The organism is Bacillus marinisedimentorum, assembly GCF_001644195.2.
GTDB classification, from domain to species: domain Bacteria; phylum Bacillota; class Bacilli; order Bacillales; family Bacillaceae_O; genus Bacillus_BL; species Bacillus_BL marinisedimentorum.
Genome location: NZ_LWBL02000018.1, coordinates 1 through 57,671 on the forward strand (window position 1 = coordinate 1; position 57,671 = coordinate 57,671).

The following is a 57,671-nucleotide window of genomic DNA, read 5'->3' on the forward strand; positions in this document are numbered from 1 at the left end:
GGCCTTTTCAGGAACGGATAGCTTGATTCGTTCCCTTTTTAGTCCTCCGAAGGCATTTTCGGAAACGTATAGGCGTTAGCGGGGATTCCTGCAGGAAAGCGGTTTCTCTTCCGACGGGATCACCGCTTTGGGCGATAGCAGCTGGCGCCTGGAACTGGACACTAATCTTACTTGATTCACTTATACTTTCTTACCTTATAAAGAAACGCGCCGTTGACGAGCCTTTAGGCGAAGACAGAGGCGTAGCTGCTCTTATTTATATTCTTAAAATTGGCCATTGCGTCGAAAAACTCCCTTGCTGACGACGGATACTTTCCTATATGGTAAATAAAAACGCTCTGAGTTTGATATGCTCCCCCTAAGGTAGACAGGTTAAAAATAAAACTTGTTTATCTTAGGGGGAGCTTTTTATGGGTAGAAAATCAATTACTCCAGAATATAAGCTTGAAGTACTAAAAATGTGGGAGGATGGCAAGTATTCCTTAGCTGCCATTGCAAAAAAGTATAAGGTGTTTGAGTCCACTATTAAAGAATGGAAATATAAGTTTGATACGTATGGGACCGAAGGCCTTAAAGAAGCCTCTACCTGGAAACCATACACCCGTGAGTTAAAGCAGTCCGCCATAAACGATTACCTTTCCGGTCATTATTCATTGCGTGATGTTGCCAGGAAGTATGAAATATCAAACGAATCCGTCCTCAGGAAATGGATTAACAAGTATAATAGTCATAGAGAATTGAAGGATACGAAAGGAAGGACAAGCTCTATGGCTAAAGGGAGAAAAACGGCTTGGGATGAACGTATTCATATTGTCCTTGACTGTTTGGGGAACGGAAAGGATTATCAAAAAACAGCAGAGGCCTATGAAGTCTCTTACCAGCAAGTGTATCAGTGGGTTAAGAAGTATGAAGATGGTGGAGTTGAAGCGCTTAAAGATAAACGGGGACAGAAGAAAGAAGAAGCTGAATTAACCCCGGAAGAAAAAATCAAGCTTCAGATGAAGAAGTTGGAAAGAGAAAATGAACGACTACGTGCGGAGAATCTATTCTTAAAAAAGTTAGAGGAACTCGAAAGGAGGCGAAAGTAAGCCACATCCCTTATAAAGACAAGTACATCGCAATCCAGGAGCTTAATGCGGATGAAGATATAAGTATTGTTTTACTATGTGATATCGCTGGGATTACACGAGGTGCTTACTATAAGTGGTTAAACCGTATACCTTCTGCACGTGACCTTCAGAATGAGGAAATCATAAGAGAGATGAAGGCTCTCCATGAGGAATTGGAAGGTATCTATGGCTATCGTCGAATGATGATGCATATCAATCGAAAGCTCGGACAGAGCTTCAACCACAAACGCTATTATAGGCTGATGAGGGTGGTCGGTTTACAGTCGGTCATACGTCGAAAGAAGAAACGTTATAAGCCTTTCAACCCCGAACATGTCGCCGAGAATGTATTAAACCGTGAATTCAAGGCTGAAAATCCAAATGAAAAATGGGTAACAGATGTCACGGAATTCAAATATGGTTCCACAAAGAAAGCTTACCTAAGCGCTATTTTGGATCTGTATGACGGCTCAATTGTCAGCTATGTCCTAGGACATTCCAATAACAATCTCCTTGTGTTCAAGACGCTTGACCTGGCAACAGAGCAACTGGGCAGGAGCCGGCTCCTACTACACAGTGATCGTGGATTCCAGTATACCTCTCATGGCTTTAAGCGAAGGATTGATGAAGCCGGGATTACTCAGAGCATGTCACGGGTAGGCAGATGCATTGATAACGGGCCCATGGAATCCTTTTGGGGAACACTTAAAAGCGAGAAATATTATTTACATAAGTATGAAACGTTTGAAGAGCTCTCTCAAGCGATAGAGCAGTATATTCATTTCTATAATCATGATCGGTACCAAAAACGACTAAACGGCCTTAGCCCTATTGAATATAGAGCCAAAGCCGCTTAGACTACTTTTTATTATTTCCACTGTCTACTTGACAGGGGGCAGTTCAGTTCATACACTCGGAGCGTTTTTCTATACTTATTATCATGCATTTCTCCTTGCCGGTTCTGTTGGTATAACTAATGTTGTTTTCGTTCGATTTGAAAATTTGCACTTCAAAACTGAACCCTTTAATGAGAAATCTGGAGGTTTATTTTTGTTTTTTTCCTTGTGATAACAAAAATCCCTTACTGACAGCTAGTGAATCATAAAAATGAGCGCTTTTTCTCCAGGACGGAATGCTCCCGCTAAAAAAAATCATTGAAAAACGGCGTGTATTCCGGCAGCATCTCTGCCAGCATCTCCACATCCTTTTTCGGTCCAATTACCTTCCCAGTTTCATATAAGAAAGAAGGTTCCTGATATCCAAACAATACTGCGGCCAGTGTCTGGATATCAAGTGACAGCCCCCGTTTAGGCAGATGAGTGCATGAACTGCCTGTACTGTTGTTTTTATGGGTCGTCACAGAAAAGCTGCCGTTATCATAGCAAATCTGGAAGGTGGCGTCGTTCCAGTCGGCAAACCCATCGGTCACATGCAAGAACAGGTTCCCTTTTCCGGGTGGAATTCGGAAAGAATACTCTTCCAGCGTTTTTCCCGCGTCCACAATCCGGGCCATAAAATAGGGTTTCGTTTCAATCAACATCCGCGGATTTTCGAAAAGAAATGAAAACTCCTGGGCATCAGGCAGCGGAACCTCCACTGACTCTGCCATCGAATCATGCTGCCTGATAAACGTAAGCAGACCAAGCAAGCTCTCGATGTCAAGATGGACCATTTCATGGATGATCATTTTCTCATCCTTTGTATAATATAGTATGTAACCGCCCGGCGTCCCATCAGCCCGGTAATAGACGGCGGCCTGATCGTTGTTTTTTGTAAAGACACGGGTGTTCCACCATGTATCGGTTCTGACAAGCATTCCATTGTATTTGCTTGCGTACTGGCTATATATCTCATTCAACAAGCCAATTTTCCTGCCCGTCCTTTCAATCCGGCCATCCATCTTTTTAAATTGGCTGAACCTGTCCATGGCAATTTTATATTTTTTATACTGGACAAATGTTTCCCATCCATAACGTCTGTAAAATTCAAATTTGAACGGGTGCAGCATGGATATTGCATAACCAGTCTCTTTCAACCGTTTCAGGCTGTTTTTCAGCAGGCTCTCGACATGGCCGCTGCGCCTGTATTCCGGCCATGTTGCCACAGCAGAAACTCCGCCCATCTTCCACCGTTTTCCGGCAAGGTATATTTCAAGGTCCAAAATATGCAGCTTAGAAGCCAGTTTTCCGTCTGCTAGCGAACCCCATACCTCTTCATATGATAGCCGTTCAAGTCGTTTTTCTTTTTCATCATCTGTAAGTGTATATTGAAATGCAAACTGTGATAAGGCCAGCACTTCATCCATCTCGTCACGTTCAATCTTCCTAATCTTCTCTTCCAATGTAATCCCCCTCCCGCTTCATAATCTATTCAACGGAAAACACGGCAATTCCTTCATGTCCTCTTTCCGATGCATCGCGGTTATACACCCGTTTTTATTTAGGACGCACCCTGGTCCGGACAGGGCGTAAATTCACGGACAATTCCTCTTCACCGCTTGCTCCGCTGAAAAGAAGAATCCATGGATGCTTCCAAAGGGAAACAAGAACGGGTGTCGCACGTGTGCAGCGGGTAACAACAGCCAGAATTAACAGAGCCTTGCGGTAAAAAAGGCATTGCGGCTTATGCCGCAATGCCTCAGATCAGCCTAGAATTGCTTTGATCATGCTCGTCGTCGCTCCGCCTTCATAAATAATATACAGAAGGAGGTATACAGCTACACCGGTGATCGCCGTAAAGAACCAGATGATGCTTGTCCACGGCCCTATTTTCCGGTGCCTGCCAAGGTTATTTTTATAGCCGCTGTATAGTGACACGAGGCCGAATACTCCGCCGGTAGTGGCCAGCACAATATGGAAAATCAAAAATGCCGTATAATACTTCTTGATGCTGTCAGGTCCTCCGAACTCCGTATTTCCGACAAAGACGGTCCTCGAAACATATATGATGAAGAACAGCAAAGCAAAGACACCGGCTGCCGTCATCACTTTCTTATGCGCTTCCACACGGCGGCGGGAAATCAAATACCAGCCGATGGCGATCAGCACCGCACTGATTACGATAAAAGATGTGCTTATGGTCGGCAAAATTATCCCCATACTCCTACCCCATTTCTGCTGCTGCTAGAGTTAAAGTGAAAAATACTGCTGCCTTAGGCAGGATTGCCGGGCTTACAGCACCGGCTTCATGTTATTGATCTCTTCCTGTTCCTCTTTACGTTCACGGCGTGACCAGGCGAAGAATGTATACCCGATTGCCATTCCGTAAATGATTTCCTGCATGAATTTCATCACAATACCGCCGAGCTGCTGATCCTCCATAATCGGGAATATCGAAAACAGTTCCGGTCCGCTGATAGATAGTCCGGAAAGCGTACCGGCCGGCACGCACAACTTCAGCGATTCGGTAAACAGGGCCGGATCGGTGAAGGTCGCAAATAGCGGGGTTTCCGCAAAAATGAGGAGTGCACATGCCGGGGTAATAAGGACTCCATTCGCGAACATATATGCAATTTTTTTGAGCTCGCTCAATCGTTGCCATTCCGGCAATGGATCTACGATAAGCCACCACATGGCCAGTGCGAATATGAACAGCACTGTTGTATATATACCGTGGACCCACATATCAGTCTTCACTCTGTCAAACACTTGCGGTAAATGATATAAAGAGAAAAATCCGTTGAATAACAGTATGGCCAGCAGCGGATTTGTCAAAAACCATACTGATTTCTTAAGCGGTCTAAAATTGAACATCCATTTGATAAACCATGCAGGCGTACCAAGCAGCAAAAGCGGCGGAATCGCCAGATAAAGAAGAGCCATCTGGGTCATATGCATGCTGAACATGAGATGCCCCATCAAATCCATCGGTGAACCCTTCACGATGTATAAAAGAGCAACACCTGATAAAAAATAAATTTTCTTTTTTACGGGAACCGGTTCCGATCCCTTAAATTTATGCAGCCACGGACCTGTTATAAGCAAGTAACCGGCAGCAAGCAAGACCATTGCGAAAAAGTAATACGGACTCCAAAGTGCACGGAAACCGAACAAATCAAGTGCTAATCCCATTTTAGCTCACCTCTTGCAGTAAAATCATTATATAAATATATAAACCTCGGGAACCATTAGAACGTTCTGATGTCTTAATCTCAAATCCAAAATGGCTCAAGATATACCAATGACTACTTTCATATACCACTTTATCATGGTCAGCATCTTGAAATCCAAAAAAACGGCTTCCATATGACTTTGGCCAAATACTATTCAGATATTAGTCTTGATGAAAAAAGCCGGTGTTTTTAAAAAACGGCCCTCAGCTATACTGATTGCATAACCGGGGCCGATTTTACCAGTCATTAAAAACATACTGACTTCAGCATACCATATCCACATTCAAATGCATGGTTCCGTCTACTGTCACCACCAGACAATAAGCATCAAAGCGGCAACTGTCACAACACCCATGAAAATGCCTGAAAAAATAAACAATGCAGGGGCCTCATGGCCTTTATGGTTCATATGCATGAAGTAATAAAGCTGAAAGATGACCTGGACAGCCGCCAGCAGCAGGATGAAAGGCACGGCGAAAGTTGCCGAAAACGTTTCATAACCGACGACCAGAAATGCGATGATCGTAAAAAAGATCATCATTGAGAAAGTGACAAGCTGATATTTCATTTCCTGCTTCCGCTTCTGTTTTTTATAGGCAGCCATTTGGCCGCCGCCTTCCTGTGCAGTTGAATTGCTGTTTGACGCCATGTTTTATCCCACCTTTCCCATCAAATAGACGACTGTGAAGATGAATACCCATACAACGTCGATAAAGTGCCAGTACAGACTTGCAACGTAAAACTTAGGGGCATTGTAGAGCGACAGTCCCCGTTTTGCGTTTCTTACCATCAACGTCACAATCCACAGGACACCGAAAAGGACGTGGGCGCCGTGAAATCCGACGAGCGTGTAAAACGCTGAACCGAACGCACTGCCTGTGTACGTATGGCCTTCATGGACGTACTCGACAAACTCGAAGATTTCCAATCCGAGGAATGTGAAACCTAATAGAACAGTAATGCCGAGCCAAAGCTGCATTTTTTTAAAGTCGAAATTTTTCATGTGATACATTGCATATACACTTGTCAAGCTGCTTGTAAGCAGGATCATCGTCATTAAAAACGTCATCGGCAATTTAAAGAGCTCTTCAGCCGGAGGTCCTGACATATGCTGGCCTTTTAGAGCAAGATATGTTCCGAAAAGGGAAGCGAAGAGAACCGTCTCTCCGCCGAGGAAGAACCAGAATCCTAAAAACTTATTTTTGCCTTCAAGGGTGGCACGCTCGGGTTCTTCCGGAAAATTTTGAGCATTTAATGTCTCTTCTGTTTGCATTACACCCTCGCCCCCTTATCCGCTTTTTCAAGATCTTCTTTATGAATATGATATCCGTGATCATCCTTGATGGACCGGATAAACATCGATCCGAAGGTAATCAGCAAGCCGGCTACAGCTACAAACAGCCAGGCCGAATTTTCGGTTCTGTACATGAATCCAAAGGAAGCGACGAACAGACCAAGAGATATCATAAATGGCAGGAATGATCCGTTAGGCATATGGATATCATCAACCGGTTCTGCCGGAGAAATGCCTTCCTTGCCATCCATTTTTTCTATCCACAGAGCATCCAAACCGCGAACAAGCGGAGTCTGCTTGAAATTGTATTCAGGAGGTGGTGAAGAAATCGACCATTCGAGCGTCCTGGCATCCCATGGGTCATTTCCTGCAACTTCTCCTTTAAGTGCTGTTTTCACAACGTTGTAAAGGAACAGAATCCCGCCAATTGCCATCAGGAATGCACCGATCGAACTTACAAAGTTCCCGGTTTCAAGCCCCTGTCCCGGAAGGAACTTCCAGATACGGCGCGGCATACCCATCAAGCCAAGGAAGTGCTGAATAAAGAATGTCAAATGGAATCCTATAAAGAAAACCCAGAATGTCCACTTACCGATTGTTTCATCAAGCATCTTACCGAACATTTTCGGCCACCAGTATGTCAGCCCGGCAAAAATGCCGAATACGACGCCGCCTACGATGACATAGTGGAAGTGAGCGACAACAAAGTAACTGTCATGGTACTGGTAATCAGCTGCTGCTGCCGCCAGCATGACACCTGTCATACCGCCGATTGTGAAAGTCGGGATGAAAGCGAGAGACCAGAGCATTGGTGTCGTAATCCGGATAACCCCGCCCCACATTGTGAAGAGCCAGTTGAAAATTTTGATTCCGGTCGGTACCGCAATCGCCATGGTTGCCACAGCGAACAGCGCATTGGCAACCGGGCCCATGCCGACTGTGAACATGTGGTGAGCCCACACCATGAAGCCCAGAAAACCGATCAGGACAGTGGCGAAGACCATTGCTGAGTAACCGAATAGACGTTTTTTCGAAAAAGTCGGGATAATTTCAGAGAACACGCCGAACGCCGGCAAGACGAGAATATAGACTTCCGGGTGTCCAAAAATCCAGAATAAATGCTCCCAGATCATATGGTTACCGCCAGCGGCAACATTGAAGAAGTTGGCACCGAACATACGGTCAAACATAAGCAGGAACAGTCCGACTGTCAAAGCCGGAAAGGCAAACAAAATAAGAGCGGATGTTACAAACGTTGTCCAGGTGAACAGCGGCATGCGCATATATGTCATGCCAGGAGCACGCATATTGATGATTGTCACAAGGAAGTTGATCCCTGCAATCAAAGTACCTGCACCTGAAATTTGCAGGCCAAGCACATAAAAATCAATGCCATGTCCGGCGGACTGGTTTGAAAGTGGAGCATACGCTGTCCATCCGGCATCAGGTGCACCGCCGAGGAACCAGCTGAGATTCAGCAGTACGCCGCCGAATACGAACAGCCATAGGCCCAAAGAATTCAAAAACGGAAACGCTACGTCACGCGCACCGATCTGAAGCGGCACAACGGCATTCATCAATGCGAAAATGAGCGGCATCGCCGCAAGGAAAATCATCGTCGTACCGTGCATAGTCAAAATTTCATTGTAAAGTCCGGCACTGATAAAGTCACTGTCCGGCACAATCAGTTGAATACGGATAAAAAGGGCTTCAAGTCCGCCGAGCAGGAAAAAGAATCCTCCCCAGATCAAGTACATGACCGCAATTTTTTTATGGTCCACCGTTGTCAGGTAGTCCCACAGCACGGCGCCGAAGCCTTTTTTCTGAGCTGTTGCTGTACTCACGTTTTTACCTCCCTGTCTTAATTATTATTTCTTTTCTTCAGTGACCTTGAGCCCCATCAGATAATCAACGAGGGCATCAAGTTCTTTGTCGTCAAGTTCATCATATTGGCCGGTCATCTTGTTGCCCGGCTTCACTGTTTCAGGGTCTTTCATCCATTTGCGGAGATTTTCTTCATTATGCTCAAGAATTCCCGCAATTCGTTCACGCTCACCGAAATTTGTCAGGTTGGGACCGAGATTCCCGCCCTCTTCTCCAACAGCATGGCAGCCTACACAGCTCTGCTGGAAGATCTCCTGGCCGGCCTTCGCTGTTTCTGTCTGAGGTTCTGAAGGGCCTGCTTTCATTTTTTCAGCCCATGCATCAAATTCGTTTCTGTCGACGGCTTGCACTTTGAAGTCCATCAACGCATGAGAAGGGCCGCATAACTCAGCGCACTTCCCTAAATAAGTGCCTTCTTCTTTCGCATGGAGCGTCATGGTGTTGTTGTTTCCATCACCCGGGTTGGTGTCCATTTTACCGCTCAGGGCAGGAACCCAGAATGAGTGGATAACATCCTGTGACTTCAAGTTGATTATGACCTCTTCCTCAGCTGGTATGTAAAGATCCTGTGATGTCTTGATTCCGAGGTCTGGATAATCGAACTCCCACCAGTATTGATAAGCGGTGACATCCACCACGACTGTATTTTCCGCTTTTTTCTCGGTATCCGCCAGCTTGAATGTGTATGCGACTGTCGGTACTGCCAGAATCAAAAGCAATAAGATTGGGATGACTGTCCAAATAATTTCCAGTGTGTGATTTCCTTCGACCTGTTTCGGGATTTTGTTTTCGTCCCCTTTTTTGGCCCTGAATTTCATAATGACAAACGTATAAATCACCATTACAACGAGGAATACGCCAGCCATGATCGCCACACTGATAAGCATAAGGTCGTACTGCATTTCTGCTCCTACACCTTTTGGCTGCAAGGCAGAAAGGTACGGATCGCCACATCCTGCTAGTATTAGCGCCAGCATGCCGAAAACGGCAAACAGGCGCCATTTCTGATGCCATCGTTTCATAATATCATCAAACCCCTCTTTCCTAATTGATTGTCTGCCAAAAAATATATGTGAATATTTAGGACATCCTTAATTAAAACATTGTCACAATAACCATAGATACGAACAGAATAGTCAAATAGTTCAAAGAATAAACGAACATAAGCGTCGCCCACTTCACTTCATCTTTCATAAAGAATCCGTAAATGCCGAGGGCGAGCCAGCCGAATCCGAGAATCGCCGCAATGGCAAGGTACACCGTCCCAAGGGAATAAAGATAAAATGGGATAGGCAGCAAGCAGGCGACATATACGACAATCTGCCTTTTGGTGATCTGGAAACCGTGGACGACCGGCAGCATCGGTATACCCGCTGCACGGTACTCATCAACACGCCTCATGGCAAGCGCCAGAAAATGCGGAGGCTGCCAGAGGAACATGATAAGAAACAAAATCCAGGCAACCGGGTGAAGTGACGGGTCAATGGCTGCCCAGCCGATCAAAGGCGGCACCGCCCCGGAAATGCTTCCAACAATTGTGTTAAGTGTGTATTTCCGCTTAGACCACATTGTATAGAGCACAACATATGAAAATAAACCTATCAGGCCAAGCACAGCGGCTTCAGGCGAAGCTGCCGCCAGGACACCGGCACCAAGCAGCGAAAAGGCCAGTCCGGTAAGCAGCACCCGCTGTGAATCCATTGCACCCGTAACGGTCGGCCTCTCTTTTGTGCGTTCCATCAATGGATCGATATCACGGTCAATGAAGTTATTCAGCGTCGCACTTCCTGCAATGATAAGAGCAGTGCCGATCAAAGCGAGCGCAACTGTAAGGATATTGTCAATAAAGTTTTGGCCTGTAAAATACAGGGCGAGCCAGATACCAGTAAATGTAGTGATCAAATTGGAATTGATGATGCCGATTTTGATCAGGGCAAGAAAGTCCTGCCAGGAGGCTGACAAGTTCACCCGCTGATTGATGTCCGTACTCTCCAATACAGGGCCGGAGCGGGCGGCTGCCCGTGAGTTCTCCATTCCATATTCCTCCCTTATCCGTATGTTCCCGGAAACCGTTTCCATTAACACATCGAAACTATTATTTCGGAAAACTTTTCATTTTGTTCCTATCTTTTATTCATTTAAACACAGGAAAAGAATTTTTCGTGAAAAGTCTGTGAACGTTTTGTTACAATTCTATATTTACACCATAATTATAGCATTAATAGAGAATAAATCACCAACAAAAACCTTTCTGCGGAAAGAATCTTTTCCCTTCTTAGTTCTAGCAGACTCAGCCCCAACTTTCAACCTTTTTTACTATAAGCACGATAATAATTATTAAATAATAATTTTAAATTTCTGTCATTATCCGGTATTTCCTCTTTCTCTTTGTGTTTTTCACTAAAATTTTATATGATGAGAAAGAATGGCGACATGGTATATCAGGAAGGTGAATAAATTGCAGCATGCCTTAAAAATATTTTCAGTATTAACATCAATTGCAATGCTTTTTGTACTGCTTGGCGGTGCCCTTGTAACCAAAACCGGTTCAGGTGCCGGATGCGGTGATTCCTGGCCGCTCTGCCACGGCGAACTGATTCCAAGCAATATTACATTTGAACTTGTTATCGAATTGAGCCACCGCCTGGTATCTGGCGGAGCGGCAATCATGGTCACGGTTCTTGCGATCTGGTCCTGGAGAACGATCGGCCATGTAAAAGAAACAAAACCGCTGGCCCTGTTGGCTGTCTTTTTCCTGTTTCTGCAGGCCCTCATAGGAGCAGCGGCAGTCATGTGGGGACAGTCGGATGTGGTGCTCGCGCTGCATTTCGGCATTTCGCTCATTTCCTTCGCGGCCGTTTTGCTGCTGACATTGCTTATTTTTGAGGTCGATAGGAAATTTCGTGCCGATAAAATCTTTATTGACCGTAAGATGCGCAAGCATATTTTCAGTGTAACCATTTATACGTATCTTGTCGTATATACTGGTGCCCTTGTCAGGCATAAAGCTGCAAGCCTCGCCTGTATGGGCTGGCCGTTATGCGGCAGCGGCGATGCCCCTCTTCTGCCCCAGAACTCCGGCCAATGGATTCATCTTGGCCACAGGGCGGCGGCCGGAATTCTCGTCATCTGGATTGCTGTTATGGCCTGGTATGCATACAGACGGTATCGGGATGTGAAGGTGATCTACTACGGCTGGCTTTTATCATTGGCTTTGATTTTGATGCAGGCAACCAGCGGAGCTTTCATCGTATTCAGCAAGTTGAACCTGGGCATCGCACTGATTCATGCCCTGATCATTTCCTGCCTGTTCGGGGTTCTTTCCTACCTCGTCATGCTGGCGGTCAGGAGCAGGAAGTCGGAAAAAAAGAAGATTCAAGAGCATCCCAGCCATAAGAAATGGGCATGACGCCCGTTCACTGGACACGGCTGAACCAGGTGATAAACTGCAAACTCTTCTCTGAACAAATGCGCAAGGCGCCCGCATAGCGGCGTACGCAATAGCGGGATCCCGCAGGGAGGTGCGTGCTCTTTCCTCCCTGCGGGGCCCCCGCTTATGACGATAGCCGCTGGCGCCTGGAGCTGGACGATTTCCCTTCTGGCTTTTTATCCACAATACTTGAATTTTATAATTTCCTTAACAATGAAAAAACGGATGGCCCTCAGTGATTTGAAGGTCCATCCGTTTTTTTTTAGCATCATTCCATTTCAATCAACAGATCCTGTGCCTGTATAGCTTCGCCGTCTTTAACGAACACATCTTTCACTTTTCCGGCAAATGGGGCCTGAACGGTCGTTTCCATCTTCATGGCTTCTGTGATCATGAGATGATCGCCTTTTTGGACTGTCTCACCTTTTTCCACCAGCACTTTTATGACGGTACCCGGCATGGAAGCCCCGATATGGCTCTGATTGGCCCGGTCCGCTTTCGGCCTTGCAGTAACTGCCGTCTTGACCGACTCATCTTTCACTACGACTTCACGCGGCTGTCCGTTCAATTCAAAGTAAACTGTCCGCGTGCCATCCAGCTGTGCTTCCCCGATTGAGATCAATTTGACAATAAGCGTTTTCCCTTGCTCAATTTCAACATTGATTTCCTCGCCAAGGCGCATTCCGTAGAAGAATGTCGGGGTGTCAAGGACCGACATATCACCATTTTGCTCATAAAATGCTTCATAATCCATGAATACTTTCGGATAAAGTGCATATGCCAGCAAGTCGAAGCTTGTTACCGGCCTGTCCAGTTTATGGTAAAGAGTTTCTTTCAATTCGTCGAAATCAACCGGCTCGAGGTTTTCCCCCGGTCTGCCTTCAAGCGGCGTGCGCCCTTTCAGGATGATCTGCTGCAGTTCACGGGGAAAGCCTTGATACGGCTTGCCAAGATAACCTTGGAAGAACTCAACGACTGAGTCCGGAAAATCAAGGCTGTCACCTTTTTCATACACATCGTCCTCAGTGAGGTGGTTCTGCACCATATACAGAGCCATATCTCCCACAACTTTGGACGAAGGGGTCACTTTGATAATATCCCCGAACATATCGTTCACCCGGCGGTACATTTGCTTCACTTCATCCCAGCGGTCATTCAAGCCGACAGCTTTAGCCTGCTGCTGGAGGTTGCTGTATTGACCGCCTGGCATTTCATGAAAGTATACTTCCGTATTCGGTGCATCCATGCCGCTCTCGAAGTCGCTGTAGTAATCCCTGACGTCTTCCCAGTAATGGGAGAGCGATTCCAATGCGTTAATGTCAACCTGCGGCTGCCGTTTATGATGCTGCAGCGAATAATACAGAGAGTTCGCGCTCGGCTGGGATGTAAGGCCTGACATCGAGCTCATTGCTGTATCAAGAATGTCCACACCCGCGTCAACAGCCCTAGCATACGTATAGATTCCGTTTCCGCTCGTATCGTGGGTGTGCAGGTGAATTGGAATATCCACCGTCTCCTTCAACTCGGAAACGAGCCTGTATGCAGCTTCCGGCTTCAGCAATCCTGCCATATCTTTGATGCCAAGTATATGCGCACCGGAACTTTCCAATTCTTTTGCCATATTTTTATAATAGTCGATATCATACTTCCTGCGGGAAGGATCCATGATGTCCCCTGTATAGCAAATGGCGGCTTCCGCTATTTTTCCCGAATCCCGCACAGCATCAATGGCAAGCGTCATCCCTTTTACCCAGTTCAAACTATCGAAAATCCTGAAAACATCTATGCCGGCATATGCTGACTTTTCAACAAACATTTTGATGAGATTATCAGGATAATTCGTGTATCCGACAGCATTCGATGCCCTAAGCAGCATCTGAAACAGCACGTTCGGCGCTTTTTCCCTCATGGACAAAAGCCTATCCCACGGACTTTCCTTAAGGAACCGGTAGCTGACATCAAAAGTCGCTCCTCCCCACATTTCCATGGAAAAAAGTTCCGGGACCATCTTTGCTGTCGGCTCGGCCGCTTTTAAAAGGTCATACGTCCTCATTCTTGTTGCAAGCAGAGACTGATGGGCATCCCTGAAGGTCGTATCTGTAAGCAAAACTTCATGCTGATCTTTCACCCAGGCTGCAAGACCATCAGCACCGCGTTGATCAAGGATTTGTTTTGTACCGGATGGGAAATCTTCCGACCGCTTATATGAAGGAATGCGGGGCTTGCTGAATAGCGGTTTCTTTTTGTTTTCAGTGCCATCAAATCCATTGACAGTTGTATGCCCTATGAATGACAGCATCTTTGTCCCTCTGTCTTTCCGTTTTGGGAATACAAACAGCTTCGGCGTGGTGTCCACAAATGATGTATTATATTCCCCGTTCATGAACTGGTCATGCTTGATGACATTTTCCAGAAATGGAATATTTGTTTTAACCCCCCTTATTCTAAATTCTTTTAAGTTTCTGATCATTTTGCTTGCAGCATGTTCAAAAGTCAGCGCCCACGTAGAGACCTTTACGAGAAGTGAGTCGTAATGCGGGGTAATTACCGCACCCTGATAGGCATTTCCAGCATCAAGCCTTACACCGAAACCGCCGCCGCTGCGGTAAGCCATGATTTTGCCTGTATCCGGCATAAAATTGTTTGTCGGATCCTCTGTTGTAACCCGTGACTGGATCGCATAACCCCTTATTTTAATGTCAGACTGATGCGGAATGCCCACTTTATCACTGTGGAGTGCATGGCCTTCAGCAATGAGGATTTGCGACTGGACAATATCGACTCCGGTAATCATTTCCGTAATTGTGTGTTCAACTTGTACGCGGGGATTCACTTCAATAAAATAGAATGATCCGTCTTCCGTGACTAGATATTCCACTGTCCCGGCATTGATGTAGTCGACGCTGTTCATCAGCTGAACTGCCGAATCGCATATTTCCAGCCTGGCCGAGTCTGCTAGTGACTTGCTTGGTGCCACTTCAACAAGCTTTTGATGGCGGCGCTGTACGGAACAGTCCCTTTCATACAGATGGACAATATTGCCGTCGTGGTCCCCCAGAATCTGCACTTCGATATGTTTCGGATTTTCAACAAACTTTTCAACGTATACTTCATCGCTCCCGAATGCTGCCCTCGCCTCGGAGCGGGCTCTGTCATACGATTCTTCAAGTGCGGCCTCGCTGCGCACAATCCGCATGCCTCTGCCGCCGCCGCCAAGAGCGGCTTTGATGATGATCGGATAACCGTGCTCCCGGCCGAAATCTCTGACTTCATCCAGTGATGTTACAGGTCCGTCCGTCCCCGGAATGACCGGAATGCCAGCCTTGACCGCCTGCTGGCGCGCTTTTACTTTATCGCCAAAAACATCAAGGTGATTAGTTTTCGGTCCAATAAAAATGATTCCTTCTTCTTCACACCGCCTCGCGAAATGAATATTTTCCGAAAGGAAGCCATATCCCGGATGAATGGCGTCCACGTCATTTGCTTTCGCCGTTTCAATGATACTTTCAATATCCAGGTATGCATCGATCGGCTTTTTCCCCTCGCCGATCAAATAAGCTTCATCCGCCTTGTAACGGTGGTATGAACCGTTGTCTTCATTTGAATAAACCGCAACCGTCCGGATTCCAAGCTCCGTACAAGCCCGGAAAACACGTATGGCAATTTCGCCGCGATTGGCAACAAGCACTTTCTTGATTCGGACTTCTTTTTCTTTTCTGCCCATTATGTTCCTCCTCTGTTAGTTGATTCATTGATTTGCAGATATATAGGAAAGTTAACTAGTAACTTTTCACACAGTACTGGAAATATGTGTATCGTGCTGCCTTTCCTTTTTCCTTTGCTGATTGGCGAAACTCGAGATATTAACGAGGATCCCCATCGAAATCATCAACAGGACGAGGGATGACCCGCCGTAACTGATGAACGGCAGCGGTACCCCGGTGACGGGAAGCAATCCGGTCAGGGCTCCAATGTTGACAACAGCCTGGATGCCGATCATGCCTGAAATCCCCACAGCCAGCAAACTGCCGAACGTGTCATCTATCCTGCGTGCAATTGACAGGCCTTTTAACACAATATAAGCAATGCTGATAATGACAAAACCGACACCGAAAATGCCGAGTTCCTCTGAAATGATGGCGAGGATAAAATCAGTATGCGGTTCAGGCAAGTAACCGTATTTCTGAATGCTCTGACCCAGTCCCTGACCTGTCAATCCGCCATGGCCGATGGCAAGGTAGGAATTGATGAGCTGGTACCCTTCCCCGCTCGGCCTGGAAAACGGATCATAAGCGGCCACAAACCGTGATGACTGATTTTCCGAAATGAACAGAGTGATCAGGCCGGCAATTCCGGCAGCCCCAAGCCCAATTAAGCCAAACAGATGTTTAGGCCTCATTCCTGAACAAAGCACAACAGTAGCCGCTATCCCGAGAATGATCATGCCTGTACCAAGGTCAGGCTGGATGAACACAAGCATAAACACGCCTAGAGTAAAAATCAGGGGCGGAATCACTGCCTGGCTGAATTTTTCTATGTAAGCCTGCTTTTTCGAAAAAATTCCGGCCAGATAAATGATGATGCCAAGCTTGGCAACTTCGGCAGGCTGGATATTGAAGCCGAACACCTGGATCCATGACCTGGCATTACCGGCAACCCGGCCGAAAATCAGGACTGCAACAAGCAGAATCACTGTTCCGATGGCAATGTATTTAAACATTGAAAAATAAGCTTTATAAGGGAGGAGCAGCGCCCCGATGAATGCCGCAATCGACGCAATCGCCCAAATGAACTGGCGTTTGAAGAAAAAGCTGCTTTCCACATCAAACTCCGTCGGACCGAAAACCATGCTGGCGCTGTAAACCATGACCAGGCCGAACATAATCAGCAAAAACGGCAGGATGATGAGTGAATAATCATAAGATTGGACATAAAATTTAAGGATTTTTTTAATCATAGCCTGTTGTTCCCTTCCTGTCGATGAAAATCCTGATTTCATAGTTTCATAGAACATACTTCGCGTAAGTGTGCAGAAATCCTGCTGTCTCCGGCAATTCTTTCTTTTTGTAAGCAGTTACATGGCGATTTTTTATCGGGATGGTTTTCAGAAAGTGAAAAAATAGGGATGGTTTTCAACTATTATGTATAAAAAAACTCAAACTGCCTGTCGGGCAAGTTTGAGTTTTATATTATGACTTCGTGGATGCTTCATGCAAAGCAGATAATTGACGTTCAAGTCCTTCTATCAGGTCCTTGCCCTCTTTTTCGCTAATGAGCTCAAGCCGGACAGCAAAGTCAATTTCCCTTGACAGCCCGAACATTTGTGTATCAAGCACCTCTTCATATAGAGGACATTGCGGCATTGTCAAATTATCCATTTGGACTTCTATCAAGCGGCGTATTTTGTCAGCATCCGCTTTGAGAAGGGCATAAGCCTTTTCACGATGATCAACAGCTATCTTAGACGCCAAAATGAATCCCTCCGATCACGAGCAATAGCACACCTGTCTTATTATATTATCCTTTTATAAAGGAAAATGCAAGAATCAAACAATTTCCAGGTTATTTATTATCCAGGCGGAGGAAAGCTTCAATAAAGATGGCTCAGAACATGCTGAGGCGGTATCTGTTTGAAAGCATCTCAAGGAGGCGCACACCGGCAATGCTGTTCCCCTTTTCATCCAGCGCCGGCCCATAAATGCCTATGCCGACTGCCTCTTCACCGGGCACTGAACCCATGATACAGCCGGAAACCCCGCTTTTTGCAGGTATGCCGACTTTGATGGCGAACTCGCCTGATGAATTGTACATTCCGCATGTAACCATAAACGTCTTGCAAATCTTGGCAATATGTTCCGGCATGATCCTCCGGTTCGTTTCCGGATCAATGCCGTCAAGGGCAAATACGAGTCCTATGCGAGCCAAATCCAGGCAATTCACCTCGATGGCACATTGTTTTGTATATAAATCCAGAAGGTCATCCACATTCCCCTGGATGATCCCGTGCTGTTTCATGAAATAGCTTAATGACCTGTTCAAAAAGGACGTCTCGAACTCGGAACGGGCTACCTCTTCCGAATAATAAATGTCCGTGTTGTTCGTCATGTCATGGACAAGCTGCAAAATTCTGCCGAGCCGTTCCCCGGCCGTGTTCCCGTATATCATATTCGTGACAGCCAGTGCGCCTGCATTGATCATCGGATTCAGAGGTTTTGAAGGAACAGAGGTTTCAAGCTTCGCGATCGAGTTGAAAGGGTCTCCGGTCGGTTCCATTCCGACGCGGTCAAACACATATTCCTCTCCTCTATCCATAAGTGCCACAGCAAGTGTTATTACCTTCGATATACTTTGCAGCGTGAACTGTTCCTGGACATCCCCTGCTGAGTAACATCCATCCGATTTCGTATAAAAGGCTACAGAAAGACCGTTTTTATCCGCCTTTCCAAGAGCCGGTATGTAATCAGCCACTTTTCCATTTTCCGTTTCAGGTCTGGCTCTTTCAACGAGTTCTTCAAGTTCTTCATCAGTCCGGCAAATCATATACCATCACCTCTGTTTAAACCTTATCAAACTTTCCTGACTGAAGATACCTGACATACGATCAGGAAAAACAGGCATGAGCATTTCTTCTTGCATCCTTACCCGTATATTCCCCAAGTGTGACAAAAAAAAGCGTAACCCTTATACTAGGTTACATAGAAATCGAGCAAAAAGAAACATATAGGGGGGAGACAAGGTTGTCCATTATCGTAATTGAAGGAAATGTTGAATATAAAATCACCCTTGATCCGGGTGTGTGGATTTTTGATGATAGAAAAGTGGAAATGGATCAGGCCTTTGCTAACAAAAGCAGCAGCAGAAACGAGGAAGACGATGACCGGTCAATCGCAAGGCAATGGGACCGGGAAACGAGAGTCGATGCGGTTGAGCCGCCGGTCGAAATGAGCACAGACAAATTCAAAAAAGAGAAACTCCTGGATGGCACATACGCTATGGTACTCGAACCATTTCTGGACAACGCCGGGCCCCGTGAAGGATCGAAATCCCTCATTATAGAAACACGGGATGGACAAGAAACAGCCGTGCCGATCACCGATGCTTTCGGGCTCATCCTGGCATTCAGTGAAGACGGGAAGCCGCTGCGCGAAGACGGCCCCGTCCATATCTATTTCGCGGACGGAAGCAACCGGCACAATCCGATAAAGAATGCTGTGAAGCTGATAGTCAAATAACACATATTCGGGATAAAAGCTGCCAGGTGCTGCATCCATATGACACAGTATGATGAGCCTGTACGGGCAGCTTTTCCCATTTCAGTCAGAGCAGGTCCGCAGCAATCTGGGCAAGACCTGACCTTTCTCCTTTAACAAGCCGTACATGCCCGGCGATCGATTGCTCTTTAAACCGCTCCACGACATAAGTGAGGCCATTATTGAATTCATCAAGATAAGGATGGTCAATCTGTGCCGGATCTCCCATCAGAACAATTTTACTGCCCTCGCCAACCCGGGTTAATATCGTTTTCACCTCATGCTTGGTCAAATTCTGGGCTTCATCGATAATGATGAATTGCTCCGGGATGCTTCTTCCCCGTATATAAGTCAGCGCCTCAACCTGGATTGATCCCATGCCAGCCAGGATATGGTCAAGTTCACCGGGTTTTTTCGTGTTGAACAAAAATTCAAGATTATCAAGGATCGGCTGCATCCACGGTTTTAACTTTTCATCTTTTTCACCAGGTAAATAACCGAGGTCTTTTCCCATCGGAACAATCGGCCTGGCTACGAGCAGCTTTTTATATATCCCGAGATCTTCTGTCTGCAGCAGCCCTGCCGCCAGCGCCAGAAGCGTTTTACCCGTACCCGCTTTTCCGACAAAAGTCACAAGGGAAATATCGCGCCTGAGAAGCAATTCAAGGCCCATCGTCTGCTGTACATTCCTGGGCCTGATCCCCCATATCTGGTCATTATCCAGATAACATCTTTTCACCTTCTTCACATGCTCATCGACAATTCCAAGTGCAGAGGCCGAATCACCGGCATCACTTTTCATCACAATGAATTGATTCGGATAAACTATTCCGCCGGGCAATACACTGACGTCTAATTCGCCGTCCTGATACAGGTCATTAATTTTTTCTTTTGCCATAAACAGTTCCGCAAACCCATAGTATCCCCGGTCGTAGGTAATCACCCTGTCATGTAAGAAGTCCTCAGCCTCCACTCCCAGGGCATCCGCCTTTACCCGCAAAAGCACATCTTTACTGACTAGAACAACCTTCTTTCCGTCCTCTTTTTCTTTTTCCTCAAGCGAGAGATTCAATGCTACCGCAAGAATCCTATTATCATTTGTTGTCTCAACAAATATTTCCTGCAGCGACCGGAATGAACGGTGATTAAGCTCTATTCGAAGTGTTCCGCCGTTTTCAAGCGAAACATTTTGATGGAGATTCCCTTTATCACGCAGTCCGTCAATCAATTTGGATACCTGCCTCGCATTTCTTCCAACTTCATCCATATTCCGTTTTTTCGAATCCAACTCCTCAAGCACGACCGCCGGTATTACCACTTCATTTTCCTCAAAAAAATAAAGAGATTGCGGATCCTGTAATAAAACATTCGTATCGAGTACATAAATTTTACTCAAGCTTCCGCCTCCTGACGTTATTCAATCCATAACCCCCGGTTGCTTTTAATATATGAAAACTTGTATAAACTTAGACGAAAATCTCAACAATATTGAATAACAACCAGCAGTAACGAATTGCAGAAGAAAGGATGAAAACCTTATGGGATTTAAGCGTCATACCGCGCTTTTATTTACGGCTGCAATCCTGGTCACATCCGGATGCGCCCAAACGCAGGCTGAAAATGAAAATGAGGCCGATCGTGCGGAGCTGATAAAGGTGAAACAGTCGGATGAAACACAAACAGAGGATAAAACGTCTCAGGAAATCGCCGAACATCTAGTTAATCTCGCCAGCAGTGTTCCGAATGTCAATGATGCAACAGCTGTTGTGGCTGGACCTTATGCTGTTGTCGGAATTGATGTCAACTCAGAACTTGACCGCTCACGCGTCGGCACAATTAAATACTCCGTTTCAGAAAGCCTTGAAAATGACCCGTACGGAAAAGATGCTGTCGTCATAGCCGATGCGGATACCGTCAGCCGCCTCCGTGAAATAGCCAGGGAAATTCGCCAGGGCCAGCCGGTCGGCGGTGTTGTTGAGGAACTTGCTGCAATTGTGGGCCGAATCATGCCGCAAGTGCCGGAACAGCCTGAAACAGACAATGCAGATCCTACCGACGAAAACGACCAGCAGCTTTCAGAAAAAGAGCAGCGCGAACTTCAGCAGCAGCAAAACCGAGAATCAAACCGGAATATCGAAAAAGGCAGTGAATAATGCGGCTCCCGGCCGAAAAAAAGACCGCCCTCAATTAAAGTACCGGGTTCGGTTACGAAGTGCAAAATTACACATACAACGTAAAACAACATTCGTTTTACCAAACAAATTGACAAGGTACATTAGTTTCAGCATGGGAAAACGCTCTGAGTGTAAACTTAGAGCGTCTCTTTTTTATGTCTTAGTCAACAATCGCACCCTTAACGGAATAAATAATCCCTGTGTGTACCCGTTCCTTTCCGCTGCAGGTATTGGCTTTCACCAATGGGCGCAAGTGCGACATCCGTTCCTGCTTCCCTTCGGTTATACTTGTGCCTTGGATGAAAGCGAGCCCCTGCAGTGGAAATCACGGTTTAAAAGCGCATTACTAATGCCATAATCTTGCTTAGTTATTCTTTTGTATTTACTCATGGCGAAGTATCAACAACAAACTTTGACAGAGTAATATCAAAAAAAGCAGCCCAATTCTATTGCTAATTGGACTGCTTTTTGGTGTGCTCTTTTCTTCTTTGTACTCCCCCTTACAAATAAAGAGGCGGTCTTTCATTTATCCATTTTTCAATGCTTCCATTACTTGCCGGTCCAGCTTTGCGGCAGCCTGTTCATCATATGTTTTCTCATACTGCGGTTCAACGGAAATTTTGGAACCATAAAACATGACATCGCGGACTTCGCTCACAGCTATTTCAAGCATTGCCAGCTTGAGAGGCACATCTTCCATTTTTTCATGCTTAACGGAAGCATCCCCGCTGATGGCATAAGTGGTTTCATTGCCGATAAGCGTCAACGTGACACTCCCGTTTTTCCGGATGTTTTCAACGATCCGGGAACGGTTATCAACAGCAAAACGCACATGGTCTTTGTCAGCGGCGAAAGCCCATGAAATCGCATTGGAATTTGGTGCCCCGGATTGGTGGTCGATCGTGGACAGTAATACATAGCGTTCTTTTTGCAGCAATGGAATCAGTTCATCAGTAAGAGATTGTTCTACTCTGTTTGCCATACATCTAACCTCCAGCTAAATAATTATTATTCTCCCTTTAATACTATACCCTTTCGCCGCCAACTGTAAAATGGGATGGTTCACATGCAGTTCCTGTATGTTCGATTTTCATGTTATACTGAGAAATACGGAGAGTGCCGGTTAACGGTGCATGAGTACGCCAGACATCATTTTTATTTGAATATTACTTTCTTATTTACAACTAATCGGGGTGAAAAAATGCGCGTAAAATGTGTAATCTGCGATAAAATCGAAACGATTGAAGATGAAACCCTGCAGGCAAAAAGGCTCAGGAACAGGCCAATACATACATATATGTGCAAGTCCTGCGATGAACGAATCGAAGCAAGAACAAATAAACGTCTTTCAACCGATAGCTTCCGCCTGTACAAGGGATCACAAAAAGATAATGATTGGTAACAAAGGAATGCGGAGAGCACCGGGTTGCGGCGTATGCATAAGCGGGGGCCTCCGCAGGAAGGCGATCTTTCCTTCCGGAGGAGGCCACCGCTTATGTCACTAGCCGCTGGTGCTCGCAGCTGGACAATACGAAATGCGGAAGGCGCCGGCCAGCGGCGTACGCATAAGCGGAGGCATCCGCAGGAAGTCGTGAGTGTGGCAGACAGGAGGGAAGCAAGAACGGATGCTGCATTTGTGACTAAGATTAAAGCGAGTCCCTGCAGCAGGAATCAACTCCCCATTCCAACATCCAATATATTGAAATCAAAAGCTGCCGGAAACATTCCGGCAGCTTTTGTTTAAAAACCTATTCGTAATTTTTGTACTTTTCCGGCTCACTTTCAATCTGGGTGATCATGATATCGATCAATTCGATAGGGAAACGTGTTTTCTTGCGTTCCCCACCATGTTCATAATGAACATAGTACATAATATCATCTTTTTCGATCTCAACCGTTTCCACTCCGTGTTCTTCTTTAAGCAGAGAACGGAAATGCCTGGTTGTTTCCCGGGCAGCCTCATCATCAGGGCGTGCATCGGCAACCACTTTGATCGTTAACCAGTTATAAAGTACATCCTGCAAAGATTTCATCAAGAGTCCCCCTCACTCAGGCTTCCGTTTTAGAGCGGTGAAGCCTGAATCTGTAGATCCCCAATACAAGTGCAGCAACAAACAGCCCCTCTGCAACGGGATAGGCAATACCAAAAAAGGCCAGAGGCAGACAGCCGAGGAACAAGGCGAAATAAACGACGGCCGATTTCAATACAGGCAGCTTTTTGGCAAAACCGAGCTTGTAAACAATGATGGATAGCGCAACAATGACAAGGTAAAGCAGCCAAAAGCCTGCCACTGGGTTGTCAATGATGCCTGTCATCACAGCAACAGAAGAGAGGTCATCCGGATTAACAACTATTTCTTCAGAAGCAGAAATGAGCATTTTCCTTCCCCTTTCTGATTACATATCAATCACTGATCTTTCGAGGCAAGTTTTTTCTTTTTCTCCACTCGCTCACGCTCGGATTTATTCAAGATCTTTTTCCGAAGGCGTATGGACTCCGGTGTGATTTCGCAATACTCATCGTCATTAAGATACTCCAACGATTCTTCCAATGTCAAAATTCGCGGCTTTTTCATTGTCGTTGTCTGGTCTTTGGTAGCAGACCGGACATTGGTGGCATGCTTCGTCTTGACGACATTTACAGTGAGGTCGTTATCACGGCTATGCTCACCGACAATCATCCCTTCATAAACTTCTGTGCCTGGTTCCACAAAAATGGTCCCGCGGTCTTCAACCTGCATAATGCCGTACTGGGAAGTTTTTCCCCCTTCCATAGCAACAAGCACTCCCTGCCGGCGGCCGCCGACCTGCCCGGAAATCATCGGCTGATATGTTTCGAACGTGTGATTCAGCACACCATATCCCCTGGTCTGGGTCAGAAATTCAGTCGAATATCCAATCAAGCCCCGGGAAGGCACCAGGAAATCAAGACGAACTTGCCCATTTCCACTATTAGACATATTTTGCATTTCGCCTTTTCGGGCACCGAGCGATTCCATGATCGCTCCTGTATATTCTTCCGGCACATCGATTTGAACCCGTTCGACCGGCTCAGATTTTACACCGTCAATTTCTCTGACAATCACTTCAGGTTTTGATACTTGCAGTTCATACCCTTCGCGCCGCAGGTTTTCTATAAGGATGGATAAATGCAACTCGCCCCGTCCAGATACAATCCAGGCATCCGGAGAAGCTGTATTTTCGACACGAAGGCTTACATCTGTTTCCAACTCCGCACGGAGGCGTTCTTCGAGTTTTCTGCTTGTTACATGCTTCCCTTCCCGGCCGGCAAATGGGCTGTCATTCACCAGGAACGTCATTTGGAGGGTAGGTTCATCGATTCTGAGTATAGGAAGTGCTTCGGGATGTTCCTGCGGACAAACGGTTTCACCCACATTGATTTCCTCCATGCCGGAAACCGCGACAAGATCGCCCGATTTTGCCTCGTTAATTTCCACGCGGCGCAATCCTTCAAATCCGAATAGCTTCGTGATGCGATAGTTTTTCACCGAACCGTCGAGTTTGAGCAGGGAAACCTGCTGACCGACTCTCATTGTTCCACGGAATACCCGCCCAATTCCGATCCTTCCGACATAATCATTATAATCAAGCATTGCAACCTGAAATTGCAGAGGCTCGTCCGCATTCTCAATAGGGGCAGGAACTTCTTTTACAATTGTTTCGAATAAGGACTTCATATTCTCATCCTGCTTATCGGCATCAAGACTCGCCGTCCCGTTAATGGCAGAAGCATAAACAACCGGGAATTCAAGCTGGTCTTCATCCGCATCAAGCTCAATGAACAGATCGATGACTTCATCGACTACTTCCTGGGGCCTTGCAAAGTCCCTGTCGATTTTATTAATGACAACAATAGGTTTCAATTGTTGTTCAAGCGCTTTTTTAAGAACAAACCGAGTCTGCGGCATGCTGCCTTCATAAGCATCCACAACAAGAAGAACGCCATCAACCATTTTCATGATGCGCTCGACTTCGCCTCCGAAATCGGCGTGTCCAGGTGTATCAAGGATGTTAATGCGGGTATCGTTAAATTTTACCGCTGTATTTTTGGCAAGAATGGTAATGCCTCGTTCACGTTCGAGGTCATTTGAATCCATCGCCCGCTCCTGCACTTGTTCATTGGAACGGAATGTTCCTGATTGATGCAGCAACTGGTCGACAAGTGTTGTTTTCCCGTGGTCAACGTGGGCAATAATCGCAATATTTCGTATATCTTCACGCTTAGCTGTCATTTATTTCACTCCCAAATTATTTCATAACCAAACTATTATATCACAAGTTTGAAGTTTGTGCTTTTCCCGTTAACGGAGCCGGCACCTTATTCCCAATCATGCTTTTTTCTAGTACACTAAGGAGCAGGAGGAGGGAAAAGCATGAATAAAATCAACCTTTTGTTCCTCGGTTTTTCAATAGCAGGGGTCGCTTTCCTAATGCTGATCGGCATTGCAATCGGCGAACGGAGTATTGCCGGAATGATTGGTGCTGCACTTGGGGCAATTGCAGTGGTTGGAGGCGGATTCACGACAAGAAAGAAACTGCGTGAAAAAGGTAAGATCTGACCGGACAGATCTTACCTTTTTCCGTTTATACGTCAAGCGGAAGCACCATTACAAGGAATTCCTTCTCATTTTCATCCTGCTCGATTTTCAATTGCTCAAAACCGATTTTCCCTAAAAAAAGCGGCCAGTCCATCTTATCTGCCGGAACTCCGCAAAATGTGGCACGCTCCCCTTTTGTTCTCCATTCTGATGCCAGCTTCCAGACAATTGCTGATGCGATCCCCTTCCCCCTTGCCGAGCGGCGGACAAGTATCGTACCGAGCCAGGGTTTCCGGTTGCTTTCCGCTTTATCGATATGGTAGCTGAGGGCGGTGTCCGTACCTCCGACTTGCCAGACCCTGAACTCTCCTCCGGTTCCGCGGTACTTCCGGATAAAGTCGGCGGCCGTTTCACTCTCACCCAATTCAGTTTCGGCCCAATCAGGAGATTCCCCGGCAAGCATGCTGACAAAGGCTGTATCGGTATCCCGCAGGGCGCGATATTCGAGTTTGCCGTTGAATTCCATTATTTTCCGCCTTTTATATATCTGGTTAAAAGCGCCTCATGCAAATCTGATTTTGCAGCAAAAATTGAGTTCCGGCCGAGTAAGTCGACCGGATCTCCGTGAACGGTCGTGACTGTTCCGCCTGTTTCCTTGATCAGCACTAAGCCGGCGGCAAAATCCCACGGAGAGAGACGCATTGTAATATATCCATCAAGTATCCCGGCAGCGACATAAGCAAGCTCGATCGCAGCCGACCCATAGGAACGAACCCCCCTCACATCCTTCACCATTTTCCGTAAAATTGCAGCATCAACTACCCGGTTGCCGGCAACCCAGTTGGAATTCATCCCGATGACGGATCGGTCCACTTCAACCTTTTCAAGCTGCGGGAGTCTGCCGCCGTTCAAGTATGCCCCTCTGTTCTTCACCGCATGGTAAAGATCATCACTTACAACATCGTAAATCAGTCCGATCACGCCTTCGCCTTCATGATAAACGGCTACCGAAATTGCAAAATGGCGCTTCTGGTGCACAAAATTCATCGTCCCGTCAATCGGATCGATCATCCAGACGGTGCCTTCAAGGGACGTCACGTCGTCCCCTTCTCCTTCTTCACCGAGCACCCGATGTTCAGGATACGTTTTCTTGATATTGTCGTAAAAAAACTGTTCGATCTTATTATCCATTTCTGTCACGAGATCTGCAGGGTTTGTTTTAAAGCGCACTTGCACTTCACTTGAAAAAGAGTCCTTCAAAAGCCGGCCAGCTTCTTTGATCCACCGCTTCGCCTGCTGGTCCACTTCCATCCAATAATCGGTTTCCATGTACTTTACACCTTCTTTTATCAGTTTCATCAATTTAGTATTGCTATTATTATGACATAATTCCCAACAAAAAAACGAACCTAAACCAGGTTCGTTTTTTCATCTGTTCTATTTTTATTTATGCTTCAAGCTGCAACAATTCTTTGCGTAGATGCTCAAGTTTCCGTTTGCTGGCAGTGATCCCTTCGCTATCTTTAGAGACCATAGCATCGTATAGTGTGGCTAGTTCATAATCGATTTCTAATTTGACAACTGGGATTCTTTTTTCAGCATCTGTCCTTCTTAAGGCTTCAACGACCTGTCTCATTAATCATTACACCCCTCTGTCCAAATTTTTGTGAAAAAGGAACATTGCCAAACTGTTATTTTTTAAATATTCTGATATCTTGATTTGTTTGTAATAACAGCTTATGTGCCGATCCTTTCAACTATGCTAGGTTACAAAACTATTTCCACCATTGCGGCATTTGTAAACATGCATGACTGCTAAAAGGCATCGAATCTTCAGCTGTTATACTTTATCGTATTCAAAAGTACAGAATTCGCAATCTCTTCTGCTCCAAAAAAAGTGAAAGGGGCGGATGGCCGGGGGTCCTTGCAGCCAGTCGGCTTACTTCTATTTTACATGATACCAGCGTTATCGGCAATCCCGGCGAGCATGTGAGCGTTTATGTTTGGCGGTTTCTGGTATAATATAAAAAAACTTGATTAATTTTGTAGAAGGAAGTGAGTACATGCAATTTGACGGATTTACAAAACAAGACTTTCAAACATTCCAAATCGAAGGCCTTGATGACCGCATGGCAGCGATCAAAGAGCGGATTCAGCCAAAGTTCAGCTCGCTCGGCAGTGCCCTTGCCGAAGATGTTGCCGCCTTTGCGGGGAATGAAATGCACTTACATATCGCAAAACATGCAAGAAGGACTAAAAACCCTCCAAAGGATACCTGGCTGGCAATTGCCCATGATAAACGCGGATATAAAAAACACCCGCACTTTCAGCTCGGGCTGTTCGATGACCACGTCTTTCTCTGGCTTGCCTATATATACGAAATGCCCGATAAGGAAAAAGCAGCGAAAACATTTCTCGAAAGTTCTGAGGATATCCTTTCCCAGCTTCCGGACAGTTATTTGATCTCACCCGACCATATGAAAAAAGATGACCTGCCGCTGACAAAGGAAAATTTGATCAGCACGCTTGAAAGGTTCCGTGATGTTAAAAAAGGCGAGTTTCTGCTCGGACGGAAAATTTATTCCGATGACCCGATGCTTAAGAACGGCGAAAAAGTCTACCAGTTTGCGAAAGAAACGTATCAGACATTAATGCCGATGTACAAAATGTCTATGCAATAAGGCGCCTTTACGAATTGGCAACGTCTTTGTCATTAGCCGCTGATGTCCGCAGCGGGACATCGCCAGTTGCGTTTTTTATACCTCTTACCAGAAAAAAGCGCCCCCCAGGGCGCTTTTTCACTTTGACTTGGAAGAGGCTGATTGCATCTTTATAAGGTCACCCTGCTCCAGCTGTTTCGCTTTTTGAATCGTCCGATAGCACGAAAATCCGCTTTCTTTTTCGAACTGGCCACAGAGCTGCTTTTCTTCCGATTTTGATGGAACAATTTCTTTGAAACGCCGGTAAACTGCGAGAAGGTCCTCTCTGTTGATACCTTTTCCGTAAGCTTTTTCTACACAATGATAAAAGTTGACGACATCAACCACTTCATCTTTGGACCAGTCATACGAAATCGGGTACGTATATTCCACCATCTCACCAACTTTCGTTATTCTGTATCCAACAGTTTAGAGGATTCCGGCCGCATTATGCAAATCAGCGGCACCACTTTCTGCGGATCTCTTCAGCTTCCCTCAGAATCCTGTTCAGTAAAACGGCCGCTTCCGGCTCGTCGTGGATGCGGCCGATCACCTGTCCACCCCATGCAAACCCCTTTGTTTCTTCGCCTTCATAAATGTACCGTTTATTGGCAGTCCCGCTTATGTAGTCTTTGAGCGCTTCATAATCAGGTGTTCGTTTTTCTATTTCAAGAATCTTGTCTGTCCATTCGTTGGCAAGAGCCCGTGCCGGTGTCCCGATTGCACGCTTAATGACGACAGTGTCCGTTTCACTTCCATTCAGGATCGCTTGTTTATATGCCGGATGGGCGTGCACACATTCTTTTACAGCGATGAAGCGGGTACCCATTTCAATCCCTTCGGCACCAAGGCTAAGTGCCGCCATAAGTCCCCGGCCGTCACCGATGCCTCCTGAAGCGATAACAGGGATATCGACCGCGTCCACCACTTGCGGAACAAGGACAATTGTTCCTGTATCACTGCGTCCGAGATGACCGCCGCCCTCCTGTCCTACGACCATGACTGCATCAGCACCAAGCTCCTCCGCTTTAACAGCCTGGCGCTTGCCTGCGGTCAAAACAAGCTTTTTGACCTCTGTCCCTTCAAGCATATCAAATAGCGGAGCCGGATTACCGCCTGTCACGGAAATGACAGTGACATTTTCTTCAAGCGCCGCTTCCACCATATGCTCAAAAGGGCGGCCGTGCTGCCCGATCGCAAAATTGACGCCAAACGGTTTATTTGTTTTACTTTTCGTCTTTTTGATCTCCTCTTTCAATGAATCTGCATCAGGAAGTGACATGGCCGTAATCTGTCCGAGTCCGCCGGCGTTTGACACAGCGGATGCGAGTTCCGAATAAGCAAGATAGGCCAGCCCGCCTTGAACGACGGGATATTCAATCCCAAGCAGCTCTGTAACCCTTGTATTCCAATCCACAAAAACACCTCCGAAGGATCATCTTAGTTTTATACCGATGTAACACTTTCGCTACTTTCAGCTGCAATTCCTGTCAAGCATGCTATAATTCTTGCGAGCGGTGACTCATTGCAAACTGCATGTTTCATTTTGCATCCTGGTGATAAACCATTCGTATGGGGTAATGATAATATGGTTCTTACAAAAAAGCATACAGGACAGCCATCTGCTGTTTTTTACGGTCTCTGAAATTCTTTTCAGGGCAGCTGCCTTTTAAAGAACGAATTCTTTTGCTATAATTCTGTTGTTTTAGGTAAAAAGTGTAATGAGGTGAGTGTATGTCCCAAAATGAGACACCGTTATTTACCGGTTTAAAGAAACACGCTGCTTCCGATCCGATTCAATTCCATATACCCGGCCATAAAAAAGGAAACGGTATCGATGCTGATTTCCGCGAATTCATTGGCGGCAACGCCCTTTCCATCGACTTGATCAATATCGCGCCGCTTGATGATCTCCATCATCCGCACGGAATGATAAAAAAAGCACAGGATCTGGCTGCTGCAGCTTTCGGCGCTGATCATACTTTTTTCTCAGTTCAGGGGACAAGCGGTGCCATCATGACTATGGTGATGACCGTATGCGGGCCCGGAGATAAAATTCTCGTTCCGCGCAATGTCCATAAATCGGTTATGAGCGCAATCGTCTTTTCCGGCGCTACTCCAATCTTCATCCATCCAGAGCTGGATAATGAACTTGGTATATCGCACGGCATCACACCCGATTCCGTTTCGAGGGCACTTGAACAGCATCCTGACGCAAAGGGTGTGCTTGTCATCAATCCGACCTACTTCGGCTTTTCTGCAAATTTGAAAGAGATTGTGGATATTGCCCATTCCTTCCAAGTGCCCGTACTTGTGGATGAAGCCCACGGGGTACATATTCATTTTCACGAAGCTTTGCCGTTATCCGCCATGCAGGCAGGAGCTGACATGGCCGCTACAAGCGTCCATAAGCTCGGCGGCTCCATGACGCAAAGTTCCGTACTGAATGTACGGGAAGGCCTTGTCCCGGTTGCAAGGGTCCAGTCGATCTTAAGCATGCTGACGACCACCTCAACCTCCTATCTGCTCCTCGCAAGTCTTGATGTTGCCAGAAAACGGCTTGCAACTGAAGGGAGGCAGCTCATTGAAGAAACGCTGCAAAAGGCCGAGAAAACAAGGAACCGGATCAATAGCATCCCTTATTTATATTGTGTCGGCAAAGAAAAAACCGGCACCCAGGCAACTTATGATTACGATCCGACAAAACTCATCATTTCCGTTAAGGAACTTGGAATCTCCGGCCATGATGTGGAGCTCTGGCTGCGGGAAAATTATAACATTGAGGTGGAACTCTCTGATTTGTATAATATCCTCTGCATCATCACACCTGGGGACTCGGAGGAAAATCTCGATACACTCGTAAAAGCGCTCCAGCAGTTGTCAAATAAGTTTTCCGCTGAAGGGACGCGCCGCCGGGAAACAGTAACAGTCGAGGTACCGGAAATTCCCGTCCTGTCACTGTCTCCGCGAGATGCATTCTATGCCGATACCGAACTCATTCCGTTTGAGCAGTCTGCCGGCAGGATCATCGCTGAGTTCATTATGGTGTATCCGCCCGGCATCCCGATCTTCATTCCCGGAGAAATCATAACAAAGGAAAACCTCCATTATATCGAAAAAAACCTTGAAGCCGGGTTGCCCGTACAGGGCCCTGAAGACGAACAACTGAAACAATTGAGAGTCATTAAAGAACACCATGCGATTATCTAAGATATGCAAAGCGCCCGTTCAGCGGGTACGAAAGAACCGGGGTACCTGCAGGCAGGCGCTTTTCCCTTCCGGAGGAGGCCATCGCCCACATTGCCGCTGGTGCCTGAAGCCGGCTACAAGTCTCACTTCCTGAGGCCCTGAGCTGCTAATGAGGACGGCCGCCGGACACCTGCAGCTGACAAAATGAAATACCGGTAATGATGTCCAATGCTTCCATTCCCATTAAATCTATTAATTTCCAAAAAATAAAAGGCCGACACGATATGTGTCAGCCTTTTTCGCTGTTAGAAAGGGTATTACGATTTATTTCTTTTCTTCTTGTTTATTAGACCCGCAGCCCGGGCATTTGCCATATAAGGTTGTAACCTTTTCATCCTCAAAGTGTCCTACAGTTGATTCACAAACCTGACATACGATTGTTCCCATCATTTCAGCCCCTTTGGATTTAATTATGGCAATGTAAACGCTTAACGTTTTGTTAATACCATATTAATATGACATATTTAGAATGTCAAGGCTAAATTGTATGACATAATTAGCCGCTTTTAAAAATATCTACCCTGTTTTGGGTGTATGTAAACGATTTAGCGGGGTTTATCAGAAAGACTGGTTTACCTTATAGAACTTTATCAGACCCGATGCTCCTGCCGGGTCTGATCTGTACGTTGCCCTCTGAAAGTGTATCTCACATCCGCTCCATTCAACCTCTATTATGAACAGGAGAGTGTTATCCAACGCTTTAGGAAAACACCATCGTATTGGAAAAGAGATAATTATAAAAAAAGTTGGGGAAACAGAAAAGGGCGCCTCTCCCGGCTCCCTTTTACCTGATTCAATCGTATTGAGTTTCAAGTGATGAGGTTGGCAATGCTTCTTCGAAGAATGAGGCGAGATCCGCTGCATCCTTTGTTGAAGGAATGTTGAATATCTTTTTGATGTGATCCAAATCGTTCAAGTCAGTAACATCCAGCAGAGATGACCGGCCGGTTTGCATACAGACAACGAGCGGCTTTCCAAAAAACATATTCGTGTAAACCAGACCGAAATCGTAACGGACATCATCGGTTGTGAAACCGATAAAACGGACCTTCACTTTTTCAGACTCATCGTACAACTTATCAAAAATATCCATCTACGATCCCACCTTTCAGATGTTATAATATTCTGACTATAATTATATGCCTCTTTTCATCAATATGCAAATGTTTTCTATATTTCCTTCTTATGGCTCATTTATTGATAACGTCAGATAGGGAGAACAGCAGGAAACAAAAGGATATCTGGAAGTCTATCTATTATGTACAGATCTTGTATACCCCTTTATCTAAATTTGCCCTTCAACTAAAGCACCTTTTAATGGAAAAAATATTTTTGTGAAAATCATAGTAATCTATTCTGGAGCTTTCCCGTTCCTTTCCCCTGCAGGCATTCGCTCCAATCCACTCAGTTGCAACACCCTTCTTCTCATAAAGCCATAATTGTGATTCATCAATATTTCTCATGGTTTCCTTTATTCGATTGGCATCAATCAGCTTTCACATATAACCGCCAAGCCGGTATTAGGGAAGCAATTACCGTCCATTTCACTTGCAGTTATAAACTATTGGTGAAAACGGCCCATTTTTATCGAAAGTGTATCAATCCTGTAATCATTCATTAAGTTGTAACGGCTCTCATTCCCTTTTTCCAAAATGAATGCTAAGATAATAAAGGAAAGAAACCGTTTTATTTTTCGGGAGGGATAGCTATGGGGAAAAGTGCATTTATTAAACTCGTACCTGCTTCTTTGCAAACATCCATCACATTGGATGAAGTGAAAGATTTTTTACATTATTATAAGGATATAACGCATAAAACCGGTGAACAACTTGGTTGGTCGTATGATGAAGCCGCTTTTCCATACGCCATAAAAGAGCGCAGCGATTCAGAAGGTAAGTGGTTCTATTTAAAATCCGATGAAGAACGGTACTATATGATTTTGGTCGGAATCGGGGAAGAAAAAGTGGAGAGTGCCGAGGAAGAAGATATACATACGATTCAGCACATTCAAATCACCCTGCCGGATGGATCTACCCAGGGTGACTTTACTAAAGCGATAGAATTCGCCAAGTTCCTGTCAAAAAAACTGCAGGGGGAACTGCATCTCTTTAATGGCCGAATCATGTACTATTATAAAAGGAAGTGACAGGGCTCCAATGCCCCGCCTAAATCAAGCCCTGCCAATGCTGGCAGGGCTTGATGTTTGTTTATATTATTCAGGTACTTTTATCAGCGCTGGATCCAGCATTTCATAGCCTTTTCCGCGGAGGCCGGCAACTATGTCTTCCAGTGCTGCATTTGTCCATTCACGGTCGTGCATGAGCAGGTTGGCTCCGTCAGTCAGATACGGGGAATTGATCATGATATCACTTAGTGCTTCTTTTGTCGTATAGTTTTTATCCCAATCGTACCCGTACGTCCAATTCATAAGGAGCATCCCCTCTTCCTCGACGACTTTTTTGGAATGATCGGTGTTGATGCCGAAAGGTGCCCGGAAAAATTTTGGCCTCTCACCTGTCACTGCCTCAATCTCATTATTCAGCTTCACGATTTCTTCAGTCTGTTTCTCGACTGACAATTTATCCAGGCGCCCATGACTATATGTATGGTTGCCGATTGGAAAACCCATTTCATGTATTTGTTTAAGTCTTTCCTTTTCTTCATCCGTATCAATGAAATGCCCGTTTACAAAGAAAATTGCCGGTGCCTCCAGCTTCTTTAATGTTTTGGCCATTTCCACGCCATATTTATCAGGTGCATCGTCGATTGTGATCAAAGTGACCTTTCCATTTGCATCATTAATCGGCTCTAATGTCCAGTTTGCTGCTTTCAGTTCATATGCAGGATCAGCGTCCCTTTCCTCTTGCTGGATATCCCGGTCTTCTCCATCCGAAGTTTCATCTTCAGCATCCTGCTCTTCAGAGGATTCTCCGCTTTGTTTTTCTTCCTGAGGGTTAGTTGCCACACCGGCTTTTTCCCCGGTCTGGGCTGCTTCCGCCTCTTCCTCAAAGTTATTTCCCGCAGTGTCTCCCGAAGCGCATCCTGATGTAATGACAAGTGCGGCCAGAAGCGATATAATCATTCGTTTCATCATTAACTCCCCCATGTTGTTTACAGGTCGTTCCTACCCGTTTATTATTCATGTTGTTTACAGGTCGTTCGTACCCGTTTATTATAATATACTCTGTTGATCCTTTCCTTATATTTCTAAAAAATAAACCTAAAGTCGGTGGTGCTGAAGATTGGCCGTTTTTGTATTATAATGGAGGTATTACATATACGTTAGGTTGGTCACCATGAAAATCCTTACAAAAATAAAAGAGCTCCGTCTCGTCGGAGGACGAATATTAAAAACAGGCGTCTCCGTATTCTTAACAGCATTCATATGCCTGCTCCTGGATTGGCCCGCTATTTTTGCTGTCATAACCGCTATTGTGACAGTGGAGCCGACAGCTTCCGATTCGATCCGTAAAGGATTCATCAGGCTTCCTGCTGCGGCAATCGGGGCTGCATTCGCACTTACCTTTACGGCCTTTCTTGGCGAATCGGCGGCTGCATATGCTCTTGCGGCTACGTTCACGATTTTTATCCTGCATAAACTTCATCTGGACGCCGGGATACTCGTTGCCACACTGACTGCCGTTGCCATGATTCCTGGAACCGCCGATAACTTTTTAAGCGCGTTTTTTGTAAGGCTTGGAACAACCACAACGGGGATTACAGTCTCAACGCTTGTCAACTTCCTTATTCTTCCTCCGAAATATTATCCAATGATTAATCGGAATATCAATAGAACGATGACGAAAGCTTCGGACGTGCTGGATGCTACAATCAAACATTTGGTCAAGCCGGAAAAACATCCGGCTCCTCCGTCACAGATGCTGTATCAGTCACTGCGCAGGGACCTCGAGCGGACATATCAGCTCTGTGACTATCAAAGAGCCGAGTGGCGCTATCATAAACATACGACGAAGGATATGAGGACATTCCATTACGCGCAAAAGAAACTGAATCTGCTGCAGCAAATTGTCTTTCATATCAGCAACCTGCAATATCTGCAGGTGCCTCCGGACACTTTTTCTCTAAAGGAAAAACAACTTTTACTGAAGACCGCTTCCTCCATCAAGGAAATCCTCAGAGACTCGGAGAATAGGATACCGGATCTGCACTATAAAGATATCGAGAAACTTGATGACGCTTTCTGGCACTTGAAGGAAGATATGTCTGAAGAACATCCTGATCGGTACCGCCACCATTTTTCATCTCAAACCATCATATTGTTTGAGCTTCTGACGATGCATGATGTTCTTGAAGATTTGCAATTTATCTCACAGCGCCAAAAAAAACTTCTGCGCAAAGCAGAATACTAATGGCATAAAGAAAGCTCGCAGATTGGCAAGCCTTAGAAGAAGACATAGACCCGGCTGCACTTATCTATATTCTTAAAATCGGGCATCGGGCTGATATACTTCCCTGCTGGCAATTCCCCTTATAAAAAACAAAATCCTCTGCCTTAATCAGGCAGAGGATTTTGCATTCTGAAGCCCTCTTTTTATAAGCAAACGATGGTAAAAGACAATGTTGGGTATAGACGATTTTCAGATTAGCCTATAAATAATAAAACACCCAGAGATAAAGGGCCCGTCCGCCGAAAAAAAGCAGAAAATTGAGAATGGACAGCCCGGCGGCAAGTTGTTTGTTTTGCAGAACCTGAGCAGCAATGTAGTAGGATATGTAGAAGACTACAGCCATGAATATGATCCGATATCTGATATGGTCATGGGCTGCCAAATCCATCGCCCATAAGAATCCGCTCCAGATCAACATGTGGACACTGAAAACGATAAAGTGTTTATGCATTGCCCCGGACCCCTTTGCTTGCGTGTTTATAAAATAAAAATACGCTCATCCTCATTGTATGCACAGCAGTGTAACTATAGGTTTCATTTTTGTAACAAATCCATGACATTGCCGGAATACGCGTTGAAGCGTGTTAGAATGTGTCTAAAGTTGCATTTTTTCACCGAAGAAGTGAGGGTCAGCAATGAAGAAATATATTCCTTTTATCCTTTTGCTTTTTATTTTCACACTTTCAAGCTGCCAGTTGGAAAACAGCGTCCAGGGAGATGAGGGAGCAGCCGGTTCCGGCTATCATTTACTCCTTGTTTCCGATGAAGAATACATGGACCATGAAGGGGAATACTTTGATGCCCTGCTTGAGCTAAAACAGGACTTTCCTGAAAAACTGAAAAACGTCTCTGTTGTTTCTTCCGAACAGGATCTTAACAAATATGCGGAGGGACTTGAAATTAATCATTATCCATGTCTGGTCGTCGTAAAGGAACAGGAAGTCCTGACGATGATAGAAGGCAAACAATCGGAAGACTTCATTATCGATAACCTGGTCAGGACTCTGAATGAACAATAAAGGATACCGCCTATATGCCAACCCCTTGAAAACTGCTTTTACACCAGTTTTCAGGGGGTGTTTAAATTCAGAACAAATGCATAAGGCGCCCCGCTTAGCGGCATACGCATAAGCGGTGATGCTCTTTCCTCCCGGAGGGGATCACCGCTTATGACGATAGCCGCTGGCGCCTGGAGCCGGACGATTCCCTTCTGGCTTTTTATCCACAACGCTTACATTTTATAACTTCCTAAACAATAAAAAACAGCCCCGCCACTTTGGGTGGGGCTGTCACATGTCATTTTTTACTTCACGATATGGATCGGACTGCCAAGAGCTACCTCTGCCGCTTCCATCGTGATCTCACCAAGTGTCGGATGAGCATGGATTGTCAATGCGATATCTTCCGCTGTCATTCCTGCTTCAATCGCAAGGCCAAGCTCCGCAATCATATCCGACGCATTTGGGCCTGCGATCTGCGCCCCTACAATCAACCCATCCTCTTTACGGGTGATGAGTTTCATGAAGCCATCTGCATCATTGAGAGAAAGTGCACGTCCATTCGCTCCGAATGGAAATTTGGAAGCGGTCACTTCCATACCCTGTTCTTCGGCTTCTTTTTCACTCAAACCGACAGTGGCCAGTTCCGGATCGGAGAACACGACTGCAGGAATTGCCTGGTAGTCGATAACGGATTTTTCACCACTGATTGCTTCTGCTGCGATCTTGCCTTCATAAGAAGCTTTATGGGCTAGCGGCGGCCCTTCCACAATGTCACCGATCGCAAAGATATTGTCGATGTTTGTACGGCACTGTTCATCAATTTTGATCACCCCGCGGTCGGTCATTTCAACACCGATTTGTTCAAGGCCGATTTCATCCGTATTCGGTGTGCGACCGACAGTGACAAGCACATAGTCTGCTTCAAAAGTTTGCGTCTCGCCTTTAATTTCAGCAGTTACTTTCACGCCTTCTTCCGTCTCTTCCACACCTTGAGCCATGGCCTCAGTGTGTATTTTCACGCCTTTTTTCTTGAGTCGGCGCTTAACAAGCGATGACATCTGCTTTTCAAAGCCGCTAAGGATCTCTTTTGCTCCTTCAAGGATCACCACTTCGGTGCCGAAGTTTGCATAAGCGGTCCCGAGTTCGGTTCCAATATAGCCGCCTCCGATGACGATCATCCGTTTTGGAACTTCCTTCAGGTTCAGCGCACCGGTTGAATCGATAACCCGTTTACTGTATTTGAAATTCGGCAATTCGATCGGACGGGAACCAGTGGCAATGATGACATTGTTGAAAGTATATGTCTGAGAATTCTTCTCATCCATGATACGGACCGTGTTTTTGTCCACAAAGTATGCTTCCCCGCTCAGGATTTCAACTTTGTTGCCTTTAAGAAGCCCTTCAACTCCGCCAGTAAGCTTTTTCACAACACTTTGTTTCCACTCCTGCACCTTGGAAAAGTCAACTGTTACATTTTCGGCTTTAATTCCAATATCTTCAGAATGTACAGCAGACTCATAACGGTGTCCGGCATTGATCAATGCCTTGGATGGAATACATCCTACATTCAGGCATACGCCTCCAAGCGTGCCTTTGTCGACAATAGCTACTTTTTGGCCGAGCTGCGCTGCACGGATGGCGGCTACATAACCGCCGGGACCCGCGCCGACTACCAACGTATCGAGTTCGATCGGAAAATCTCCTACAACCATATTTTACGCCTCCATTACTAAAAGTTCTGGATCATTCAGCAAACGCTTGATGTGATTCAATGCATTCTGGGCAGTTGCTCCATCAATTACGCGATGGTCAAAGCTCAAGGACAGAGCCAGAACCGGTGCTGCAACAATTTCGCCGTCACGTACAACCGGCTTTTCGGCAATTCGACCGATTCCTAGAATTGCAACTTCAGGATGGTTGATGACTGGTGTGAACCACTGGCCTCCTGCTGAACCGATATTCGTGATGGTAACAGATGCACCCTTCATTTCATCTGACCCGAGCTTGCCTGTACGTGCTTTCTCAGCGAGCTGGTTGATTTCATCCGAGATGGAAAACATGGATTTGCGGTCAGCATCCTTCACAACCGGTACGAGCAAGCCCTGGTCGGTATCCGCTGCAATACCAATATTGTAATAATGCTTGTGGACCAATTCGTCTGTTTCATCATCAAGTGACGTATTCAAGATCGGGAACTCCCTTGCTGCTGAAGTCAACGCTTTGACGACATAAGGGAGATAAGTGAGCTTGATTCCCCGGTCTGCTGCCACTTGTTTGAATCTTTTGCGGTGTGCAACCAGCTTTGTCACATCCACTTCGTCCATGAGCGTAACATGTGGAGCTGTATGCTTGGAGTTTACCATAGCTTTTGCGATTGCACGGCGGATGCCGCTCATTTTTTCGCGTGTTTCCGGATACTGTCCGGCAGGAACCTCAGCTTTCGGTGCCTCTTTTCCTCCTTCGGCTGCAGTTTCAGGCGCTTCTTCTTCTTTCGCTTCCGCAGTCTTCTGCCCTCCGGAAAGATAGCTGTCGATATCTTCTTTCAGAATACGGCCGTTTTTTCCTGAACCTTGAACTTTGCGGATATCTACATCTTTATCGCGTGCATGCTTCCTGACAGACGGCATGGCGATTACTCTGTCATTGACGATTTTACCTTCATCGCTGGCAGCCGGCTGGTCTTTTTGTTCGTCTTGTTTGCCTTTTTCGTCTTGTTCGCCCTGCTTCTCTTCCTCAGCTACTTTTGCTGACTCTTCATCGGCTTTTGGCTGCTCCGGCTCTTCGCCGCCTGCATCTTCATATCCCTCTGCATCAATGGTCACGATGACATCGCCGACGGTTGCGACCGTGCCTTCCTCCACTTTCACTTCCTTGACAGTACCTTCTACAGGGCTGGGGATTTCAACGACCGCTTTATCATTTTGCACTTCACACAGTACATCGTCTTCTTTGATTTCATCGCCGGCTTTTACGAACCACTTGACGATTTCACCTTCGTGGATACCTTCACCAATATCAGGCAATTTAAATTCAAATGCCACTGTCTTCGCCTCCTAATCTTTTTACTGCTGATCTTTTCATCTCTGGATGAAATCTGATGCCCGGCTTATGGAGAACCGTTCTATCTTTCCGCCGTGCATTAGACACTACTCAAGCATCCTTAGAAGTTAATGACGGTTTTTGCTTTGTCTACGATATCTTGATAGTTTGGAAGCCACACGTCTTCAGCCTGTGAGAACGGGAATACAGTGTCAGGCGCCGTCACGCGCAGCACAGGGGCTTCTAGACTCAAAATTGCGCGGTCATTGATTTCAGCGACAACGTTAGCGGCTACCCCTGCCTGCTTTTGCGCTTCCTGGACCACAATAGCTCTGTTCGTCTTTTCAACTGATTTGATGATGGTTTCGATATCCAGCGGGCTAACCGTGCGAAGGTCAATGACTTCTGCATTTATGCCTTCTTTCTCCAGCTCCTCGGCTGCCTTCAGGGAGGACTGCACCATTGCCCCATATGCCACAATCGTGATATCCGTTCCTTCCCGCTTCAAATCAGCTTTTCCGATTGGAATTGTATATTCTTCTTCCGGCACTTCACCGCGGAAAGAACGGTAAAGTTTCATATGTTCAAGGAAAATGACCGGGTCATTGTCGCGGATGGCCGAAATCAGCAGCCCTTTTGCATCGTACGGGGTGGAAGGGATTACCACTTTCAAGCCAGGCTGTTGCGCCATAAGGCCTTCAAGGCTGTCCGCATGCAATTCAGGCGTTTTGACACCTCCTCCGAACGGGGAGCGTACGGTGATCGGCATGTTCACTGAACCGCCTGTCCGATAACGGAGTCGCGCCATTTGTCCCGAGATGGCATCCATCGTTTCATACACGAAACCGAAGAATTGGATTTCAGGCACCGGCCTGTACCCCTGAAGCGCAAGGCCGATTGACATTCCGCCGATTCCGGACTCTGCAAGCGGAGTATCGAAAACACGGTCTTCCCCAAATTCTTTCTGCAGTCCTTCAGTTGCGCGGAAGACTCCTCCATTCACGCCAACGTCTTCACCGAAAACAAGGACATTTTCGTCATTTTTCAATTCGGTGCGCATCGCATCAGTGATTGCCTGGATCATTGTCATTTGGGCCATGGCTTACTTCGACTCCTTTGCTTTATATTCTTCACGCTGCTCCGCCAGGTTCTGCGGCAGCTCTTCATACATGATGTCGATCAGATCTGTAACTTTTTGTTTTGGTGCTTCATCCGCCTTTTTGATGGCCGCTTTGATTTCATCCTTTGCTCGTTCCACCACTTCGTTTTCATCTTCTTCAGACCATAAGCCTTTCTTATCCAGGTACTTTCTGAACCTTACGAGCGGATCTTTCTTTTCCCACTCATTGTCAAGGTCTTCTGTACGGTAACGTGTTGGATCGTCACCAGCCATTGTATGTGGTCCGTAACGGTATGTCATCGTTTCAATCAATGTCGGCCCTTCACCGTTAACCGCACGTTCTCGGGCAGCTTTTGTAGCCGCGTACACGGCAAGGACATCCATTCCGTCCACCTGCAGACCTTCAATACCGGCTGCAACAGCTTTTTGAGCAATCGTTTTTGCTTTTGTCTGGGCTTCTACAGGAGTGGAAATGGCAAAGCGGTTATTCTGGACAAAGAAAATAGCCGGGGCATCAAATGCTCCCGCAAAGTTGATGCCTTCATAGAAGTCGCCCTGTGATGATCCGCCGTCTCCGGTATATGTGACAGCTACAGCATCTTTGCCCCGCTTCTTCATTCCAAGTGCCACACCGGCAGTCTGGGTGATCTGCGCACCGATGATAATTTGCGGAGGCAGTGCGTTGACACCTTCAGGCATCTGATTTCCCTGGAAGTGGCCGCGTGAGAATAAGAATGCTTTATAAAGCGGCAAACCATGCCAGATAAGCTGAGGAACATCCCGATAACCAGGTAGGATATAATCGTCTTTGGTAAGGGCATATTGGCTGCCGAGCTGTGATGCTTCCTGGCCTGCCGTAGGGGCATAGAAGCCGAGTCTGCCCTGGCGGTTCAGCGAAATGGAGCGCTGGTCAAGAATTCTTGTGTACACCATACGGGTCATCAATTCGCGAAGCTTCTCATCAGAAAGCTCCGGCATCGCTTCCTCGTTCACTACCTCTCCATCTTCATTCAGGATCTGAAAAGTCTTGTACTGCTCTTCAACGTTTTGAAGAACTTTGTTTTCCATTACCTTCACCTCTTCCTTATTTATAGAAGCAATAATCCTAACTTTGAATGAAATCAACAGAATGAAAACCATACAAGAATAGGGTGTCCAAAAGATAGGATGGTATAAAAAAAACTGTTTTATCATCCAGACCTGTTTGCATCCTGTGAATCAATCAGGATCTGCCGTTGAAATCCAGTGTTTTACATACGCCCACTTCAAACTGTATCAATCATTCATCCAGTAAAATTAATACACCTTAAGTACAAAAACCAGTTTACACTATTCCATTTTCATCCGTCAATATCTTTGCTTTTAAAGGAATTGGGATTATCCGTTCACATGGTGTTCACAAAGAAACACTACAGAAACAGCGCTGTATTAGTATAATTTTTCACCTGTATTATATAAACTCGCAGCCGTGACGCGAAACTTATATCAATAAAGTTATACCTTCTTGACGTTTAAACATTCCCACCTTCTGTTTTGCCTTAAATACTATATTTTAAACAATTATTCCGGTCCTTCCTGAAGCCGATGAACGGAGGGAAAACGGCTCAGATAATCGACAGCCAACAGACACAGTCGTATGGCGGGCAGAACGGGGCCTGCAAATGGTTCAAAGGCTGAAACTGTTCCAAATACATAGAGAAAACTCGCCGATGGCAAGCCTTTAGGCGAAGACAGAGGCCTAATCGCCCTTATCTGTATTCTTAAAATTGGCCACTGCGTCGAAATGCTCCCTTGCTCACAAGTTATACTTTCGTATATTGGAACAAAAGCGCAAGGCGCCCCGCTTAGCGGCGTACGCATAAGCGGGGGTACCCGCAGGAAGGAGGGTCTTCCTTCCCGAGGGGATCACCGCTTATAACGATAGCCGCTGGCGCCTGGAGCTGGTTGACTCCTTCCTGGCTTTTTAATCCACGACGCAAAAATTTTATAATTTCCTTAACAATAAAAAAACAGGGAACGGAAATTCCGCTCCCTGTCAGTCATTTATTCAGATGCATTCTGTTCTTTTTCCTGGCCTTCGAGCTGGACATCAAGATCGGCCATTTTATAGAACTCTCTTTTTGACTTATTGTATTTCTCAGTCAGGTCATTGAATACTTTATTTGCTTCCATTACACTGTCATAACTTTTATTCACTTCTTCAATATGCTTTTTCAGCTCTTCAAGTTTCAGCTCTTTATCCTGGAACATTCCATAAAGTTCGAGATCATGCTCAATTGCTTTGCTGTATGCATCATAGAGTGCTGCATAAGCGTCGTACCTGTCATTCATATAAGATGAAAGCTCAGCAGCTTTCTTTTTTAACTGATCGTCCTCGAGCTCACCGGCAAGCTCCTCCACCTTGCTGAATTCTTCCCTGGAAGCCTCAATGCTTTCCTTCTCTTTTTCAATCATTTCTTTCCGTTTTCCGGCAAGTGTTTCAGCTTCTTTTGACAAACTGGAGATCTTGTCAAATTCCTCCATTTTCAATCCGACAATTTCATTATAAAGCTGCTGTTCTTTTTCCTCAGCTTCAGATAACGGTTCCTGCTGTTTTTCAAATTGCTCTTCCTGCTCAACAGCGCTCTCCAGTGCCTGATAGATTTCTTCTTCTGGCTGCGTGCCGATACTGCATCCCCCAAGGAAAAAAGAAACCCCGGCGATTGCTGCTATAAAATTGCGTTTCATCTGACAGCTCCTCCCTAATTTATGCCTGTCCTATTCCATTGTATGCGACACAGCTTAAAATGCATACTAAAAATTAAACCATTTCCTATTTTAGCAAAACCGGGCTGTGATTGCTAAAACAATCTAATAAAGTTTATTTCTTTTTTCAGGGATTAAACAGCAGTTTTATGGTTGATATCCAGCCAAATATGAAAAGGCTATTGAAAGTAGTTCAGGTGTTTTGGAGAAAACCTATACCTCGTATAGCACAATTGAATTCACAGCTTAAATTGTACAATAAGCAGCACAATAACTTTGGGCGCTGGGCTTTTCATTTGTAAGAAGTTATTCCATTACAGCACCCTTTACCGGAACAATATTTTATGAATATTATCACAGGATATTCTGGAGCTTACCCGTTCCTTTCCGCTGCAGGCTAGCCCCCTGAAGCAGAAATCAACTCCCCGTTTCATAGTGCTATGTATAGAGAACAAAGTCCTTCCTTAATCCGCTAATCTGCCTTTTAACTGAATGAACAAAATGATTCTCCTGTTTGTTTTAGCCTAATTCAGTATTTAACACTTCAAATTACACTTTTAATCACATCAAATAGCAAAAACTTCCTCGCTGACAATTTGCACTTTCCATATGGGGAACAAATGCGTAGCGGCGTACGCATAAGCGGGGATTCCCGCAGGGAGGTGCTCTTTCCTCCCGGATGGGGATCACCGCTTATGACGATAGCCGCTGGCGCCTGGAGCTGGACGATTCTCTTCCGGCTTTTTATCCACAACGCTTACATTTTATAATTTCCTTAACAGCAAGAAAAAAAAGGCTTGCCGGACAGCCAGGCAAGCCTTCGTCATTCACAATTGCACCAGATGGCAAACAGGCATCATGCTTCCTGTTATTTATCTTTAACCGCTCAGGGCTTGACAGTCTGCTGCTTTGCCGCCAATTCCATCCCTTTCTCCAGTGCTTTTTTGTTAAGCTCAAGAATCTGTGGGTTTTTGTTTGAAAATAATTTTTCCATCGCCCCAATAATTGCCGATTCATCGGCGGCGCCCGTCAGTTCGAGCAAAGCGCCCAATAAAATGATATTGGCAGTTTTGGCTTCCCCGAGCTCCAAAGCGGCCTCAGTAGCCGGAATGTAAACGGATATCAAGTCTTGCCGTTCTGATACAGAATCAACAAGGGAACGATTCACCACCAGCACTCCACCTGCCCTTACAAGCGGTTCGAACTTGTGAAACGACGGGTTGTTCAGGACGATTGCGGAAGAAGAATATGTGAAGATTGGCGAACCGATCAAATCATCGCTGATGACAACCTGCACATTGGCAGTGCCGCCGCGCTGCTCCGGTCCGTATGAAGGCAGCCACGATACCTCTTTTCCTTGAATCATACCTGCATATGCGAGCAGTTGTCCCATCGTCATGACACCCTGGCCGCCAAAACCGGCAATTACGATTTCTTCTTTCATCGCGCACCGCCTCCTGTATCCTTATACACACCGAGAGGATAGACCGGCATCATCTCATCCTTCACCCAGCCGAGAGCCTCGTCCGGTGACATTCCCCAGTTTGTCGGACAGGTGGACAACACTTCAACAAGTGAAAAACCCTGCTTATTTTTTTGGGTTTCAAATGCTTTGCGAATCGCTTTTTTGGCTTTGATGATATTCGGCCCGCTGTTTACCGATGCCCTCTCAATGTATGCAGATCCGTCAAGGGTTGCGAGCATTTCGGAAACACGGATCGGTGACCCCTGGACCGACGTGCTGCGGCCTGCAGGTGTCGTTGCTGTCACCTGGCCGACGAGCGAGGTCGGCGCCATTTGCCCTCCAGTCATACCGTAGATGGCATTGTTAACAAAAATGACAGTGATATTTTCCCCCCTTGCCGCTGCATGGACGATTTCTGCCATGCCGATTGAAGCAAGGTCGCCGTCACCCTGATACGTAAAAACAAACCTGTCTTCAGGAAGCACTCTTTTCAAACCTGTTGCAACTGCCGGGGCGCGACCGTGCGCAGCCTGGGTCATATCGCAATTGAAGTATTCATAGGAAAGCACCGAACAGCCGACCGAAGCCACACCGACGGTATCCTCCAGAATCCCCATTTCTTCCATCACTTCTCCGACGAGGCGGTGAATGATCCCATGTGTACATCCCGGACAATAATGAGTATCAGCTTCCTTCAAACCTTTCGTCCTTTCAAACACGGCTTTCAATGCGCTCACCTCCGGCTATGGCCAAATTCATAATTTGTTCCAGGATTTCCTCCTGCGCCGGCACGACTCCGCCCGTCCTGCCAAAGAAATGGACAGGTGCCCGGCCGTTTACCGCTAGCCGCACATCTTCCACCATCTGCCCTGCGCTCATTTCTACACATAAATATCCTTTCACGTTACCGGACATGACATCAAACGGTTCATCCGGGAACGGCCATAAAGAAATCGGACGGATCATCCCTGCTTTCACTCCATTTTCCCTTGCAGCATCAATAGCATTCCTTACAATTCTTGATACGGTGCCGTAAGCAACGAGGATGTAATCGGCGTCTTCGATTTTGTAGGTGCTGTATCTGATTTCACTTTGTTCGATTTTAACGTATTTCTCCTGCAGGCGTTTGTTGACCTCTTCCAGGTTGGCCGCATTCAGTTGCAATGAAGTGACCGTTTTTGCCGGCCCATCACCTCTTGTTCCGTTTGTTGCCCAATCTTTTTCCGGCAAGTGCCTTCCTTCCCGCTTCGGAAACTGGACCGGTTCCATCATCTGGCCGAGCATGCCGTCACCAAGCAGTATGACAGGTGTTCTATAATAATCGGCTATGTCGAACGCCTCTTGCATCAATTCAACAATTTCCTGCAAAGAAGCTGGCGCAAGGACAGGAACACGATAATCACCGTGCCCGCCGCCTTTTGTAGCCTGGAAATAATCCGACTGGGCCGGCTGGATATTCCCAAGTCCCGGACCCCCACGCATCACGTTGACAACAACTGCAGGAAGTTCCGCACCGGCAAGGTAAGAAATGCCTTCTTGCTTGAGGCTGAAACCCGGGCTTGAGGAAGAAGTCATTACCCGTACACCTGCACTGGCCGCGCCGTAGACCATATTAATCGCCGATACTTCGCTTTCAGCCTGGAGGAACAGGCCTCCGACTTCAGGCAGCCTTTTGGCCATATAAGCGACAAGCTCGCTCTGCGGCGTGATCGGATAGCCGAAGAAATAATGGCATCCCGCCTGGACAGCGGCCTCTGCTAGAACTTCATTGCCTTTCATCAAAACTTTTTCCATTTCGACCCCTCCCCTGTTCACGATGCAGAGCTCTTTCTTTCCGGCCTATATACTGAAATGACACCGTCAGGACAAATTCTCGCACACGCGGCACAACTTGTGCATGCTTCCTGGTCAATCACTTCCGCAGGCCGATAGCCTTTTTTATTGATCCTGTCAGCAAGCTTGATGATATGTTGCGGACACTCATTTACACAAAGACCGCACCCTTTACATCTCTCTTCTTCAAAAACGACCCGTTTGAGCATGTGATCTCCTCCTTTAATTTTCCCAGGGTGTTTTCAAGTAACGGACAATCGGCATAATTTCGTTATCGGTTTTGAAAGCGTTTATTTGGCCGCCAAACCTTTCGTCAATGACAGTAAAGGCAATGGGGATTGCTGTTTTACCACTGACATATTCCACAATTTCCAATCCTTTTTCAATAAAAGCGAGAGTCGTTTCACCGGCAAGATTCGCATTATTGATAAGGCCGGTTACTTTAAGCCGGGATGCCTCTTCTACCGCCCTGATTGTATCGATGATCCCATCTGGCCCAGACGTGTAAGGCCGCCCGATATTGATGACAAACAGAAATTCATAATTCTGATCCTTCAAATCATGGTAATATTGGCCAAGGACAACAGCGCCATCGCGGTCTCCTCCGACATCAACAATCAACCGGCGGTCACGTTCATGAATAGCAGCAGGCAGCCGGCCCGTCACAATCGGCAAATCAGAGAGTGCGATTCGTTCTTCCGGCGCAATGACATCAATCCCTTTTTGCTCAAGCTCTCTCCGCAAATCCCTTGTCCTGAAATAAGGGTTGATAACATCCAAATCGCCAAGCCCCACTTTTGCATGCGTGTCTCTTTCCCGAAATGCCATATTCAGTGCGATTTCTGTTTTGCCGCTTCCGAAATGGCCGGTTATAATTGTGATCCGTGCCCTTTTATCGACCGTCTTCATTTTATACAACCCCCTGTATCCCCTGCTTTAATTGTAGTAACTAAACGCAGGTAAGCGGTTACAAAGTTGTGATGAATTTTTGAAATATCATGTTCAAAAAGAACAGCCTGTTCTAAAAACTGTTCATTTAAAAGACAGGCCGGAAATATGCTAAACTATAAAAGGAAAGAATTCACCAGAGTGAAACAACGTTTAAGTGAGGATAGAAAAAGGAAGTGATGACGCCTTGATTACAATGAAAGATATTATTAAAGAGGGGGAACCGGTTCTGCGCGAAACAGCAGATGAAGTGGGGATGCCGCCTTCCGCCGGGGAACAGGAAACATTGAGTGACATGCTGCAATTTCTTAAAAACAGCCAGGACCCAGAGATGGCTTCTAAATACAATCTTCGTCCGGGTGTAGGACTCGCCGCCCCGCAAATCAATATTCCAAAACGTATGATTGCCGTTCATGTGACAGATGAGAAAGACCGGTTATACAGCTACGCGCTGTTCAATCCCAAGATTTCAAGCCACTCAGTCGAGCAAAGCTATTTGAGCGGCGGCGAAGGATGCCTTTCCGTTGACCGGGATGTCCCGGGTATTGTCCCCCGTTATGCCAGGATAACCGTACAGGGAACTGATGTTGAAGGGAATAAAGTGAAGCTGAGGCTGAGGGGATTGCCGTCCATCGTCTTCCAGCATGAAATTGATCACTTGAACGGTATCATGTTCTACGACCATATCGACCAGGAAAATCCATTCGATCCGCCTGCCGGCGCTAAAGAGATCAACCGCTGACCTATTGTTTGAACAAAAAACGCCGCTGGCCAGCGGCGTTTTTTCATATTAATATCCATCCCGTATCATTTCAGCAATCCAACCATTTTAAGGCCGTGTAATATCCCATCCTCAGTCACGTCCTTTGTTACATGAGATGCGGCTTGCTTCACTTCGGCCAGCGCGTTGCCCATTGCAACCCCGGTACCGGCATACTGAAGCATCTCCAGGTCATTCAGAGCATCACCAAAGGCATATACCCGGCTCCTCGGTATTCCGAGCTGGCCGAGGAAGACTTCTATTCCTTTTGCCTTAGATCCTCCCGCCGGCAATATGTCCTGTGATTTTTCATGCCAGCGGATAAATTTTATCCCATCGAACCGCCCATCGTAAAGATGCTGTTCTGCTGCTGTACTGAACAGCAAAGCCTGATAAATATCTCTATCTTTATAGTAATCGGGGTCATATTCAGGATGTTCCATCTTCAGGCTGCCGATACTCTCCTTTATATGACTGTGCAGCCTGGCGTTTGCCTTCATGCCCTGATGATCGAGAAAAACAAGCGGATGGCTGTAGCCTGCTGCGTATTCATCAACCTGTTTCAACACATTCCGATCAAGCGGATTGGCATAAATGACCTCCCCCTGATAAACGACATATTGGCCGTTAAAACTTACAAAAGAGTCGATGCCAAGTTCATTCCTGATATCCTCGAACATGAACGGCGCCCGTCCTGTAGCAATCGCCACATCTACTCCCGACTTTTTAAGCATGTCGACAGCATGTTTTGTGGATTCCGGTATTTTTTTATCATGATCAAGCAATGTACCGTCAATATCGAAAAAAACTATATCTTTCATTTATTCTCATCCCTCACCAGTATGATTGATGCTCTCAATTCCTATCATACGGTACTTGATAGGAACAAAGATGTCAACAGCAGCGCACAACAAGCATGTATGCCCCCTTCTCTTCGGGTTAAACTAGTAATAATCTGATCACCTGGAAAATGGGCGAAAATGCGGAAACATTAAAGAAAAAACGCGAGAAAAGTCCAAATGAGAAAAAGTTTTTCGAAAAAATAGAAACACTTTCCTGTTAAATGCTTGTTTCCACCGGTTGTTATTGTGTAATATATATTTAATGCGGATAGAAGCTGAGTCAAGCAGCTTTGAGAACGTTAATGCCCGGTGCAAGCATATGAAAGCTGACATTTTAAAAAAACGGCCTTATTTTCGCGGCGAGCGGGAATAACATAAGAAAAGCACGATACAAGCAAAAATGGACATTCAAGGAGAGATTTACCAATGATTTTTAAAGTATTGTACCAGAAGGATAAGAACCAGGTTCCAGTGCGCGAACGTACAAACGCCATGTACGTAGAAGCGGATTCGGAACGTGAAGTCCGCCAAAAGCTGGCAGAACGAAACCATAACATTGAATTCATTCAGGAAATTAACGGGGCATTTCTTGAATACGAACAAGCATCAGAAAATTTTAAATTGGAGACGTTTTAGTATATGAAATTTGTAAAAAATGACCAGACAGCAGTGTTTGCATTAGGCGGTTTAGGAGAAATCGGGAAAAACACGTACGGCATTCAATTCCAGGACGAAATCATCCTGATCGATGCGGGGATTAAGTTCCCCGAAGATGAACTCCTCGGAATCGATTACGTCATCCCTGACTATACCTATCTCGTAAAAAATGAAAATAAAATCAAAGGCCTTTTTGTCACACACGGACATGAGGACCATATCGGCGGCATCCCGTACCTTTTGCGGGAAATTAACATTCCGATATATGGCGGCAAGCTCGCCATTGCCCTGATCCGCAAAAAATTGGAAGAACACGGACTATTGCGGAATGCAAAATTATATGAGATCGAAGAGGAAGATATCATTAAGTTCCGTAAAACATCGGTATCGTTTTTCCGCACGACACACAGCATCCCCGATTCTCTTGGAGTAGTCGTGAAAACACCTCCCGGCAACATCGTCCATACCGGCGATTTTAAGTTTGACTTCACTCCGGTAGGAGAACCGGCCAACTTGACGAAAATGGCCGAAATCGGGCGGGAAGGCGTTTTATGCCTACTTTCGGACAGCACGAACAGTGAAATCCCGAATTTCACAATGTCCGAACGAAAAGTCGGGGAAAATATTCAGGATATCTTCCGCAAAGTCGAAGGACGCATTATCTTTGCGACGTTCGCATCTAACATTTACCGCCTGCAGCAGGTTGTTGAAGCTGCTGTGAAAACAAACCGCAAAATTGCTGTTTTCGGAAGAAGTATGGAAAACACAATTGAAATCGGAAGGGAACTTGGCTACATCAACGCCCCGAAAAACACATTTGTTGATGCACATCAGCTGAACAGGCTGCCTGCGGACCAGGTGACCATCCTTTGTACAGGAAGCCAGGGTGAACCGATGGCTGCCCTATCCCGAATTGCCAACGGTACACACCGGCAGATACAAATCATGCATGGTGACACTGTCGTCTTTTCTTCCTCGCCGATTCCAGGTAATACCGTCAGTGTCGCCAGGACAATCAACGCCCTCTACCGGGCGGGCGCAGATGTCATTCACGGGCCGTTGAGTGATATTCACACTTCCGGACACGGGAGCCAGGAAGAACAGAAATTGATGCTCCGGTTAATGAATCCGAAATTTTTCATGCCGATACACGGGGAATACCGCATGCTTAAAATGCACACGAAGCTGGCGAAGGATACAGGCGTTCCCGAAGAGAACTCCTTTATTATGGACAACGGGGAAGTGCTTGCCCTCAGTTCCGATAAAGCATCTGTTTCCGGTAAGATTCCATCAGGCTCTGTATACGTTGACGGCAGCGGAATCGGCGATATCGGAAATATTGTCCTTCGCGACCGGAAAATCCTTTCTGAAGAAGGCCTTGTCATCGTCGTTGTCAGCATTGATATGAAGCAATTCAAAATTGCAGCAGGTCCAGATCTCATTTCACGGGGTTTCGTCTACATGCGCGAGTCCGGAGATTTGATCAATGACGCCCAGGCGCTTATATCCAAACACCTTGACAAAGTGATGGAGCGCCGCACAACCCAGTGGTCCGAAATCAAAAACGAAATCACGGACACACTGGCACCATTCCTATACGAAAAAACAAAACGCAGACCAATGATCCTGCCAATCATCATGGAAATATAGAAATGCGGAGAGCACCGGGTTGCGGCGTATGCATAAGCGGGGGCATCCGCAGGAAGGCGTTTTTTCCTTCCTGAGGAGGCCACCGCTTATGTCACTAGCCGCTGGTGCTCGCAGCTGGACAATAGAAATTGCGGAAGGCGCCGGTCAGCGGCGTACGCATAAGCGGGGCGCTCTTACAAAGGGCGCCCTTTCCCTTTGAAAGAGTGTACCGCTTATGACGATAGCCGCTGGCGCCTGGAGCTGGACAATCGAAATGCCGAGAGCACCGGTCAGCAGAACCAATCCAACACCAAAAAGAACCGTCCATAATCATGGACGGTTCCTTTATGTTTATTTATTCAATTTACATTCTGTCGTCAGCAAGTCCTTTTTCAAGACGCGTAAGATCCTTATCGGCCCCGATGACAATCAAAATATCCCCTTCATGGATCTTTTCATTCGCCATTGGAGACACAATAATTTCCTGTCCACGTTTCAGTGCTACAACGTTACAGCCGTAACGGGCCCGGATATCAAGTTCAATCAGCGTCCTCCCGTCCAACTGCTTGCCTGCAATCAATTCAACGATAGAGTGCTCATCCGAAAGCTCCAAATAATCCAAAACATTGTTGGATATCAAATTATGGGCAATCCGGTTCCCCATATCCCTTTCCGGATGAACGACCCGGTCTGCGCCGATTTTTTCGAGAACTTTTGCATGGTAATCATTTTGTGCTTTGACGGTAATATGTTTGACACCCAGTTCTTTTAAAATAAGTGTTGTAAGGATACTTGACTGGATGTTATCTCCGATTGCTACAATCACATGTTCAAAGTTGCGGATACCGAGGCTCTTCAATACAGCCTCATCGGTCGTGTCAGCCATGACTGCATGCGCAGCTGTATTAGCGAATTCATTTACGCGATCCTCATCGATATCGATTGCCAGCACTTCCATGCCTTCTTTCGCAAGAGCCCGGCAAATACTGCCGCCAAAACGGCCAAGGCCTATTACTGCAAATTCTTTTTTCATTTTCGATTCCTCCACTTTTGCTGCAAAACAATCTGACCATATTTTAACACACCATGTATTTTCCTGCCGTATATTTTGAGAAAATACCTCTTCGCTCTTCAATCATGATAAAATCCTGATGGCATCCCTGTTTGAAAAGCCGGCGACAGAACGCCTACACCGTTGAGGAATCATTTTTCCCCTTTTACATAGTCAGCATCGAACAGGAATAATCGCATCAAAAGGATAAGAGATGGAATTAATAGAAACAGTCCTGCTATGAAAGCGATAACGAGGGCAATCCCCATTGTCGAGTTTGTGAATCCGGATTCCAGCGTAATGTACGGATATAAAATATAAGGTAAATGGGAAACCCCATAGCCGAAAAACGCAAAGAGAAATTGGAACATCACCATTACAAACGCTGTCCCGTAATGTTTCCTTTTCCAGATTAGCGTTACAGCAGCCAGGAAAAAAATCAGAGATAACACAAACATCCAGGAATAGTCGATCATCCGCTCAAAATGGACAGAGTTATGTGTTTTTAAAGACGCAAACACAAGGAGACTTGCCAGAATGGCTGGCGGGCTCCAGAACAGGGCAAATTTCCGCAATTCCTCGAGTGCCGGAACATCTGCGGCTTTGTCTGCATAGTACGTCAGAAATGATGCACTGATGAAAAGGACTGAAACGATTGCAAGAAATACGACACTCCAGGAGTAAAAGCTCGTAAACAGCTCTCCGGCATGAAATACGACTTCCCCTCCAGTTTCTTCAATGAAACCTCCTTCAGACATCGTCAACGCGGTCGACATCGATGCGGGAATGAGCAGACCGGTCGCACCGTATAAAAACGTATATAACTGTGAATCTTTTGAACCATAGTTTCCGAATGCGTAAAACGAACCCCGAATAGCCAGCAAGACGAGGACGATGCTGCCTGGAATCAACAGAGCCGTACCATAGTAATATGCCGTATCTGGGAAAAAACCGATCAGCCCGACAAAAAAGAAAACAAAAAAGACATTTGTCATTTCCCATACAGGTGAAAGATATCGGCTGATGATATCATTCATGATATGCTCTTTCTTTTTCAGCTTTCCGTAATATGCGTAGAATCCGGCACCGAAATCAATCGATGCCACGATAAGATACCCATAAAGGAACAGCCATAAAACAGTAATGCCCAGCAGTTGAATCGTCATCTCATGATCTCCCCCTTTCTCTTTTATTCCTTAAACCTGTACTCCAGCTCAGCCTCAACCGGGTTATTTTTAAACATCTTCCAGAGAACACGGACAGATACCCAGCCCAATACGATATACAATGCAACAAACAGGACAAGCATCAAACCGACGGAATCTGATGTGGTCGCACCTTCAGACACTTTCATATATCCACGCAATATCCAGGGCTGGCGTCCGACTTCCGCAAAAATCCAGCCAAGTTCAATTGCAACCATTGCCAGAGGGCCGCCAGCCGTAATAAGTCTCAGCAGCCATTCATTCAATGGGTTAAAGCGTTTCAGCCGGTATGCGATAATGTAGAGGAATGAGACGCCTGCCAAATACATCCCGATCATGACCATTCCATCAAACAGGTAGTGAATCCATAGAGGCGGTGTTTCATCCGGCGGAAACTCGTTCAGGCCGATCACTTCGCTGTCCGTCTTGCCGTGGGCAAGAATGCTCAATGCTTTCGGGATATGGATGGCGCCGTTAATGTTTCGGTCTTCATCAATGACACCAAACAAAATCAAATCGGCCCCTTCCTCCGTTTCAAAGTGCCATTCGGCGGCCGCCAGTTTTTCAGGCTGATATTCAGCCAGGAACTTGCCGGAGAAATCTCCGATTACTGCTGTCGCAACTGCAAAAAGAAAACCGGCAACCATAGTGAGCCGCAATGCTTTCTGATAATACACTGTATTCCTGCCCTTAAGTATATAAAAGGCCGTTATTCCAGCCAGGACAAACGCTGACGTAAGGTAAGCGCTGGAAAGGACGTGGGCAACCTTTGTCGGTGTTGCAGGGTTAAACATCGCTGCAAGCGGCTGAATGTCCGTTATGACCCCGTTCTCAATCAGAAAGCCTTGCGGCGTATTCATGAATGCATTGACGGTTGTGATGAAAAAAGCAGAAGCGGATGCCCCGATTACAATCGGAATCGAAAGAAGCCAGTGATAAATCGGCTTATTGAACCGGTCCCATGTATATAAATAAATTCCTAGGAAAATGGCTTCAAAAAAGAAAGCGAACGTTTCCATGAAAAGAGGCAAGCTTATGACCTGTCCTGCCACCTGCATGAAAGTCGGCCACAGCAACGACAGCTGCAGGCCAATTGCTGTCCCTGTCACGACACCGACCGCCACAGTGATGACAAATCCCCGTGTCCAGCGGCGGGCGAGCATCAAATAATGATTATCTTTCCGTTTAATGCCGATCCATTCAGCCAGGGAGATAAGCAATGGCACCCCGACACCGATCGTGGCGAAAATAATATGGAATATAAGTGTGACCGAAGTCAATATCCTGCTTAGCAATACGCTGTCCATTTCCATTTTTAAAACCCTCTCTTTCTCCCTGATGCACTCCTGGCCACCCAGGAAAAGTTAAGTTTGCACTATATGTATATGGTAAACCCCAAAAATGAAGGTGCAGTGAAATATTCTTGAACATTTTGTGACGACATTCACATATATGACCGTCATAGTTCTACTCTTTGTAAGACAATGAGTTAAATGGATGGTCCTTCCGCTTTATTCTATACCCGGCATAGCTCAAGCTTAATCTCAAATAATATTGGAAACCAGCGGATAACCAAATAGTAACCGATCAGTCCGGAAAACCTTTTTGTGTCTGTTTTGAATGTTATTCACTGTATACTGAAAACTCGCCGATTGGCGAGCCTTTTTGCGAAGACAGAGGGCGCATCCCCCCTTACTTCCCTGCTGACAGGTTATCCTTTCCTGTACAGTAAAAAGCCGCAGGATTGCCCCTGCGGCTTTTTAATCGGTTAATTGCCGGCCTCACTCAGCCGGCTGCCCCTTTATCAAGCATATTGAATTGCGCTTTCACAAGGCGGTAGTATTCACCTTCTTGCTCCATCAATTCATCATGATTTCCCTCTTCAATTTTTTTCCCGTGGTCAAGGACGACAATTTTACCGGCTTCCCTGATTGTGGATAGCCTATGGGCGATAATAATAGCTGTCCGTCCTTTCAGCAACGTCCGCAGCGCTTCCTGAATCTGCATTTCCGTCTCCGTATCTATGCTGGCAGTAGCTTCATCAAGAATGAGGATTTTCGGATCGGCCAGCAATGCCCTCGCGAAAGAAAGAAGCTGTCTTTCTCCCTGCGATAAAATATTGCCGCGCTCTTCAACTTCTGTTTCATAACCGTTGCTCAGTTTTGATATGAATTTATCCGCACCGACTGCTGAAGCTGCCCTTTTCACCTCTTCATCGGATGCATCCGGCCGGCCGAATCTGATATTTTCAATAATGGTCCCTGAAAAAATGAATGTATCTTGAAGGACGATGCTTATTTGTGTCCGCAAGTCACTCAGCTTCACGTTCCGGATGTCATGGCCGTCAATCTTCAATGACCCTTCTGTAACATCGTAAAAACGGGTGACAAGATTGGCGATCGTCGATTTGCCTGATCCGGTATGGCCGACGAGCGCCGCCGTCTGTCCCTGTTCAATAATGATCGAGACATCATCGAGGGCTTTGTTCCTCTCATCATATGCAAAACTGACATGATCAAGTTCAATTCTGCCCTTCATATCTTCAAGTGGTACAGGATCTTTCTTCTCTTGCACGTTCGGCTGCTCATCAAGGAACTCGAAAATCCTTTCAGAAGAGGCCATCCCGACAAGCAATTGGTTGTATACCTGTCCGAGCCGGGAAATCGGTTCCCAGAACATGCCAAGATAAAAAGCAAACGACACAAAAACTCCAATGGTGATCTCGCCCGACTGGATGAAAGTCGCCCCTATCCATATTAAAATAGCTGTTCCGACTGCATTAGACATTTCAACAAACGGCCGGAACATCGCATTCTTCTGGGTTGCATCCCGCCAGCTCTCCATCGTCTCACTGTTCACGACATTGAAAAAAGCCATGTTCTCTTTTTCCTGAGTGAAAGACTGGGTCACCCGGATACCCTGAATGCTTTCATTCAAATGTGAATTCAGCTTTGACTGCCGGATTCTGACTGTTTGCCAGGAACGGCGGATCGTTTTCCGCAGGTGGGTCGATATAAAAAACATGATCGGCAAAATGACCATTATGGCAAGGGTCAACTTTGGGCTGAGTGCAAACAAAATACCGACGATGCCAATCAGCATGATGACATCCATCAACAGATTGATGACACCATTTGTGAATAAGTCCTGCAATGAATTGACATCGTTCTGTATCCGGACAAGGATCGAACCGGCCGAACGGTTGTCA

The 57,671-nt window shown here is 46.1% G+C and carries 58 protein-coding genes (1 of these 58 running past the window's edge); 15 read left to right on the plus strand and 43 right to left on the minus strand.

Annotated elements, in window-relative coordinates; genetic code table 11:
• Positions 1-410: 410 nt before the first annotated feature.
• Positions 411-1,966, plus strand: a protein-coding gene (locus A4U59_RS20795) for an IS3 family transposase (RefSeq protein ID WP_106406303.1) whose coding sequence is annotated in 2 segments (ribosomal slippage) — positions 411-1,050 and positions 1,050-1,966 — 1,557 coding nt in all. Because the reading frame shifts where the segments join, the coding sequence is not laid out codon by codon here.
• Between the two features lie 284 nt (positions 1,967-2,250).
• Here A4U59_RS20795 and A4U59_RS05750 read toward each other — a convergent pair.
• The 9 genes from A4U59_RS05750 to cyoE form a co-directional block, all read right to left on the minus strand.
• Positions 2,251-3,450, minus strand: a complete 1,200-nt coding sequence (locus tag A4U59_RS05750) for a GNAT family N-acetyltransferase (RefSeq protein WP_083270679.1) — start codon at positions 3,448-3,450, stop codon at positions 2,251-2,253.
• A 301-nt stretch (positions 3,451-3,751) separates the two neighbouring features.
• Positions 3,752-4,207 carry a DUF420 domain-containing protein gene (locus A4U59_RS05755; protein ID WP_066176317.1) on the minus strand — a complete coding sequence of 152 codons (456 nt, stop codon included), beginning with the start codon at positions 4,205-4,207 and terminating at the stop codon, positions 3,752-3,754.
• Between the two features lie 72 nt (positions 4,208-4,279).
• Positions 4,280-5,179 carry a cytochrome c oxidase assembly factor CtaG gene (ctaG, locus tag A4U59_RS05760; protein ID WP_066176320.1) on the minus strand — a complete coding sequence of 300 codons (900 nt, stop codon included), beginning with the start codon at positions 5,177-5,179 and terminating at the stop codon, positions 4,280-4,282.
• Between the two features lie 195 nt (positions 5,180-5,374).
• Positions 5,375-5,503: a hypothetical protein gene (locus A4U59_RS22350; RefSeq protein ID WP_281183451.1), complete on the minus strand. Its 129-nt coding sequence runs from the start codon at positions 5,501-5,503 to the stop codon at positions 5,375-5,377.
• Between the two features lie 24 nt (positions 5,504-5,527).
• Positions 5,528-5,869 carry a cytochrome c oxidase subunit IVB gene (gene ctaF, locus A4U59_RS05765; RefSeq protein WP_066176323.1) on the minus strand — a complete coding sequence of 114 codons (342 nt, stop codon included), beginning with the start codon at positions 5,867-5,869 and terminating at the stop codon, positions 5,528-5,530.
• Positions 5,870-5,872: 3 nt separating this feature from the next.
• On the minus strand, positions 5,873-6,493 hold the full coding sequence (locus tag A4U59_RS05770; protein WP_066176326.1) for a cytochrome (ubi)quinol oxidase subunit III: 621 nt from the start codon (positions 6,491-6,493) through the stop codon (positions 5,873-5,875).
• On the minus strand, positions 6,493-8,358 hold the full coding sequence (gene ctaD, locus A4U59_RS05775) for a cytochrome c oxidase subunit I (protein ID WP_066176328.1): 1,866 nt from the start codon (positions 8,356-8,358) through the stop codon (positions 6,493-6,495). The genes A4U59_RS05770 and ctaD overlap by 1 nt, the downstream gene beginning before the upstream one ends.
• Before the next feature lie 24 nt (positions 8,359-8,382).
• Entirely contained in the window at positions 8,383-9,420 is a 1,038-nt protein-coding gene (gene coxB, locus A4U59_RS05780; RefSeq protein ID WP_066176331.1) for a cytochrome c oxidase subunit II, read from the minus strand.
• Positions 9,421-9,493: 73 nt separating this feature from the next.
• On the minus strand, positions 9,494-10,432 hold the full coding sequence (gene cyoE, locus A4U59_RS05785) for a heme o synthase (protein ID WP_066176333.1): 939 nt from the start codon (positions 10,430-10,432) through the stop codon (positions 9,494-9,496).
• Positions 10,433-10,856: 424 nt separating this feature from the next.
• Here cyoE and A4U59_RS05790 point away from each other — a divergent pair, with 424 nt between their 5' ends.
• Positions 10,857-11,807, plus strand: a complete 951-nt coding sequence (locus tag A4U59_RS05790; RefSeq protein WP_066176490.1) for a COX15/CtaA family protein — start codon at positions 10,857-10,859, stop codon at positions 11,805-11,807.
• 289 nt (positions 11,808-12,096) lie between these two features.
• Here A4U59_RS05790 and pyc read toward each other — a convergent pair whose 3' ends face one another.
• From pyc to glsA, 4 genes are all read right to left on the minus strand, one after another.
• The gene (pyc, locus tag A4U59_RS05795) at positions 12,097-15,552 is read right to left on the minus strand and encodes a pyruvate carboxylase (protein ID WP_066176335.1); all 3,456 of its coding nucleotides are present in this window, start codon (positions 15,550-15,552) and stop codon (positions 12,097-12,099) included.
• 66 nt (positions 15,553-15,618) lie between these two features.
• Complete coding sequence (locus tag A4U59_RS05800; protein ID WP_066176493.1) at positions 15,619-16,785, minus strand: FtsW/RodA/SpoVE family cell cycle protein; 1,167 nt, start codon at positions 16,783-16,785, stop codon at positions 15,619-15,621.
• 232 nt (positions 16,786-17,017) lie between these two features.
• Positions 17,018-17,299: an Fpa/YlaN family protein gene (locus tag A4U59_RS05805; RefSeq protein WP_066176338.1), complete on the minus strand. Its 282-nt coding sequence runs from the start codon at positions 17,297-17,299 to the stop codon at positions 17,018-17,020.
• A 133-nt stretch (positions 17,300-17,432) separates the two neighbouring features.
• Positions 17,433-18,368 carry a glutaminase A gene (gene glsA / locus A4U59_RS05810; RefSeq protein WP_066176341.1) on the minus strand — a complete coding sequence of 312 codons (936 nt, stop codon included), beginning with the start codon at positions 18,366-18,368 and terminating at the stop codon, positions 17,433-17,435.
• 197 nt (positions 18,369-18,565) lie between these two features.
• On the opposite strand from glsA, the gene A4U59_RS05815 reads away from it, so the two are divergent.
• Positions 18,566-19,060, plus strand: a complete 495-nt coding sequence (locus A4U59_RS05815; RefSeq protein WP_066176343.1) for a hypothetical protein — start codon at positions 18,566-18,568, stop codon at positions 19,058-19,060.
• Between the two features lie 85 nt (positions 19,061-19,145).
• Here the strand turns inward: A4U59_RS05815 and A4U59_RS05820 are convergent, their stop codons facing one another.
• Positions 19,146-20,474: a PhoH family protein gene (locus A4U59_RS05820; protein ID WP_066176346.1), complete on the minus strand. Its 1,329-nt coding sequence runs from the start codon at positions 20,472-20,474 to the stop codon at positions 19,146-19,148.
• 142 nt (positions 20,475-20,616) lie between these two features.
• On the opposite strand from A4U59_RS05820, the gene A4U59_RS05825 reads away from it, so the two are divergent.
• Positions 20,617-21,231, plus strand: coding sequence for a YhcN/YlaJ family sporulation lipoprotein (locus tag A4U59_RS05825; RefSeq protein WP_066176349.1), 615 nt, complete (start codon positions 20,617-20,619; stop codon positions 21,229-21,231).
• A 547-nt stretch (positions 21,232-21,778) separates the two neighbouring features.
• Here A4U59_RS05825 and A4U59_RS05830 read toward each other — a convergent pair.
• Entirely contained in the window at positions 21,779-22,234 is a 456-nt protein-coding gene (locus A4U59_RS05830) for a pyridoxamine 5'-phosphate oxidase family protein (protein ID WP_066176351.1), read from the minus strand.
• 219 nt (positions 22,235-22,453) lie between these two features.
• Here A4U59_RS05830 and A4U59_RS05835 point away from each other — a divergent pair, with 219 nt between their 5' ends.
• On the plus strand, positions 22,454-22,654 hold the full coding sequence (locus tag A4U59_RS05835; protein WP_066176353.1) for a YlaI family protein: 201 nt from the start codon (positions 22,454-22,456) through the stop codon (positions 22,652-22,654).
• Positions 22,655-22,747: 93 nt separating this feature from the next.
• Complete coding sequence (locus tag A4U59_RS05840) at positions 22,748-22,996, plus strand: hypothetical protein (protein WP_066176357.1); 249 nt, start codon at positions 22,748-22,750, stop codon at positions 22,994-22,996.
• 4 nt (positions 22,997-23,000) lie between these two features.
• Here A4U59_RS05840 and A4U59_RS05845 read toward each other — a convergent pair whose 3' ends face one another.
• From A4U59_RS05845 to typA, 3 genes are all read right to left on the minus strand, one after another.
• Positions 23,001-23,285: a hypothetical protein gene (locus A4U59_RS05845; protein ID WP_066176360.1), complete on the minus strand. Its 285-nt coding sequence runs from the start codon at positions 23,283-23,285 to the stop codon at positions 23,001-23,003.
• 16 nt (positions 23,286-23,301) lie between these two features.
• Entirely contained in the window at positions 23,302-23,568 is a 267-nt protein-coding gene (locus A4U59_RS05850; protein ID WP_106406304.1) for a YlaH-like family protein, read from the minus strand.
• A gap of 92 nt (positions 23,569-23,660) precedes the next feature.
• A complete protein-coding gene (gene typA, locus A4U59_RS05855) occupies positions 23,661-25,505 on the minus strand; it encodes a translational GTPase TypA (RefSeq protein ID WP_066176366.1) in 1,845 nt (614 codons plus the stop codon).
• A gap of 141 nt (positions 25,506-25,646) precedes the next feature.
• On the opposite strand from typA, the gene A4U59_RS05860 reads away from it, so the two are divergent.
• Positions 25,647-25,832, plus strand: coding sequence for a YlaF family protein (locus A4U59_RS05860; protein WP_066176369.1), 186 nt, complete (start codon positions 25,647-25,649; stop codon positions 25,830-25,832).
• A 25-nt stretch (positions 25,833-25,857) separates the two neighbouring features.
• Here the strand turns inward: A4U59_RS05860 and A4U59_RS05865 are convergent, their stop codons facing one another.
• The 3 genes from A4U59_RS05865 to A4U59_RS05875 all read right to left on the minus strand — a co-directional run bounded on the left by A4U59_RS05865 (position 25,858) and on the right by A4U59_RS05875 (position 27,447).
• Complete coding sequence (locus A4U59_RS05865) at positions 25,858-26,337, minus strand: hypothetical protein (protein WP_066176372.1); 480 nt, start codon at positions 26,335-26,337, stop codon at positions 25,858-25,860.
• Positions 26,337-27,140, minus strand: a complete 804-nt coding sequence (locus A4U59_RS05870; protein WP_066176375.1) for an inositol monophosphatase family protein — start codon at positions 27,138-27,140, stop codon at positions 26,337-26,339. The genes A4U59_RS05865 and A4U59_RS05870 overlap by 1 nt, the downstream gene beginning before the upstream one ends.
• Positions 27,141-27,258: 118 nt before the next feature.
• Positions 27,259-27,447: a hypothetical protein gene (locus tag A4U59_RS05875; protein WP_066176378.1), complete on the minus strand. Its 189-nt coding sequence runs from the start codon at positions 27,445-27,447 to the stop codon at positions 27,259-27,261.
• 427 nt (positions 27,448-27,874) lie between these two features.
• On the opposite strand from A4U59_RS05875, the gene A4U59_RS05880 reads away from it, so the two are divergent.
• On the plus strand, positions 27,875-28,492 hold the full coding sequence (locus tag A4U59_RS05880) for a YktB family protein (protein ID WP_066176381.1): 618 nt from the start codon (positions 27,875-27,877) through the stop codon (positions 28,490-28,492).
• A 117-nt stretch (positions 28,493-28,609) separates the two neighbouring features.
• On the opposite strand, the gene A4U59_RS05885 is transcribed toward A4U59_RS05880, so the two are convergent.
• Positions 28,610-28,903 (minus strand): UPF0223 family protein, encoded by a 294-nt coding sequence (locus A4U59_RS05885; RefSeq protein WP_066176495.1) that lies wholly within the window; start codon positions 28,901-28,903, stop codon positions 28,610-28,612.
• A gap of 64 nt (positions 28,904-28,967) precedes the next feature.
• Positions 28,968-29,927, minus strand: coding sequence for an NAD(P)H-dependent flavin oxidoreductase (locus A4U59_RS05890; RefSeq protein ID WP_066176384.1), 960 nt, complete (start codon positions 29,925-29,927; stop codon positions 28,968-28,970).
• A gap of 317 nt (positions 29,928-30,244) precedes the next feature.
• Between A4U59_RS05890 and A4U59_RS05895 the strand changes: the two genes are divergently transcribed.
• Positions 30,245-31,720 (plus strand): aminotransferase class I/II-fold pyridoxal phosphate-dependent enzyme, encoded by a 1,476-nt coding sequence (locus tag A4U59_RS05895; protein ID WP_066176387.1) that lies wholly within the window; start codon positions 30,245-30,247, stop codon positions 31,718-31,720.
• 303 nt (positions 31,721-32,023) lie between these two features.
• On the opposite strand, the gene A4U59_RS20800 is transcribed toward A4U59_RS05895, so the two are convergent.
• The 3 genes from A4U59_RS20800 to A4U59_RS21980 form a co-directional block, all read right to left on the minus strand.
• A complete protein-coding gene (locus A4U59_RS20800) occupies positions 32,024-32,146 on the minus strand; it encodes a GapA-binding peptide SR1P (protein WP_083270680.1) in 123 nt (40 codons plus the stop codon).
• A gap of 406 nt (positions 32,147-32,552) precedes the next feature.
• Positions 32,553-32,852 carry a DUF3055 domain-containing protein gene (locus A4U59_RS05900; RefSeq protein WP_066176390.1) on the minus strand — a complete coding sequence of 100 codons (300 nt, stop codon included), beginning with the start codon at positions 32,850-32,852 and terminating at the stop codon, positions 32,553-32,555.
• 205 nt (positions 32,853-33,057) lie between these two features.
• Positions 33,058-33,222, minus strand: coding sequence for a hypothetical protein (locus tag A4U59_RS21980; RefSeq protein ID WP_211274905.1), 165 nt, complete (start codon positions 33,220-33,222; stop codon positions 33,058-33,060).
• A gap of 245 nt (positions 33,223-33,467) precedes the next feature.
• Between A4U59_RS21980 and A4U59_RS05905 the strand changes: the two genes are divergently transcribed.
• Entirely contained in the window at positions 33,468-33,905 is a 438-nt protein-coding gene (locus A4U59_RS05905) for a DUF1885 family protein (RefSeq protein WP_066176397.1), read from the plus strand.
• A 66-nt stretch (positions 33,906-33,971) separates the two neighbouring features.
• Here the strand turns inward: A4U59_RS05905 and A4U59_RS05910 are convergent, their stop codons facing one another.
• Positions 33,972-34,850 (minus strand): polysaccharide deacetylase family protein, encoded by an 879-nt coding sequence (locus tag A4U59_RS05910; protein WP_083270681.1) that lies wholly within the window; start codon positions 34,848-34,850, stop codon positions 33,972-33,974.
• Positions 34,851-35,055: 205 nt separating this feature from the next.
• On the opposite strand from A4U59_RS05910, the gene A4U59_RS05915 reads away from it, so the two are divergent.
• Positions 35,056-36,129, plus strand: a complete 1,074-nt coding sequence (locus tag A4U59_RS05915; RefSeq protein ID WP_066176404.1) for an FUSC family protein — start codon at positions 35,056-35,058, stop codon at positions 36,127-36,129.
• 238 nt (positions 36,130-36,367) lie between these two features.
• Here A4U59_RS05915 and A4U59_RS05920 read toward each other — a convergent pair whose 3' ends face one another.
• The gene (locus tag A4U59_RS05920; protein ID WP_066176408.1) at positions 36,368-36,619 is read right to left on the minus strand and encodes a hypothetical protein; all 252 of its coding nucleotides are present in this window, start codon (positions 36,617-36,619) and stop codon (positions 36,368-36,370) included.
• Between the two features lie 184 nt (positions 36,620-36,803).
• On the opposite strand from A4U59_RS05920, the gene A4U59_RS05925 reads away from it, so the two are divergent.
• Positions 36,804-37,187 carry a hypothetical protein gene (locus A4U59_RS05925; protein WP_066176411.1) on the plus strand — a complete coding sequence of 128 codons (384 nt, stop codon included), beginning with the start codon at positions 36,804-36,806 and terminating at the stop codon, positions 37,185-37,187.
• Positions 37,188-37,471: 284 nt separating this feature from the next.
• Here the strand turns inward: A4U59_RS05925 and lpdA are convergent, their stop codons facing one another.
• The 10 genes from lpdA to A4U59_RS05975 all read right to left on the minus strand — a co-directional run bounded on the left by lpdA (position 37,472) and on the right by A4U59_RS05975 (position 48,280).
• The gene (gene lpdA / locus A4U59_RS05930; protein ID WP_066176414.1) at positions 37,472-38,881 is read right to left on the minus strand and encodes a dihydrolipoyl dehydrogenase; all 1,410 of its coding nucleotides are present in this window, start codon (positions 38,879-38,881) and stop codon (positions 37,472-37,474) included.
• A 3-nt stretch (positions 38,882-38,884) separates the two neighbouring features.
• Positions 38,885-40,210 (minus strand): dihydrolipoamide acetyltransferase family protein, encoded by a 1,326-nt coding sequence (locus tag A4U59_RS05935; protein WP_066176417.1) that lies wholly within the window; start codon positions 40,208-40,210, stop codon positions 38,885-38,887.
• Positions 40,211-40,329: 119 nt separating this feature from the next.
• Positions 40,330-41,307: an alpha-ketoacid dehydrogenase subunit beta gene (locus tag A4U59_RS05940; RefSeq protein WP_066176420.1), complete on the minus strand. Its 978-nt coding sequence runs from the start codon at positions 41,305-41,307 to the stop codon at positions 40,330-40,332.
• A 3-nt stretch (positions 41,308-41,310) separates the two neighbouring features.
• A complete protein-coding gene (pdhA, locus tag A4U59_RS05945; protein WP_066176423.1) occupies positions 41,311-42,396 on the minus strand; it encodes a pyruvate dehydrogenase (acetyl-transferring) E1 component subunit alpha in 1,086 nt (361 codons plus the stop codon).
• A gap of 975 nt (positions 42,397-43,371) precedes the next feature.
• Positions 43,372-44,055, minus strand: coding sequence for a YkyA family protein (locus tag A4U59_RS05950; protein ID WP_066176426.1), 684 nt, complete (start codon positions 44,053-44,055; stop codon positions 43,372-43,374).
• A gap of 904 nt (positions 44,056-44,959) precedes the next feature.
• The gene (locus A4U59_RS05955; protein WP_066176429.1) at positions 44,960-45,517 is read right to left on the minus strand and encodes a 2-oxoacid:ferredoxin oxidoreductase subunit gamma family protein; all 558 of its coding nucleotides are present in this window, start codon (positions 45,515-45,517) and stop codon (positions 44,960-44,962) included.
• Complete coding sequence (locus tag A4U59_RS05960; protein ID WP_245680502.1) at positions 45,514-46,257, minus strand: thiamine pyrophosphate-dependent enzyme; 744 nt, start codon at positions 46,255-46,257, stop codon at positions 45,514-45,516. Before A4U59_RS05960 ends, A4U59_RS05955 begins: the two co-directional genes overlap by 4 nt.
• Positions 46,250-47,332: a 3-methyl-2-oxobutanoate dehydrogenase subunit VorB gene (locus tag A4U59_RS05965; RefSeq protein WP_066176435.1), complete on the minus strand. Its 1,083-nt coding sequence runs from the start codon at positions 47,330-47,332 to the stop codon at positions 46,250-46,252. Before A4U59_RS05965 ends, A4U59_RS05960 begins: the two co-directional genes overlap by 8 nt.
• A 17-nt stretch (positions 47,333-47,349) precedes the next feature.
• Positions 47,350-47,580 (minus strand): ferredoxin family protein, encoded by a 231-nt coding sequence (locus tag A4U59_RS05970; RefSeq protein WP_066176438.1) that lies wholly within the window; start codon positions 47,578-47,580, stop codon positions 47,350-47,352.
• A 13-nt stretch (positions 47,581-47,593) separates the two neighbouring features.
• Entirely contained in the window at positions 47,594-48,280 is a 687-nt protein-coding gene (locus A4U59_RS05975; RefSeq protein WP_066176440.1) for a hypothetical protein, read from the minus strand.
• A 226-nt stretch (positions 48,281-48,506) separates the two neighbouring features.
• On the opposite strand from A4U59_RS05975, the gene def reads away from it, so the two are divergent.
• On the plus strand, positions 48,507-49,061 hold the full coding sequence (gene def / locus A4U59_RS05980; protein WP_066176445.1) for a peptide deformylase: 555 nt from the start codon (positions 48,507-48,509) through the stop codon (positions 49,059-49,061).
• A 65-nt stretch (positions 49,062-49,126) separates the two neighbouring features.
• Here the strand turns inward: def and A4U59_RS05985 are convergent, their stop codons facing one another.
• Positions 49,127-49,900: a Cof-type HAD-IIB family hydrolase gene (locus A4U59_RS05985; protein WP_066176448.1), complete on the minus strand. Its 774-nt coding sequence runs from the start codon at positions 49,898-49,900 to the stop codon at positions 49,127-49,129.
• A gap of 447 nt (positions 49,901-50,347) precedes the next feature.
• Between A4U59_RS05985 and A4U59_RS05990 the strand changes: the two genes are divergently transcribed.
• Both A4U59_RS05990 and rnjA read left to right on the plus strand, forming a co-directional pair.
• Positions 50,348-50,557: a DNA-dependent RNA polymerase subunit epsilon gene (locus A4U59_RS05990; protein ID WP_066176450.1), complete on the plus strand. Its 210-nt coding sequence runs from the start codon at positions 50,348-50,350 to the stop codon at positions 50,555-50,557.
• A gap of 3 nt (positions 50,558-50,560) precedes the next feature.
• The gene (gene rnjA / locus A4U59_RS05995) at positions 50,561-52,228 is read left to right on the plus strand and encodes a ribonuclease J1 (protein ID WP_066176455.1); all 1,668 of its coding nucleotides are present in this window, start codon (positions 50,561-50,563) and stop codon (positions 52,226-52,228) included.
• Between the two features lie 343 nt (positions 52,229-52,571).
• Here the strand turns inward: rnjA and A4U59_RS06000 are convergent, their stop codons facing one another.
• The 4 genes from A4U59_RS06000 to A4U59_RS06015 all read right to left on the minus strand — a co-directional run.
• A complete protein-coding gene (locus tag A4U59_RS06000) occupies positions 52,572-53,240 on the minus strand; it encodes a potassium channel family protein (RefSeq protein ID WP_066176457.1) in 669 nt (222 codons plus the stop codon).
• Between the two features lie 170 nt (positions 53,241-53,410).
• Complete coding sequence (locus A4U59_RS06005) at positions 53,411-54,424, minus strand: cytochrome d ubiquinol oxidase subunit II (protein WP_066176459.1); 1,014 nt, start codon at positions 54,422-54,424, stop codon at positions 53,411-53,413.
• Between the two features lie 23 nt (positions 54,425-54,447).
• The gene (locus A4U59_RS06010) at positions 54,448-55,776 is read right to left on the minus strand and encodes a cytochrome ubiquinol oxidase subunit I (protein WP_066176462.1); all 1,329 of its coding nucleotides are present in this window, start codon (positions 55,774-55,776) and stop codon (positions 54,448-54,450) included.
• 472 nt (positions 55,777-56,248) lie between these two features.
• Positions 56,249-57,671, minus strand: partial view of an ABC transporter ATP-binding protein gene (locus A4U59_RS06015; protein WP_066176465.1) — the 3' portion only. 428 nt of this gene lie beyond the right edge of the window; the window shows 1,423 of its 1,851 coding nt (coding positions 429-1,851); the start codon falls outside the window, past its right edge; it ends in the stop codon at positions 56,249-56,251.

Coding starts and splice junctions, on each gene's coding strand:
- A4U59_RS05830 (WP_066176351.1), bottom strand. CDS start 22,234: ATGGCAAACAGAGTAGAACAATCTCTTACTGATGAACTGATTCCATTG.
- A4U59_RS05870 (WP_066176375.1), bottom strand. CDS start 27,140: ATGGAAACCGATTATTGGATGGAAGTGGACCAGCAGGCGAAGCGGTGG.
- A4U59_RS05985 (WP_066176448.1), bottom strand. CDS start 49,900: ATGAAAGATATAGTTTTTTTCGATATTGACGGTACATTGCTTGATCAT.
- A4U59_RS05880 (WP_066176381.1), top strand. CDS start 27,875: ATGCAATTTGACGGATTTACAAAACAAGACTTTCAAACATTCCAAATC.
- glsA (WP_066176341.1), bottom strand. CDS start 18,368: ATGATTTGCCGGACTGATGAAGAACTTGAAGAACTCGTTGAAAGAGCC.
- A4U59_RS05990 (WP_066176450.1), top strand. CDS start 50,348: ATGATTTTTAAAGTATTGTACCAGAAGGATAAGAACCAGGTTCCAGTG.
- A4U59_RS06010 (WP_066176462.1), bottom strand. CDS start 55,776: ATGGAAATGGACAGCGTATTGCTAAGCAGGATATTGACTTCGGTCACA.
- A4U59_RS21980 (WP_211274905.1), bottom strand. CDS start 33,222: ATGAGAAATATTGATGAATCACAATTATGGCTTTATGAGAAGAAGGGT.
- A4U59_RS05965 (WP_066176435.1), bottom strand. CDS start 47,332: ATGGAAAAAGTTTTGATGAAAGGCAATGAAGTTCTAGCAGAGGCCGCT.
- pyc (WP_066176335.1), bottom strand. CDS start 15,552: ATGGGCAGAAAAGAAAAAGAAGTCCGAATCAAGAAAGTGCTTGTTGCC.
- A4U59_RS05915 (WP_066176404.1), top strand. CDS start 35,056: ATGAAAATCCTTACAAAAATAAAAGAGCTCCGTCTCGTCGGAGGACGA.
- coxB (WP_066176331.1), bottom strand. CDS start 9,420: ATGAAACGATGGCATCAGAAATGGCGCCTGTTTGCCGTTTTCGGCATG.
- A4U59_RS05865 (WP_066176372.1), bottom strand. CDS start 26,337: ATGGAATTCAACGGCAAACTCGAATATCGCGCCCTGCGGGATACCGAT.
- A4U59_RS05920 (WP_066176408.1), bottom strand. CDS start 36,619: ATGCATAAACACTTTATCGTTTTCAGTGTCCACATGTTGATCTGGAGC.
- A4U59_RS05925 (WP_066176411.1), top strand. CDS start 36,804: ATGAAGAAATATATTCCTTTTATCCTTTTGCTTTTTATTTTCACACTT.
- A4U59_RS05850 (WP_106406304.1), bottom strand. CDS start 23,568: ATGACAGGCATCATTGACAACCCAGTGGCAGGCTTTTGGCTGCTTTAC.
- A4U59_RS05900 (WP_066176390.1), bottom strand. CDS start 32,852: ATGGATATTTTTGATAAGTTGTACGATGAGTCTGAAAAAGTGAAGGTC.
- A4U59_RS05770 (WP_066176326.1), bottom strand. CDS start 6,493: ATGCAAACAGAAGAGACATTAAATGCTCAAAATTTTCCGGAAGAACCC.
- typA (WP_066176366.1), bottom strand. CDS start 25,505: ATGACAGCTAAGCGTGAAGATATACGAAATATTGCGATTATTGCCCAC.
- A4U59_RS05895 (WP_066176387.1), top strand. CDS start 30,245: ATGTCCCAAAATGAGACACCGTTATTTACCGGTTTAAAGAAACACGCT.
- A4U59_RS05840 (WP_066176357.1), top strand. CDS start 22,748: ATGTCACTAGCCGCTGGTGCTCGCAGCTGGACAATACGAAATGCGGAA.
- rnjA (WP_066176455.1), top strand. CDS start 50,561: ATGAAATTTGTAAAAAATGACCAGACAGCAGTGTTTGCATTAGGCGGT.
- A4U59_RS05970 (WP_066176438.1), bottom strand. CDS start 47,580: ATGCTCAAACGGGTCGTTTTTGAAGAAGAGAGATGTAAAGGGTGCGGT.
- A4U59_RS05975 (WP_066176440.1), bottom strand. CDS start 48,280: ATGAAGACGGTCGATAAAAGGGCACGGATCACAATTATAACCGGCCAT.
- pdhA (WP_066176423.1), bottom strand. CDS start 42,396: ATGGAAAACAAAGTTCTTCAAAACGTTGAAGAGCAGTACAAGACTTTT.
- A4U59_RS05800 (WP_066176493.1), bottom strand. CDS start 16,785: ATGATTAAAAAAATCCTTAAATTTTATGTCCAATCTTATGATTATTCA.
- A4U59_RS05875 (WP_066176378.1), bottom strand. CDS start 27,447: ATGAGACAGGTCGTTGAAGCCTTAAGAAGGACAGATGCTGAAAAAAGA.
- A4U59_RS05955 (WP_066176429.1), bottom strand. CDS start 45,517: ATGAAAGAAGAAATCGTAATTGCCGGTTTTGGCGGCCAGGGTGTCATG.
- A4U59_RS05940 (WP_066176420.1), bottom strand. CDS start 41,307: ATGGCCCAAATGACAATGATCCAGGCAATCACTGATGCGATGCGCACC.
- A4U59_RS05950 (WP_066176426.1), bottom strand. CDS start 44,055: ATGAAACGCAATTTTATAGCAGCAATCGCCGGGGTTTCTTTTTTCCTT.
- A4U59_RS22350 (WP_281183451.1), bottom strand. CDS start 5,503: ATGTGGATATGGTATGCTGAAGTCAGTATGTTTTTAATGACTGGTAAA.
- A4U59_RS20800 (WP_083270680.1), bottom strand. CDS start 32,146: ATGGGAACAATCGTATGTCAGGTTTGTGAATCAACTGTAGGACACTTT.
- ctaG (WP_066176320.1), bottom strand. CDS start 5,179: ATGGGATTAGCACTTGATTTGTTCGGTTTCCGTGCACTTTGGAGTCCG.
- A4U59_RS05860 (WP_066176369.1), top strand. CDS start 25,647: ATGAATAAAATCAACCTTTTGTTCCTCGGTTTTTCAATAGCAGGGGTC.
- A4U59_RS05825 (WP_066176349.1), top strand. CDS start 20,617: ATGGGATTTAAGCGTCATACCGCGCTTTTATTTACGGCTGCAATCCTG.
- ctaF (WP_066176323.1), bottom strand. CDS start 5,869: ATGGCGTCAAACAGCAATTCAACTGCACAGGAAGGCGGCGGCCAAATG.
- A4U59_RS05835 (WP_066176353.1), top strand. CDS start 22,454: ATGCGCGTAAAATGTGTAATCTGCGATAAAATCGAAACGATTGAAGAT.
- A4U59_RS06000 (WP_066176457.1), bottom strand. CDS start 53,240: ATGAAAAAAGAATTTGCAGTAATAGGCCTTGGCCGTTTTGGCGGCAGT.
- lpdA (WP_066176414.1), bottom strand. CDS start 38,881: ATGGTTGTAGGAGATTTTCCGATCGAACTCGATACGTTGGTAGTCGGC.
- A4U59_RS05755 (WP_066176317.1), bottom strand. CDS start 4,207: ATGGGGATAATTTTGCCGACCATAAGCACATCTTTTATCGTAATCAGT.
- A4U59_RS05845 (WP_066176360.1), bottom strand. CDS start 23,285: ATGAAATCTTTGCAGGATGTACTTTATAACTGGTTAACGATCAAAGTG.
- A4U59_RS06005 (WP_066176459.1), bottom strand. CDS start 54,424: ATGACGATTCAACTGCTGGGCATTACTGTTTTATGGCTGTTCCTTTAT.
- A4U59_RS05910 (WP_083270681.1), bottom strand. CDS start 34,850: ATGAAACGAATGATTATATCGCTTCTGGCCGCACTTGTCATTACATCA.
- cyoE (WP_066176333.1), bottom strand. CDS start 10,432: ATGGAGAACTCACGGGCAGCCGCCCGCTCCGGCCCTGTATTGGAGAGT.
- A4U59_RS05905 (WP_066176397.1), top strand. CDS start 33,468: ATGGGGAAAAGTGCATTTATTAAACTCGTACCTGCTTCTTTGCAAACA.